Source organism: Parundibacterium terreum (assembly GCF_014636315.1).
In the GTDB taxonomy this organism is placed as follows: Bacteria; Pseudomonadota; Gammaproteobacteria; order Burkholderiales; family Burkholderiaceae_D; genus Undibacterium; species Undibacterium terreum.
Window position 1 is genome coordinate 1 of the sequence record NZ_BMED01000002.1, and the last position, 57,671, is coordinate 57,671.

The 57,671-nt window shown below is 55.5% G+C and carries 49 protein-coding genes, 1 tRNA gene and 1 riboswitch (1 of these 51 running past the window's edge); of the genes, 16 read left to right on the plus strand and 34 right to left on the minus strand.

The window, feature by feature from the left end:
- Positions 1-296, plus strand: a 296-nt coding sequence (locus IEW12_RS08990) for an EAL domain-containing protein (RefSeq protein WP_188565740.1), incomplete at its 5' end; no start/stop codon positions are given.
- A gap of 103 nt (positions 297-399) precedes the next feature.
- On the opposite strand, the gene IEW12_RS08995 is transcribed toward IEW12_RS08990, so the two are convergent.
- A complete protein-coding gene (locus tag IEW12_RS08995; protein WP_188565741.1) occupies positions 400-849 on the minus strand; it encodes a DUF5675 family protein in 450 nt (149 codons plus the stop codon).
- A 458-nt stretch (positions 850-1,307) separates the two neighbouring features.
- On the opposite strand from IEW12_RS08995, the gene aptA reads away from it, so the two are divergent.
- Entirely contained in the window at positions 1,308-2,627 is a 1,320-nt protein-coding gene (gene aptA, locus IEW12_RS09000) for an omega-aminotransferase AptA (protein ID WP_188565742.1), read from the plus strand.
- 67 nt (positions 2,628-2,694) lie between these two features.
- Here the strand turns inward: aptA and IEW12_RS09005 are convergent, their stop codons facing one another.
- The 11 genes from IEW12_RS09005 to IEW12_RS09055 form a co-directional block, all read right to left on the minus strand.
- Entirely contained in the window at positions 2,695-3,429 is a 735-nt protein-coding gene (locus IEW12_RS09005; RefSeq protein ID WP_188565743.1) for an rRNA pseudouridine synthase, read from the minus strand.
- 90 nt (positions 3,430-3,519) lie between these two features.
- Positions 3,520-4,398, minus strand: coding sequence for a DMT family transporter (locus IEW12_RS09010; RefSeq protein ID WP_229751018.1), 879 nt, complete (start codon positions 4,396-4,398; stop codon positions 3,520-3,522).
- 145 nt (positions 4,399-4,543) lie between these two features.
- Complete coding sequence (gene typA, locus IEW12_RS09015) at positions 4,544-6,379, minus strand: translational GTPase TypA (protein WP_188565744.1); 1,836 nt, start codon at positions 6,377-6,379, stop codon at positions 4,544-4,546.
- A gap of 142 nt (positions 6,380-6,521) precedes the next feature.
- Complete coding sequence (gene truB, locus IEW12_RS09020) at positions 6,522-7,460, minus strand: tRNA pseudouridine(55) synthase TruB (protein ID WP_188565745.1); 939 nt, start codon at positions 7,458-7,460, stop codon at positions 6,522-6,524.
- 48 nt (positions 7,461-7,508) lie between these two features.
- On the minus strand, positions 7,509-7,898 hold the full coding sequence (gene rbfA, locus IEW12_RS09025) for a 30S ribosome-binding factor RbfA (RefSeq protein ID WP_188565746.1): 390 nt from the start codon (positions 7,896-7,898) through the stop codon (positions 7,509-7,511).
- Between the two features lie 58 nt (positions 7,899-7,956).
- Positions 7,957-10,860, minus strand: coding sequence for a translation initiation factor IF-2 (gene infB, locus IEW12_RS09030; RefSeq protein ID WP_188565747.1), 2,904 nt, complete (start codon positions 10,858-10,860; stop codon positions 7,957-7,959).
- A gap of 49 nt (positions 10,861-10,909) precedes the next feature.
- Positions 10,910-12,469, minus strand: coding sequence for a transcription termination factor NusA (gene nusA / locus IEW12_RS09035; RefSeq protein WP_188565748.1), 1,560 nt, complete (start codon positions 12,467-12,469; stop codon positions 10,910-10,912).
- Entirely contained in the window at positions 12,466-12,951 is a 486-nt protein-coding gene (gene rimP, locus IEW12_RS09040) for a ribosome maturation factor RimP (RefSeq protein WP_188565749.1), read from the minus strand. The genes nusA and rimP overlap by 4 nt, the downstream gene beginning before the upstream one ends.
- 373 nt (positions 12,952-13,324) lie before the next feature.
- Positions 13,325-14,974 (minus strand): pseudouridine synthase, encoded by a 1,650-nt coding sequence (locus IEW12_RS09045; protein ID WP_188565750.1) that lies wholly within the window; start codon positions 14,972-14,974, stop codon positions 13,325-13,327.
- Positions 14,961-16,013, minus strand: a complete 1,053-nt coding sequence (gene scpB / locus IEW12_RS09050) for an SMC-Scp complex subunit ScpB (RefSeq protein WP_188565751.1) — start codon at positions 16,011-16,013, stop codon at positions 14,961-14,963. The genes IEW12_RS09045 and scpB overlap by 14 nt, the downstream gene beginning before the upstream one ends.
- 324 nt (positions 16,014-16,337) lie before the next feature.
- Positions 16,338-16,414, minus strand: a tRNA-Met gene (locus IEW12_RS09055).
- A 278-nt stretch (positions 16,415-16,692) separates the two neighbouring features.
- On the opposite strand from IEW12_RS09055, the gene IEW12_RS09060 reads away from it, so the two are divergent.
- From IEW12_RS09060 to IEW12_RS09080, 5 genes are all read left to right on the plus strand, one after another.
- A complete protein-coding gene (locus IEW12_RS09060) occupies positions 16,693-17,268 on the plus strand; it encodes an NUDIX hydrolase (protein ID WP_188565752.1) in 576 nt (191 codons plus the stop codon).
- Positions 17,269-17,333: 65 nt separating this feature from the next.
- Positions 17,334-18,047, plus strand: a complete 714-nt coding sequence (gene aat / locus IEW12_RS09065) for a leucyl/phenylalanyl-tRNA--protein transferase (RefSeq protein ID WP_188565753.1) — start codon at positions 17,334-17,336, stop codon at positions 18,045-18,047.
- Positions 18,048-18,080: 33 nt separating this feature from the next.
- Entirely contained in the window at positions 18,081-18,809 is a 729-nt protein-coding gene (locus tag IEW12_RS09070; protein WP_188565754.1) for an arginyltransferase, read from the plus strand.
- An 87-nt stretch (positions 18,810-18,896) separates the two neighbouring features.
- Positions 18,897-19,940 carry a quinone-dependent dihydroorotate dehydrogenase gene (locus tag IEW12_RS09075; protein WP_188565755.1) on the plus strand — a complete coding sequence of 348 codons (1,044 nt, stop codon included), beginning with the start codon at positions 18,897-18,899 and terminating at the stop codon, positions 19,938-19,940.
- A gap of 80 nt (positions 19,941-20,020) precedes the next feature.
- Entirely contained in the window at positions 20,021-21,064 is a 1,044-nt protein-coding gene (locus tag IEW12_RS09080) for an aldo/keto reductase (protein WP_188565756.1), read from the plus strand.
- A 76-nt stretch (positions 21,065-21,140) separates the two neighbouring features.
- Here IEW12_RS09080 and IEW12_RS09085 read toward each other — a convergent pair whose 3' ends face one another.
- Positions 21,141-22,079 carry a peptidylprolyl isomerase gene (locus IEW12_RS09085; protein WP_229751019.1) on the minus strand — a complete coding sequence of 313 codons (939 nt, stop codon included), beginning with the start codon at positions 22,077-22,079 and terminating at the stop codon, positions 21,141-21,143.
- A 150-nt stretch (positions 22,080-22,229) separates the two neighbouring features.
- Here IEW12_RS09085 and IEW12_RS09090 point away from each other — a divergent pair, with 150 nt between their 5' ends.
- Positions 22,230-23,648, plus strand: coding sequence for an alpha/beta fold hydrolase (locus tag IEW12_RS09090; RefSeq protein WP_188566756.1), 1,419 nt, complete (start codon positions 22,230-22,232; stop codon positions 23,646-23,648).
- 74 nt (positions 23,649-23,722) lie between these two features.
- Here IEW12_RS09090 and IEW12_RS09095 read toward each other — a convergent pair whose 3' ends face one another.
- The 4 genes from IEW12_RS09095 to ribB form a co-directional block, all read right to left on the minus strand.
- The gene (locus IEW12_RS09095) at positions 23,723-23,932 is read right to left on the minus strand and encodes a hypothetical protein (protein ID WP_188565757.1); all 210 of its coding nucleotides are present in this window, start codon (positions 23,930-23,932) and stop codon (positions 23,723-23,725) included.
- Positions 23,929-26,169 carry a xanthine dehydrogenase family protein molybdopterin-binding subunit gene (locus IEW12_RS09100; RefSeq protein ID WP_188565758.1) on the minus strand — a complete coding sequence of 747 codons (2,241 nt, stop codon included), beginning with the start codon at positions 26,167-26,169 and terminating at the stop codon, positions 23,929-23,931. Before IEW12_RS09100 ends, IEW12_RS09095 begins: the two co-directional genes overlap by 4 nt.
- Before the next feature lie 31 nt (positions 26,170-26,200).
- Positions 26,201-26,659 carry a (2Fe-2S)-binding protein gene (locus tag IEW12_RS09105; RefSeq protein WP_188565759.1) on the minus strand — a complete coding sequence of 153 codons (459 nt, stop codon included), beginning with the start codon at positions 26,657-26,659 and terminating at the stop codon, positions 26,201-26,203.
- Positions 26,660-27,064: 405 nt separating this feature from the next.
- Complete coding sequence (gene ribB, locus IEW12_RS09110; RefSeq protein ID WP_188565760.1) at positions 27,065-27,766, minus strand: 3,4-dihydroxy-2-butanone-4-phosphate synthase; 702 nt, start codon at positions 27,764-27,766, stop codon at positions 27,065-27,067.
- 107 nt (positions 27,767-27,873) lie between these two features.
- Positions 27,874-28,058, minus strand: a riboswitch (FMN riboswitch).
- Positions 28,059-28,312: 254 nt separating this feature from the next.
- Here ribB and IEW12_RS09115 point away from each other — a divergent pair.
- On the plus strand, positions 28,313-30,454 hold the full coding sequence (locus tag IEW12_RS09115) for a patatin-like phospholipase family protein (protein ID WP_188565761.1): 2,142 nt from the start codon (positions 28,313-28,315) through the stop codon (positions 30,452-30,454).
- 51 nt (positions 30,455-30,505) lie between these two features.
- On the opposite strand, the gene IEW12_RS09120 is transcribed toward IEW12_RS09115, so the two are convergent.
- Together IEW12_RS09120 and IEW12_RS09125 are read right to left on the minus strand one after the other, a co-directional pair.
- The gene (locus IEW12_RS09120) at positions 30,506-31,645 is read right to left on the minus strand and encodes an ABC transporter substrate-binding protein (protein ID WP_371874539.1); all 1,140 of its coding nucleotides are present in this window, start codon (positions 31,643-31,645) and stop codon (positions 30,506-30,508) included.
- Positions 31,646-31,704: 59 nt separating this feature from the next.
- Entirely contained in the window at positions 31,705-32,691 is a 987-nt protein-coding gene (locus IEW12_RS09125) for a fumarylacetoacetate hydrolase family protein (protein ID WP_188565762.1), read from the minus strand.
- A gap of 364 nt (positions 32,692-33,055) precedes the next feature.
- Between IEW12_RS09125 and IEW12_RS29005 the strand changes: the two genes are divergently transcribed.
- A complete protein-coding gene (locus tag IEW12_RS29005; protein ID WP_188565763.1) occupies positions 33,056-34,819 on the plus strand; it encodes a methyl-accepting chemotaxis protein in 1,764 nt (587 codons plus the stop codon).
- A gap of 446 nt (positions 34,820-35,265) precedes the next feature.
- The gene (locus IEW12_RS09135) at positions 35,266-36,441 is read left to right on the plus strand and encodes an ABC transporter substrate-binding protein (protein WP_188565764.1); all 1,176 of its coding nucleotides are present in this window, start codon (positions 35,266-35,268) and stop codon (positions 36,439-36,441) included.
- Between the two features lie 100 nt (positions 36,442-36,541).
- Here the strand turns inward: IEW12_RS09135 and IEW12_RS09140 are convergent, their stop codons facing one another.
- The 11 genes from IEW12_RS09140 to IEW12_RS09190 form a co-directional block, all read right to left on the minus strand.
- Positions 36,542-36,943 (minus strand): YXWGXW repeat-containing protein, encoded by a 402-nt coding sequence (locus tag IEW12_RS09140; protein WP_188565765.1) that lies wholly within the window; start codon positions 36,941-36,943, stop codon positions 36,542-36,544.
- 132 nt (positions 36,944-37,075) lie between these two features.
- Positions 37,076-37,780: an ABC transporter ATP-binding protein gene (locus tag IEW12_RS09145; protein WP_188565766.1), complete on the minus strand. Its 705-nt coding sequence runs from the start codon at positions 37,778-37,780 to the stop codon at positions 37,076-37,078.
- Entirely contained in the window at positions 37,773-38,534 is a 762-nt protein-coding gene (locus IEW12_RS09150) for an ABC transporter ATP-binding protein (RefSeq protein WP_188565767.1), read from the minus strand. Before IEW12_RS09150 ends, IEW12_RS09145 begins: the two co-directional genes overlap by 8 nt.
- On the minus strand, positions 38,531-39,529 hold the full coding sequence (locus IEW12_RS09155) for a branched-chain amino acid ABC transporter permease (RefSeq protein WP_188565768.1): 999 nt from the start codon (positions 39,527-39,529) through the stop codon (positions 38,531-38,533). The genes IEW12_RS09150 and IEW12_RS09155 overlap by 4 nt, the downstream gene beginning before the upstream one ends.
- On the minus strand, positions 39,526-40,392 hold the full coding sequence (locus IEW12_RS09160) for a branched-chain amino acid ABC transporter permease (protein WP_188565769.1): 867 nt from the start codon (positions 40,390-40,392) through the stop codon (positions 39,526-39,528). Before IEW12_RS09160 ends, IEW12_RS09155 begins: the two co-directional genes overlap by 4 nt.
- A 210-nt stretch (positions 40,393-40,602) precedes the next feature.
- Positions 40,603-40,992, minus strand: a complete 390-nt coding sequence (gene pcaC, locus IEW12_RS09165) for a 4-carboxymuconolactone decarboxylase (RefSeq protein WP_188565770.1) — start codon at positions 40,990-40,992, stop codon at positions 40,603-40,605.
- Between the two features lie 2 nt (positions 40,993-40,994).
- Positions 40,995-41,762 (minus strand): 3-oxoadipate enol-lactonase, encoded by a 768-nt coding sequence (pcaD, locus tag IEW12_RS09170; RefSeq protein ID WP_188565771.1) that lies wholly within the window; start codon positions 41,760-41,762, stop codon positions 40,995-40,997.
- An 83-nt stretch (positions 41,763-41,845) separates the two neighbouring features.
- Entirely contained in the window at positions 41,846-43,207 is a 1,362-nt protein-coding gene (locus IEW12_RS09175) for a 3-carboxy-cis,cis-muconate cycloisomerase (protein WP_188565772.1), read from the minus strand.
- 33 nt (positions 43,208-43,240) lie between these two features.
- Entirely contained in the window at positions 43,241-44,443 is a 1,203-nt protein-coding gene (pcaF, locus tag IEW12_RS09180) for a 3-oxoadipyl-CoA thiolase (protein ID WP_188565773.1), read from the minus strand.
- A 70-nt stretch (positions 44,444-44,513) separates the two neighbouring features.
- Complete coding sequence (locus tag IEW12_RS09185; protein WP_188565774.1) at positions 44,514-45,176, minus strand: CoA transferase subunit B; 663 nt, start codon at positions 45,174-45,176, stop codon at positions 44,514-44,516.
- Positions 45,173-45,862, minus strand: coding sequence for a 3-oxoacid CoA-transferase subunit A (locus tag IEW12_RS09190; protein WP_188565775.1), 690 nt, complete (start codon positions 45,860-45,862; stop codon positions 45,173-45,175). The genes IEW12_RS09185 and IEW12_RS09190 overlap by 4 nt, the downstream gene beginning before the upstream one ends.
- A 259-nt stretch (positions 45,863-46,121) precedes the next feature.
- On the opposite strand from IEW12_RS09190, the gene IEW12_RS09195 reads away from it, so the two are divergent.
- Positions 46,122-46,940 (plus strand): IclR family transcriptional regulator domain-containing protein, encoded by an 819-nt coding sequence (locus IEW12_RS09195; RefSeq protein ID WP_188565776.1) that lies wholly within the window; start codon positions 46,122-46,124, stop codon positions 46,938-46,940.
- 31 nt (positions 46,941-46,971) lie between these two features.
- Here IEW12_RS09195 and IEW12_RS09200 read toward each other — a convergent pair whose 3' ends face one another.
- Positions 46,972-48,129, minus strand: a complete 1,158-nt coding sequence (locus IEW12_RS09200) for a toxin-antitoxin system YwqK family antitoxin (protein ID WP_188565777.1) — start codon at positions 48,127-48,129, stop codon at positions 46,972-46,974.
- Between the two features lie 174 nt (positions 48,130-48,303).
- Here IEW12_RS09200 and IEW12_RS09205 point away from each other — a divergent pair, with 174 nt between their 5' ends.
- Both IEW12_RS09205 and IEW12_RS09210 read left to right on the plus strand, forming a co-directional pair.
- Entirely contained in the window at positions 48,304-48,813 is a 510-nt protein-coding gene (locus IEW12_RS09205; protein WP_188565778.1) for a GNAT family N-acetyltransferase, read from the plus strand.
- A gap of 29 nt (positions 48,814-48,842) precedes the next feature.
- On the plus strand, positions 48,843-49,379 hold the full coding sequence (locus IEW12_RS09210; RefSeq protein WP_188565779.1) for a cysteine hydrolase family protein: 537 nt from the start codon (positions 48,843-48,845) through the stop codon (positions 49,377-49,379).
- 47 nt (positions 49,380-49,426) lie between these two features.
- On the opposite strand, the gene IEW12_RS09215 is transcribed toward IEW12_RS09210, so the two are convergent.
- Complete coding sequence (locus IEW12_RS09215) at positions 49,427-49,894, minus strand: cyanophycin metabolism-associated DUF1854 family protein (RefSeq protein ID WP_188565780.1); 468 nt, start codon at positions 49,892-49,894, stop codon at positions 49,427-49,429.
- A 2-nt stretch (positions 49,895-49,896) separates the two neighbouring features.
- The gene (locus tag IEW12_RS09220; protein WP_188565781.1) at positions 49,897-52,170 is read right to left on the minus strand and encodes a cyanophycin metabolism-associated ABC transporter; all 2,274 of its coding nucleotides are present in this window, start codon (positions 52,168-52,170) and stop codon (positions 49,897-49,899) included.
- A gap of 456 nt (positions 52,171-52,626) precedes the next feature.
- Between IEW12_RS09220 and IEW12_RS09225 the strand changes: the two genes are divergently transcribed.
- Together IEW12_RS09225 and cphA are read left to right on the plus strand one after the other, a co-directional pair.
- Entirely contained in the window at positions 52,627-54,807 is a 2,181-nt protein-coding gene (locus tag IEW12_RS09225) for a cyanophycin synthetase (RefSeq protein ID WP_188565782.1), read from the plus strand.
- A 193-nt stretch (positions 54,808-55,000) separates the two neighbouring features.
- Positions 55,001-57,571, plus strand: coding sequence for a cyanophycin synthetase (cphA, locus tag IEW12_RS09230; RefSeq protein ID WP_188565783.1), 2,571 nt, complete (start codon positions 55,001-55,003; stop codon positions 57,569-57,571).
- 89 nt (positions 57,572-57,660) lie between these two features.
- Here the strand turns inward: cphA and IEW12_RS09235 are convergent, their stop codons facing one another.
- Positions 57,661-57,671: the 3' portion of a ribbon-helix-helix domain-containing protein gene (locus tag IEW12_RS09235; protein ID WP_188565784.1), read on the minus strand. It continues 349 nt past the right edge of the window; 11 of the gene's 360 nt are visible here — the last part of the coding sequence; its start codon lies off the right edge, out of view; it ends in the stop codon at positions 57,661-57,663.

Below are 57,671 nucleotides of genomic sequence, written 5' to 3' on the forward strand. Positions count from 1 at the left end.
GTACCGGTTTCTCGTCGCTGAGCTATTTGCAGAAGCTGGATGTGGACAGGCTGAAGATAGACCGGGCGTTTGTCAATGAGATCAAGGATAGTTCGAGCGACGCCAGTATTGCGAAGATGGTGATCCAGCTGGGTCAGAACCTGGGCTTGTCGGTGATTGCGGAGGGGGTGGAGAGTGAGATGCAGGCGCAGACCTTGCGCTCCTTCGGCTGCCATCTGGCACAGGGCTATTTGTTTGCTAAACCTATGACCAGGGAGGATTTGCATTCCTGGCTGGCGCAGACCAAGCCGGCATAAATCAATTCACTGAAACAAAAAGGCGCCGGAGCATCAAGCTGGCGCCTTTTTATTTTCATGCCAGCGAAATAGCTGATCACCGGCACGTTCAATTTTTTTCAGTTCATTTTTCCTGCACCGACGCAGTCATCCCCGTTCTATTGCCCCACCGGGCAGTCAGCTCCGCCAATGTGGCAACACTGCCAGTTACACCCAGCCCATGCGGCGCTATGTCCACTATATCCCTGCCCACGGCAATGCAGCCTTTCACTTGAAACGGCCAGTTGGCATTATGGATTTCACACAGGCTACGCCCGCTTACCCCTTTGGGTATCATTTCGGGCGTGCCATAAATTCCCAGGGCGGGATTATGAAACACCACAGTCGGTCCATGCGCCGGCGACTGGTACGGTATCAACACGTACTCGCCGACAGGAATGCAGGAATGATTCGCCAGATTATTATTCCAGGGCTGTTCGCAGGTTGCGCAGAAAGGCTTGCCGTCGATGGAAAGCCGGCCATAGGTTCCATTTGCGTCGGACAGGCTTTTGTCACGGACGATGAGTATCTTCATGCTGCGCTCCTGAACTGTTTCATTGACGAGCTTGCCTGCTTATGCCAGCGACCAATAACCAATAGCCTTATGCGCAAAGCGCAGCCGGGGTCCGGCAAACTAAGCGTCACCTGAATAACAGGCTGCGAACGTGACGCAAAAAACCTGATAATTGACCTGGATGCGGCCTGGATGCGGCCCGGCGACTGATGAAAATAGTAGCAAGTATTTTTTGAATTGCAAACAAATAAGCTTAATTAATTATTATCAGACGCTTTAATTGCTCAGTCGAAATTTATTGCAATCAGGCCAGAGTGCATCCCGCACAATCCACCACGCCCTCATGTATTTCCTTTTGGAGTATATTAATATCAGCAATTAAACTAATTAACCAAGCATTTGCTGTCAAAATAAGTGGGCCTGTCTACGCAAGACTTACTTAGGTCAATTTTATTCTCCTATACGATGGATGAAACACTATGAGCACACCACTGAACACAGAACATTTCTGGATGCCTTTCAGCGCCAACCGGCAATTCAAATCCAAACCGCGCCTGATGGTAGCGGCAGAAGGCATGCATTACACGACCGACGACGGGCGCAAGATACTGGATGGAACTGCGGGCTTGTGGTGCGTGAATGCCGGGCACTCTCATCCCAAGATCGTCAGTGCGATACAGCAGCAGGCAGCCAAAATGGATTTCGCGCCCACCTTCCAGATGGGGCATCCGCTGGCCTTTGAGGCGGCCACTGCGCTGGTGTCAATTTCCCCATCCGGCTTGAACCGCGTCTTCTTTTGCAACGACGGCTCAGAAGGTGTGGATACCGCACTGAAGATTGCCCTCGCCTATCACCGCGTGCGCGGAGATGGCATGCGCCACAGGCTGATAGGCCGCGAGCGCGGCTATCATGGCGTCGGTTTCGGCGGCATCTCGGTCGGCGGCATCGCCGGTAACCGCAAGCACTTCGGTCCTGCCCTGCCCGCGGTGGATCATCTGCGCCATCCTCTGAACATTGCAAAAAACGCTTTCAGCCGCGGCCTGCCTGAACATGGCGCAGAAATGGCGGATGAACTGGAACAGCGTCTGCTGGCCTTGCATGATCCATCAACCGTTGCAGCAGTCATTGTAGAACCCCTGCAGGGATCGACAGGCGTGATCCTGCCGCCTAAAGGCTATCTGCAAAAGCTGCGCAGCATTTGCGACAAATACGGCATCCTGCTGATTTTTGATGAAGTGATCACTGGCTTTGGCCGCCTCGGCAATGCTTTCGCTGCCGACCATTTCGACGTTGTGCCCGACATGATAGTCTGCGCAAAAGGCTTGACCAATGCCGCAGTTCCCATGGGAGCTGTCATCGTCAAACAAGAGATCCATGACGCTTTCATGTCGGCAGCTCCTGAAAATACGATAGAGTTCTTCCACGGTTATACCTATACGGCACATCCGCTGGCCTGCGCTGCGGCTATTGCGACGATAGACGTGTACAAGGAACAAAAACTGTTTGAACGCGCGGCAGATCATGCCTCTTATTTCGAAGATGCGGCGCATAGCCTGAAGGGACTTCCCTTCGTCAAGGACGTTCGCAATCTCGGCCTGGTATGCGGCATAGAGCTGGAGAGCATTCCAGGCAAACCGGGCAGCCGGGCCTTTGATGTATTCTTAAAATGCTTCTGGGAGCAAGGCGTGCTGATACGCACTACCGGCGACATCATTGCATTGTCGCCACCGCTGATCATAGAAAAACAGCAGATCGATCAGCTATTCGGATCGATCGCCAATGTGCTGAAGGCCCAATAAGAGAACCGGCAAGAGCAACACTAAAGAGTATCCGCATGCGCCTGCTCCAACGGGCAGGAGCATCGCTTCAGAATTTTTCGTAGCCGAGCAGGTAGCGCCATTGCCCAGCTGGCAAACTCGCCATAGGCAGGCGCCCGATACGGATACGCTTCATTGCCACCACGGTCAGCCCCACCTTTTCGCACATATGCTGGATAAGACCCAGCGGAGGCGTTTTCAATGCAAAGCGCAGCCGGGTTTCATTTTGCCAACTGACCTTGATCGGCGGCAAAGCCTTACCGTTAAAGTTCAAGCCATGATTCAGTAGCGCCAGTCCATCTGCCTGCATGGTGCCCGATACCTCGACAATGTATTCATACTCGACCTTGGCAGCATCGTCGACCAGCTTGCGGGACACATGCCAGTCTTGTGTAAATACCTGCAAGCCGCTGGCCATCGTTTCCAGCGTGTCCACTGCTTTCAGCCCCAGCAGGTGCTTCTTCAGGAAGCGCAGACCGGAGCGGTCGCCCGGCATCAGGTTTTCTGCTGCGATCAGCGCCATCGCCGGGCTGATGCTGATCGCGGATGGAATGCTGCTAATGCCTACCGGTTTGTGCAGCAGTATCGTCACCGGCTCGCTATCCTGCAGGCTGGCACCCGGCAGCAGCTCCAGTTTTTGTGCAGCGTCCATCCGGAAGCCCGGCTCTTCGACAAGAATGCCATCCACCGTCACCCAGCCGCCTTCGATATAGATTTCGGCTTCACGCCGTGAGCATCCGAGCTGGGCAGCGAGTTGTTTTGCGAGACGTAGAGTTTCTGACATGGAGGAAGGAAAATTGAATAGAAAAGAAAATAAAAGCCGCCGGATAATACCCGAGATTACGCCGAAACATCCGTGACACCAAGGACGATCTTACACATCTTCCTTCAGCGCCAGCAGCTCGTTAAAAACCAATGCAGCCAAAACGACTCCACCGCCCGCCAGGGTCTCGGCGGCAGGAACCTCGCCCGCACCCAACCAGGCCCAGATAGGCCCCAGCAGAACCTCCAGCAAAGCCAGCAAGGAAATCTCAGGCGCGGACAGATGCCGTGAAGCACTGACCATCAGCATACAGGGGAAGCCCAGTTGCAATACGCCAAGGACGGCGAGGATGAATATGTCATGCAAGGAGGCTTGTAGCGGCAATGCAAACGGCAGCATCAGGCAGCCGGAAATCACGCCGCCCACCAGGACGGCAGGAATCAGGTCCACCGATTTTCCCGCCTTTTTCAACACGATGACGTTGACTGAAGCCGCCACCGGTATGCCTACCGCTATCAGCATGCCAGCCAGGCCCTTTGCATCGACCCTGGACATGCCGCCGGCAAACATCCAGACCATGCCTATCAAAGCAACGGCAATGGCCAGCCAGGTACGTCCAGCAATCTTCTGATGCAAGATGATCCAGGCAAGCAAAGCCGTCAGCAAGGGCGACACGCTCATCACGATCAGCGTATTGGCAACGGTGGTCATCGTCAGCGCGATCATGAAACAGCAAAACATCACCGCCCACATGAAGCCTGAGGCCAGGCCAAACTTTCCCATGGACAGCAATCTCGCCACTGTCTGCGACCTGTGCTGCCATGCCAGCGCGCATGCAACGAACAGCGATGCGAACAGGCTGCGCCAGAATGTCACCTCGAAACCATGTGCGGCGTGCAATTGCCGCGTCAGCACACCGGCAATACTCCACAAACTGGCGGCAGTGATCATCAGGAACAGTGCTTTGCGATGGATTGCTTTTGTAGTCATCTCGGAATAGTAGTTTTTATTTTGACGGCTATTTTTCAAGACAAAAAAAAGCCCGTTATGATTACCCAGATGGGCAAAGCAAAACGGGCTTTTCCTTTACTGCCCCACCCTTACAGGCTAGGCAGCAGGTAGTGCAATTAGATGCTTATGCAGCGTCGCGCGATGCTTTCTTACGCTCATGCTCTTTCAGGAAGCGCTTGCGCAGACGAATGCTCTTAGGAGTAATTTCCACCAGTTCGTCGTCATCGATGAACTCAACCGCGTATTCCAGGGACATCTGGATAGGCGGTACCAGGCGTACCGCTTCATCCGTACCGGAAGAACGCACGTTGGTCAATTGCTTGCCCTTGATAGGGTTCACAACCAGGTCATTGTCACGGGAGTGGATACCGATGATCATGCCTTCATACACTGGGTCGTTATGGCTGACGAACATACGGCCGCGATCCTGCAGTTTCCAGATAGCGTAGGCAACAGCAGCGCCGTCATCCTGGGAGATCAGCACGCCGTTACGACGGCCGCCCAATTCACCCTTGGAATTGTCGACTGGTGCGTATTCGTCAAAAATGTGGCTCATCAAACCTGTACCGCGTGTCAGGGTCATGAATTCGCCCTGGAAGCCGATCAGGCCACGTGCTGGAATACGGTATTCCAGACGCACACGACCTTTGCCGTCCGGTTGCATGTCTTGCAGATCGCCGCGACGACGACCCAGCTCTTCCATCACACCACCCTGGTTGGCTTCTTCCACGTCAATGGACAGCATTTCAAACGGCTCGTGACGAACGCCATCCACCATTTTGAATACCACGCGTGGACGGGAAACAGCCAGCTCGTAACCTTCACGACGCATGTTTTCGATCAAAATCGTCAGATGCAACTCACCGCGGCCGGACACTTCAAATGTCGTGTCATCGCCAGTGTCTGTAACGCGCAGCGCAACGTTGGCTTTCAGTTCACGATCCAGGCGGTCACGGATCTGGCGGGAAGTTACAAACTTGCCTTCGCGGCCAGCCAATGGGGAGTTATTCACCATGAAGTTCATGTTCAAAGTAGGTTCATCCACTTTCAACATAGGCAGCGCATCCGGTGTTTCTACTGCGCAAACGGTAGTACCAATGCCCAGCTCTTCAATACCGTTGATCAATACGATGTCGCCGGCAACTGCTTCGTCCACCAACACGCGTTCCAGGCCTTTGAAATTCAATACCTGATTGATACGCGCCTTGCGTGGCGTGCTATCCGGGCCGTCCATGATCACAACGTCTTGCAGCGCTTTTACGCGGCCACGTGTGATACGGCCGATACCGATCTTGCCGACGTAGGAGTTGTAGTCCAGAGAAGAAATCTGCAATTGCAAAGGACCGTCAGGATCGTCGTCACGCACAGGAACGTGCTGCAACACCGCGTCGAACAGTGGATCCATATTGCCGCCACGCGCTTCCGCGTCCAGGCTGGCATAACCGTTCAGTGCGGAAGCGTAGACAACCGGGAAATCCAGCTGTTCGTCCGTCGCACCCAGTTTGTCGAACAATTCAAATGTCTGATTCACTACCCATTCTGTACGCGCGCTAGGACGGTCAACCTTGTTGACGACAACGATAGGTTTCAGACCCAGTGCCAGCGCCTTGCGAGTAACGAAACGTGTTTGCGGCATAGGGCCGTCAACCGCGTCAACCAGCAACAATACGCTATCAACCATGGACAATACGCGCTCAACCTCACCACCGAAGTCGGCATGGCCCGGTGTATCAACGATGTTGATATGCGTGCCCTTGTATTCCACTGCGCAGTTCTTCGCCAGAATCGTAATACCGCGTTCTTTTTCCAGATCATTGGAATCCATGACGCGGGTATCCACTTGCTGGTTCTCACGGAAAGTACCGGATTGACGCAGCAACTGGTCAACCAATGTTGTTTTACCGTGATCGACGTGGGCGATAATGGCGATGTTACGTATAGCGCGTTTTATATTTGACATGATAGCGATAGAGAGGGGTGATTCAGATAACCGAGGATTATAGCATGTTGCGATGCAAGAAACCCAAAACATCAATAACTTCAATGAGTTACTTACTTTATAGTGCTTACCAAGCTATTTTTCAGGGCTAAAAAGAAATAAATTACGACATTTGTGCTGTGGCAATCAGTCTTTCCGGGGCCAGGATGCCGTATTCCTGTAACTGGGCAGAGCCCAGCAACTGGCCATCGGACTCGCGGTACACGCGAACCCGGCCCGGTTTTTCAGGCAAAGCGACAGATTCTTTGCTCAAAGCAAGCCGCTGCCCCTGCAAAAAACGCTTCGCGAGAATCTCGTCCAGTCTGATTTCCGGGAAACTGGACAATAAAGCATCAACCGGTGCCAGCAGCGGATAACGCTGCTCTTCGGCCAGCTCATTCAGTGCATCCAGTGTAATCGACTCGGACAGTATCAGGTGGCCGACCTGGGTGCGCCGCAAAGCCTGCAGATGGGCTCCGCATCCCAGCGCATTTCCTATGTCCTCGCCAAGCACGCGTATGTAGGTGCCCTTGCTGCAGCGGACATTCAGCGTCAGGAAAGGCGCGTCATAACTGACCAGCTCCAGCATATGTATCGTTACCGCCCTGGCCTCGCGCTCCAGCGTGACGCCGGCGCGTGCATATTCATACAAGGGCTTGCCGTCGCGCTTCAGCGCGGAATACATGGGAGGAACCTGCTGTATATCGCCTTTGAATTGTTCCAGCACCGCCTGAATATCTGCGACCGTCACCGTCACCGGCTTGTTTTCGGTGACTTCACCTTCGGTATCGCCGGTGGTCGTGGTCAGCCCCAGATGAACAACGGTCTGGTAGGTCTTGTCGGCTTCCAGCAAGTCCTGGGAAAACTTGGTTGCCTCGCCAAAGCACAAAGGCAGCAAGCCGGTTGCAAAAGGATCAAGCGTTCCGGTATGCCCGGCTTTTTGCGCATTGAACAGGCGCTTGGCCTTGATCAATGCATCATTGCTGGATAAACCCACGGGTTTATCCAGTAGCAATACGCCGTGCACAGGTACACGAGTTCTTTTTTTAACCGGAGTCGTCATTTGAATTGGAATGCATGGCAAGCAGACTAGCCGCCCTGCCAATGGATCTTAGTCTTCGTCCGCGTCTTTGGCGCGAGTGGCATTCGCTTCATCAATCAGCTTGGACATCGCCATACCGCGCATCGTCGAAGTGTCATGGATAAAGTGCAATTGCGGAAGAGTATGAATATGCAGGCGCAAGCCCAGTTGCGCGCGCAGGAAGCCTGAGGCTTTCGCCAGTGCCTCTACGGTATTCTTGATTGCCGCAGGATCATCGGTCAGCGTGGTGAAATACACTTTTGCATGCGCATAATCCGGCGTCAGCTGCACTTCAGTCAGCGTGATCATGCCGACGCGAGGATCCTTTAATTCGGACCAGATAATTTCCGCCAGGTCACGTTGAATCTGATCTGCAACACGCAGACCGCGGCCGGGGATGGTTTTACTATGTTTTGCCATAAACTTTCATCACACACCATAAACGACGACTCCCGGCACATGCCGGGAGCCTGACGAATTACAGCGTACGTGCTACCTCTTGTACTTCAAATATTTCCAACTGATCGCCAACCTGGATATCGTTGTAACCTTTCAGGGACAGACCGCATTCGAAGCCAGCCCTGACTTCTTTTGCATCGTCTTTGAAACGCTTCAGCGAATCCAGCTCGCCGGTCCATGTCACTACGTTGTTGCGCAGCAAACGTACCGAGGAACCGCGCTTGACCAGGCCTTCTGTGACCAGGCAACCTGCAATCGCGCCAACTTTGCTGACCAGGAAAACCTGGCGCACTTCGACCATACCCAGGATGTGCTCGCGTTTTTCCGGAGTCAACATGCCAGACAATGCTGCCTTGATCTCGTCCACAGCATCGTAAATGATGTTGTAGTAACGGATGTCGACACCGTTGGATTCCGCCAGTTTGCGGGCAGATGCATCGGCACGTGTATTAAAGCCGATGATGACTGCCTTGGAAGCAACCGCCAAGTTGACGTCCGATTCAGAGATGCCGCCAACTGCTGCGTGAACCACTTGTACGCGTACTTCGTTGGTAGACAATTTCTGCAATGACTGCACCAAAGCTTCTTGCGAACCCTGCACGTCGGTCTTGACGATGATAGGCAGGTTTTTCAGCTCGCCCTCACCCATCTGTTCAAACATGTTTTCCAGTTTCGCAGCTTGCTGTTTAGCCAGTTTGACATCACGGAACTTACCTTGGCGGAACAGCGCAATTTCACGCGCTTTACGCTCATCAGTCATCACCATGACTTCTTCACCAGCCGACGGCACATCCGTCAAACCTTGAATCTCTACCGGAATCGAAGGACCGGCTTCCGAAATATTGGCGCCGACTTCATCCAGCATCGCACGAACGCGACCGTAAGAAGAACCCGCCAACACAACGTCGCCACGCTTCAAAGTACCTGATTGCACCAGGATCGTTGCAACCGCACCGCGGCCTTTATCCAGACGCGCTTCCACGACCAGACCTTTTGCAGGCGCATCTTTCGGCGCCTTCAGTTCCAGCACTTCGGCCTGCAACAATACCTGTTCCAGCAATGCATCTATACCGTCGCCTGTTTTGGCAGAGACCGGTACGAACGGAGAATCGCCGCCGTATTCTTCAGGCACAACGCTTTCGGCTACCAGTTCCTGCTTCACGCGGTCCAGATTCGCACCCGGTTTGTCGATCTTGTTGATCGCCACCACCAAAGGCACGCCGGCTGCTTTCGCGTGGGCAATCGCTTCCTTCGTTTGCGGCATCACGCCGTCGTCGGCTGCAACCACCAGAATAACGATATCTGTCGCTTTCGCACCGCGTGCACGCATCGCCGTAAAGGCTTCGTGACCCGGCGTATCCAGGAAGGTAATCATGCCGCGTGGAGTTTCCACGTGGTAGGCGCCGATGTGCTGTGTAATACCACCAGCCTCACCAGATGCAACCTTGGCGCGACGGATGTAATCCAGCAAAGATGTTTTACCGTGATCGACGTGACCCATCACCGTCACAACAGGTGCGCGCGGGAAGGATTCAAAATCGGCATGCTCGGTACCGTCTGCCAGCATCGCTTCCGGATCATCCAGTTTTGCAGCGAAAGCCTTGTGACCCATCTCTTCAACCAGGATCAATGCAGTTTCCTGATCCAGAACCTGGTTGATCGTTACCATCTGGCCCAGCTTCATCAATTGCTTGATCACTTCAGATGCCTTCACGGACATCTTGTGCGCCAACTCGGCAACAGTGATCGTTTCAGGAACGTAGACGTCCTTCACAATCGCTTCTACCGGAGCCTGGAAGTTGCTTTCGCGATCGTCATGGTGGCTGTTGCGACGACCACCCTTGCCGCTCTTCCAGCCATCACGGCCGCCGGAGGTATCGCCGCGGGTTTTGAGTCCGCCGCTACCGCGTTTTTTATCATCCTGCCAGGTCGAGGAAACATTCGCCGACTTGATCGATTTTTTGTCTGCAACGACAGGTTTCTTGTCGTCTTTAGCTGCAGTCACCGGCTTCTTGTCGCCAGGTTTCTTGTCGGCAGGCTTATGCAGCGTGCCTTCGGCAACTTTCGGCGCAACAGCAGCAACCGGCTCAGGCGCTTTCACCGGACGGCGCTGCGCATTCATCATTTCCTTGATCTGCGCCACTTCGTCAGCTACTTTTTTACGCGCGACTTCTGTCGCGGCGGCGCGCTCAGCGGCTTCCTTGGCTTCCACTGCCACTTTTTTCTTCAGCTCTTCTGCCGCCAGACGTTTTTTGTCGTCATCAGCAGCAGCCGGTTTTGCTTCGACAGGCTTGGCTTCCACCGGCTTGGCATCGGCTTTTGCATCCGCAGCAGGCTTGACTTCTTCCTTCTTCGCAGCAGCAGCTTCAGCGCGTGCTTTTTCCTCGGCTTCGGCTTCTGCCTTGGCTTCGGCAGCAGCCGCCAGCTCAGCTTCGCGCATCGCCTTGGCTTGCGCTTCTTTCTCAGCTTCCAGCTTGGCCAGGTGAGCCTGCTTCTCCAGCAGCTCTGCTTCCTGACGCGCTACCAGCTCCGCTTCGCGGCGGATTTCTTCTTCGCTAGGCGCGGCTTCTACTGCATCGGCCGTTGCCGGACGATGCGCCAGTTCTTCTGCGGTCGGCTCGTCACGTTTGACGAAAGTACGCTTCTTGCGAACTTCCACTTGTATCGTGCGTGATTTGCCAGTGGCGTCAGCCTGCTTGATCTCTGTGGTTTCTTTGCGTGTCAGCGTGATCTTTTTCTTTTCAGCATCGGCAGAGACACCGTGCGAACGACGCAAATGATCCAGCAGCCGATCTTTATCTTCCTTCGACAACGAATCGGACGTCGAGCTTTTACTGACGCCTGCGGCACGCAATTGCGTGAGCAGCAAATCCGCTGACATCTTCAGCTCGGTGGCAAATTGGGCTACATTGTTACTCGCCATTCAGTCCTCTTTTTCTATGTGCGCGTTATGATAGTGAAACTCGTTTTTACTACTTGGCTTCTACGAGTTTCCAGGCTTTGGCCAACAACGCCTTCGCCTGTTCATCATATTTAGCGTCGATGAGCTTCATCTCATCATCGGTCACATCTTCAAATGCATTTTTAATCAATTGGCGCGCACGATCAGCCGACAATGCCAAAATCGCTCCAAACTCGTCATACGCCAGACCTGCAAATTGTTCCAGGGTCTTGATGCCCGCCAGACCCAGCTTGCCAGCTGTCACACGGCTCATGCCGTCGAGGTTGATCAGCGCATCCTCCACGCCTTCAACACCCTCTTCCGATGCAATCGCTTCCGTCAACAGCGCATCCCGTGCACGGTTGCGCAATTCGTTGACCGTATCTTCGTCAAATGCGTCAATTTCCAGCATTTCGCTGATAGGCACATAGGCGATCTCTTCCAGGCTGGAGAAACCTTCATCAACCAGGATGTCTGCAACTTCCTGATCAACGTCCAGTCTTTCCATGAACAGCACGCGGATACCGGCAGTTTCCTGCGCAGCCTTGTTCGCGGACTCTTCAGCCGTCATGATATTAATCTGCCAGCCAGTCAACTCGGCTGCCAGGCGCACGTTCTGGCCGCTTCGGCCAATCGCGATCGCGAGGTTTTCCTCGTCCACTACCACGTCCATGCCATGCTTCTCTTCATCTACCATGATGGAAGAAACATTAGCCGGCGCCAGCGCGCCGATCACGAACTGCGCCGGATCTTCCGACCACAGCACGATATCAACACGTTCGCCACCGAGCTCGCCGGTCACTGCCTGCACGCGCGAACCGCGCATGCCGACGCAAGTACCGATAGGATCGATACGCTTGTCATTGGTGAACACAGCAATCTTTGCACGCACGCCAGGATCACGGGCAGCCGATTTGATGACCAGGGAGCCTTGCTCAATCTCAGGCACTTCCAGCTCAAACAGCTTCATGATGAATTCCGGCGCTGTACGCGACAAAATCACTTGAGGGCCGCGTGCATTGCGATCGATACGCAGGATGTAGGCGCGCACACGGTCGCCGACGCGCAGATTTTCCTTGGGAATCATCTGGTCGCGCGGCAGGCGGGCTTCAATCTTGCCGGATTCGACAACTGCTTCGCCGCGTTCCATGCGCTTGATCGTACCTGTCACCAGCGAATCGCCGCGCTCCAGAAAATCAGCCAGAATCTGCTCGCGCTCAGCATCACGAATGCGCTGCAATACCACTTGCTTGGTATCTTGTGCAAAGCGGCGGCCAAAGTCAACGGACTCGATCGCTTCTTCGATGTACTCATCCACTTCGATATCGGGAATTTGCTCAACCGCTTCAAAGTGCAGGATTTCCTGGTCAGGCAACTGCAAACCAGCGTCGTCCGGCACAACGTGCCAGCGGCGGAAGGACTCGAATTCGCCGGATTCGCGATCGATAGCTACGCGAATATCAACTTCACCCTCGTAGCGCTTCTTGGTTGCTTGCGCCAATGCGTGCTCCAGTGCACCAAAGACGATATCCTTGTCGACGTTTTTTTCACGCGCCAGCACATCAACCAATAACAAAACTTCGCGACTCATGCTTTGCGACTCCTAAAATCCACTTGCGGCACCAAACGTGCCTTATCCACATCGGCGAGCGTAAACTCCAGCATTGCCGCCCCGTCTTTACCTTCAAATTCCAGCTTCAGCGTATCGCCTTCAGGCTCATGCAATACACCTTCAAATGTCTTGCGGTTTGGCGTTCCTGGCATAGGCAAGCGCAACTTGATCGTTACCTTCTCGCCCACAAAACGCACAAAATCACCAAACTTGGTCAACGGCCTGTCCAACCCCGGAGAAGATATCTCCAGTCGCTCGTAATTCACATTTTCGACCGTCAATACGTGGGACAACTGATGGCTGACCTTTTCACAGTCTTCGACCGTGATATTGCCCTTCTCTATGTCCGCAGGCAAAAAGTCGATGTACACCCTGAACAGGCCGCGCTCGGCTTGTTCAAAGTCCACCAGATCGTAACCGGTGCCATTGACAGTCTTTTCTATTAATTCCCGCAACTGCAAAGCTATTCTCCAAAAGTGCAATTAAAGCCACCAAACACACATGCGAATCTCGCATGCCAAAATCGCCGCGCCAAAAAAAAATGGGCAAAGCCCATCTTTTTAATGCAATGCCACGCAAACGACTTATGAACCAATGGTGCATTCAATGCGGCAAAATCTGCTAACTACAAGATTATAAACGATTATTTACTCTATCGCAATGACAAAAGTTCTCTGTCAGAGCTAGATTCACAGTTCGTAATCGAATCTGAATCCAGAGCAACAATATTTTCTTTGCATTAAAGAAAAAGCAAATCAAATCACCGTCCAAAAGCCTGATCACAAGGCGGCTGATGCCGCCATATGAAAAATCGTTTCCGACATTACAACAAAATTACTTACCCCTGGCGCGCCTGCGCTGCGCAATGCCCTGGCCGATCGCCTGGCCGCTGCCGCGCACGGTACCACCCCGGCGATGGCCTGCATCCGGGAAGCCCAGCGCAGTTTGCAAAGGATCCGGCTGGCGGCTACGGCCACCCGGCTTCTTATTGCCAAAATCGCCACCAGCATCCCTGTTGCCATTACCCCGGTTGCCGAAATCGCCACCACTTCGGGATACCGGCGCACCAAAAGGCTTGCTGAAAGGCTTGTCAAATGGCCTGCCGAAGGGATCTGCAGGGCGAGCCTTGTTGCCGTCGCGGCCAAAATTGCCGCCTTTGGCTTTCGCGCCGGCGGCTGGCTTATCGCCGCCCGCTTTTTCCAGGCCGCTGATTTTCAGCAAATCACGCACTGCCGCTTCTTCCATTTCTTCCCAGCGACCGCGCTTCAGGCCGGAAGGCAGCGTCATTACGCCGTAACGGGTACGAATCAGGCGGGAAACAGTCAGGCCGATAGCCTCGAACATACGGCGTACTTCGCGATTACGGCCTTCGCCGATAATCACGCGATACCATTTATTGACACCCTCGCCACCGCCGTCCATGATCTTGGAAAACTGCGCCAGACCATCTTCCAGCTCAACACCGGCCAGCAGTTTCTGGCGCATACCCTCTTCCAGCTCACCCAAGGTGCGAACCGCATATTCGCGCTCGATACCATAGCGCGGATGCATCAGGCGGTTAGCCAGGTCACCGGAAGTCGTAAACAGCAGCAGACCCTCGGTGTTGTAATCCAAACGCCCCACGGCCAGCCACTTACCCGCCTTCATCGTCGGCAAACTATCAAACACCGATGCGCGACCCTCAGGATCGCTGGTACTGACGATTTCGCCCGCAGGCTTGTGATAGACCAGAACGCGCGGTGGTTTTTTGCTGACCTTGCGCTGTATCAACTTGCCGTTGATACGCACCTGATCGGTCGGCAATATGCGCTGACCGATATGGGCAGGCTCGCCATTGACAGAAACACGGCCGGCAACGATCAGATCTTCCATATCACGGCGCGAACCAAGGCCGGCTTCTGCCAATACTTTGTGCAATTTCGGCGCATCATCATCCGCAGTCAGATCGCGGCGGACAGGCTTGGCCTGGCGTCCCTTGCCAGCCTTGGCATCTGCTTCGGCATGTGCGGCATCAAAAGCTTCGGAAGTAACAAAAGAAAATACCTCGTCAGCACCATTACCGGAAGCACGACCACCCTGACGGCCGCCCTTGCCCTGCGGCTGGCGCTTGCCACCACCTGCACCCGGCGTACGGGCATCACCCTTTTCACCACGCGGAGCGCGAGCTTCCCGCGCTTCACGCGGTTCTCTGTCGCTGCGCTTGCCTGCTTCATTTTTCTTGCGTGGATTGCGCGGCTGAGGCTTCGGTGCATCCCCGGCAACACCTTCGGCACCAGCGGCTACAACCTGATTTTCAGCCGAATCAACAGACACAGGCTGCTCGCCAGTTGCCGCATCCGTCTTGGAACGGGAACGGCGCATGTTTCTAGGCCCCCTGACGCCGCGCTTTGCGGGCCTCGCAGCCACATCCCCGCCATCGGAAGATTCTGGGGCAGTTGCGCCAGCCGCAGTTACATCAACGCCATCTGGATTATTTGAGTTCATCTTTTGCTTCTACATTGGCCTGGCCAAGCGACGAGTTTCCCTCGGCTTCATCCGCCAGATTGTTAATTGGTGCTTCAATTATTCCATCAGCAATGGAGTCTTGAAGATCTGCATTTTGCGAGCTCATCACAGTCTCGGCTGCAACGTCGCTGACAAGCGCTGCCTCTGTATCAACAGAGGTCGAGGCCTGCTCTTCTTCAGCAATGCCGGCGATATCATCGGCCGCATCACCTGTTTCTAAATCTTGATAATCTTGTGCATCGGGCTGAGATTCGCGCGCGATGCCCTGCTCCGCAGACACATCCTCAGGCGCAGCCCCGGATTCCGGCTGATCAGGCTCAGCCTCTGCAGCGGAAGCTTCAACCCCATCCAGCAGTTCCGGCTGATCAACAGCAACAACTCCATTTTCAGCATCATCAGCAACAACGGGCACCTGGACGGCATTGGCAAACATACCTTCTTCCAGCGCCTCCAGCTCCGGCGCGCCTGTGCCCTCCACATCATCCTTGCTAACCTGCTGCAGTGGCGGCAACTGATCCAGCGACGCTAGGCCCAGGTCATCCAGAAACTGCTTGGTTGTTGCAAACAGAGAAGGCCGTCCCGGCACATCCCGGTGCCCTATGGTTTCTATCCAGCCGCGGTCTTCCAGCATTTTGACCATCTGGGAACTCACCGTGACACCACGGATTTCCTCGATATCGCCACGAGTTACCGGCTGGCGGTAAGCGATGATGGCCAAGGTTTCCAAAGTGGCGCGCGAGTATTTGGGCGGCTTCTCGGGATTGAGCCTGTCTATATAGGCACGCATCTCCGGCCTGCTTTGAAAGCGCCAGCCAGTAGACAAACCCACCAGCTCTATGCCCTTGTCGGACCAGTCGCTGCGCAATTGCTCCAGCATCGATTTGATGGTATCCGCTCCGACAATATCACTTTGATCATCGCTGTCGAGAAACAGCTTTTTCATTGTATTGATGGTAAGCGGCTCGTGCGCACATAACAGCGCGGTTTCGAGGACTCGCTTGGCCTCAGCAGTATTCATGCAAACTCTTTAGTTTATAAGCAGAACGTCAGCATTGAATGAAGCCAGCTAATTAGCCGAGCCCCAGAAAATACCAATGCTGTTATTTTTCACTGTATTCGCCATCAATGATGCAATAGCGTACCGCCAGTGTGTGCCACTCAGGCAATATTGGATCAATACCGTCTTCCCTCACCGGCAAACTGAAATGATATTCATGACAATCAGCGGGGACAGCAGATCAATTTAGTAGACACTGGATTGTAGTCCAGATTTTCTATTATGATCAAAAATAATCTTAAGGCTAATAAAAAAGCCACGTAATACGTGGCTTTTTTAAATAACTGGTTGCGGGGGCAGGATTTGAACCTACGACCTTCGGGTTATGAGCCCGACGAGCTGCCAGACTGCTCCACCCCGCGTCTGAAGAATGAAACTATACATGGTTTTGCTGCTTTGCGCAAACTGTTTTGAAGATTTCCTTAGCAGCTCGCCGATTCAACGCAGTAGCGGTATGCCGCTGCCTGATTCATCAAGCGCAAAAACCTGCACCATTTAGTTGCCGCGGCACGAAGCGCCGGCAGGTAATATTTACACGTTGCGGTGATACACTCCCATATCAATATGCAATTCAACCAAGCCGCCTGCGCCATTGGTAAAATAGCGCACCCGCTCCCGATACACTTCCTTTATCTGACATATGAAATTTTGCTCCGAATGCGCAACGCCGGTAGTAGTGCAGATTCCCGCCGATGACACGCGCGAACGCTTTGTCTGCCCGGCCTGCGGGACGATTCATTATCAGAACCCGAAAATGGTCGTGGGGTCCATCCCCGTATGGGAGCAGGACGGCGTGGTCCGCATACTGCTGTGCAAACGGGCGATAGAACCACGCTATGGCTACTGGACTTTGCCGGCAGGCTTCATGGAAAATAATGAAACCACTGGCCAGGCCGCGCAAAGGGAAACCGAGGAAGAAGCCGGCGCCAATATACAGTTGCATGAATTGTTCTCGATACTGAATGTCCCGCATGTGCATCAGGTACATTTATTTTATCGCGCCACGCTGCTGGATCTGGATTACAAGGCAGGCGTAGAAAGCCTGGATGTTCAGCTATTCACAGAAAAAGATATCCCCTGGGACGATATTGCCTTCCCTACCGTCAGCCATACGCTGAAATTTTTCTTCGCCGACCTGGCCAGGATCAGGGATGGCGTCGGCAGCTACGGCACGCATGCGCTGGATATCTTTAAACCCATGCGCAGCACCACCTAGCGCACGAATAAGCTCAAATAAGCACGAATAAGACCGGCATATTTTCCGCAATACTGGAGCAAGCTTTGATTCCCTGGCTGGAAGCTGATACCCCTTTCCCTGATGTCACGCTGGCCTTGAAAGAAGAAGACGGTGCCGCCGGGCTGCTGGCAGCAGGTGCCGATCTGTCGCCGGACCGCCTGCTGGATGCTTACAGGCACGGCATCTTCCCCTGGTTTTCCGAAGGCCAGCCCATATTGTGGTGGTCTACCGATCCCCGCATGGTGCTGATGACAGCCGATTTCAAAGTTTCCGATAGCCTGAAGAAAAAGCTGAAGAAGCTGGACAAGGACACCCACTGGGAGATCCGCTTTGACAGCGCCTTTGAACAAGTAATGAGAGCCTGTGCCGCGCCGCGCAGGGACGGTGCAGGCACCTGGATATCGGAAGAGATCGTTGCCGGTTATACTGGGCTGCATCGCCGGGGGCATGCCCATTCATCCGAAGTCTGGCTGGACGGCGAATTGGTAGGCGGAGCCTATGGTGTCTGCATAGGGCAAATGTTTTACGGTGAATCAATGTTTGCAAGGGTAAGCGATGCCTCCAAGATTGCCCTGGCGCATCTGGTGCATTTCCTCGCAAGAAAAGGCGTGAAAATGATAGACTGCCAGCAAGAAACAGCGCATCTGGCCTCCCTGGGAGCCGCACCGATCTCTCGCGCAGAGTTTCTTGATTGGGTGCAACAGGCTATCAATGCGCCGGACATCGTCGACTGGAAACCCATTCCGTGGGGCAAATGAGATGTGTAATTAGTCAATTCAAGTGAGCCCCAAGTGAGCCAACTCAACGAACTCCCGTTTTCCAGCATACAGTTTTATGCAACCGCACCCTATCCATGTAGCTACCTGGACGGTTTGCAGGCACGCTCGCAGGTGGCAACACCGGCCCACCTGATCAATGCCGACGCCTATTCCGAACTGGTGAAAAACGGTTTTCGCCGCAGCGGCATCTTTACCTATCGCCCGCACTGCGACGGTTGCAACGCCTGCACGCCGGTTCGCGTCAGGACTGCGGAGTTTGTTCCCAACCGCAGCCAGCGCCGCGCTGAAATCCGGCACGGCAAACTGAGCACCCGCATCACCACGCTGGCCTATGTGCATGAGCACTATGCGCTTTACCTGCGCTACCAGAACGCCAGGCATGCCGGCGGAGGCATGGACCACGACAGCCGCGACCAGTACGCACAGTTCCTGCTGCAAAGCCGCGTGAACACCAGGCTGGTCGAGTTCCGTGACGAACACGGCGTGCTGCGCATGGTCAGCATCATTGATGTGCTCAATGACGGCCTGTCTTCTGTCTACACTTTCTATGATCCCGACGATGCCAGCGCCTCTTACGGCACCTATAATGTGCTGTGGCAAATCCGCCAGACCCAGGAACTGAATCTGCCTTACCTGTACCTGGGATACTGGATCAAGGCCAGCCCCAAGATGGCATACAAAACCAATTTCAAGCCGCTGGATGCCTTATTGCTGGGGCAATGGCAGGATCTGCAGGTCTAGGCCGCCAATTTTCGCCGCAGCCCGCATTTGGCCGACTATCATGCGGCGGATCCCAATTTAATTTTTTACTTCCTTACTGTTTTATTTATGTCCGACAAATTGTTATATGCACTGGCACGCCCCGTCCTGTTTTCCATGGATGCGGAAGACGCCCACCATTTCACGCTGCCCGCACTGAAACGCGCCGCCGCCATGGGCCTGACCGGACTGATGTCCAAACCCGCCGCTGACCCGCGTACCGTGATGGGCATCAGCTTTCCGAACCCAGTCGGACTGGCTGCTGGCCTGGACAAGGATGGCGCTTACATAGACGGCCTGGCGGCGCTGGGTTTCGGCTCCATAGAAATAGGCACAGTGACGCCGCGTGGGCAAGCCGGCAATCCGCGTCCTCGCATGTTCCGCCTGCCGGCCGCCAATGCCATCATCAACCGCATGGGCTTCAATAACGGCGGCGTCGATGCTTTCGTCAACAACGTGCAAGCCTCGCGCTTCTACCAGGACAAGCAGGGCGTACTGGGACTGAACATAGGCAAGAATGCTGATACACCGATAGAAAAAGCAGCGGACGACTACCTGCATTGCCTGGCGAAGGTCTACCCTTATGCCAGCTATGTCACAGTCAATATTTCCTCGCCCAATACCAAGAACCTGCGTCAGTTACAGGGTGCCAGTGAACTGGATGCGCTGTTGTCGCAACTGAAGGATGCGCAGCAGAGGCTGGCCGACCAGCACAAGCGCTATGTGCCGATCACCCTGAAGATTGCACCGGACATCGACGGCGAGCAAGTCAAGAATATTGCCGATGCGCTGTTGCGGCACAAGATAGATGGCGTCATTGCCACCAATACGACCATCACCCGCGACGCCGTCAAAGACCTGCCCTTCGGCGCAGAAGCCGGCGGCCTGTCTGGTGCGCCTGTATTTGAACTGTCCAATACCGTCGTCAAGGCACTCCATGCGGAACTGGGAGATGCTCTGCCCGTCATAGGCGTAGGCGGCATCCTGTCAGGCGCGGATGCAGCAGTAAAAATGAAGGCAGGCGCATCGCTGGTGCAGTTGTACTCCGGCCTGATCTACCGCGGCCCAGCCCTGGTCAGGGAGTGCGCTGCAGCTTTGCGAAAATCCAGATAAAGTAAGGCTCCTGCTTAGAACGCATCTCATGAATGCTCGTGAGATGCGTTTTAAATCAACCATCCTCAGACGACATCATCATGCAAACGATTCAACTCGGCACAAGCAAGCTGCAAGTCTCCAAGATCTGCCTGGGCACCATGACCTTTGGCCAGCAAAATACCGAAGCAGAAGCACATAGTCAACTGGACTATGCGGCTGAGCGCGGCATCAATTTCATCGATACTGCCGAAATGTATCCGGTGCAGCCGCGTGCCGAGACGCAGGGGTCGACCGAGCGCTATATTGGTACCTGGCTGAAAAAATCAGGCAAGCGCAGCGATGTCGTCCTGGCGACCAAAGCCGCAGGTCCTTCGCGCGGCTTTGGCTGGATACGTAATGGCAGCACCGACCTGACTCCGGAAAATATCCGCGCCGCCGTTGAAACCAGTTTGCAACGCCTGCAAACCGACTATATCGACTTGTACCAGTTGCACTGGCCTAGCCGCAACGCCCCTATCTTTGGTCAAAAGACCTTTGACCCGTCACTGGAAAGAGAGTCAGTGGCAATTGCCGATACGCTGGGTGCGCTGGATCAGTTGGTGAAGGCGGGGAAACTACGCGCGATCGGCGTGTCAAACGAAACGCCATGGGGCGTCAGCGAATTCATCAAGCAGTCGGAAAAACTGGATGCAGCGCGTATCGCATCGATACAAAATCCGTATAACCTGATCAACCGCAGTTTCGAACAAGGCCTGGATGAGACCTGCTTCCGCGAAAATGTCGGCCTGCTGGTCTATAGCCCGCTCGCGTTCGGCCAGCTCAGCGCAAAGTACGTCGACGACGCGAAAGCGCATGGCCGCCTGACCATCTTCCCTCCAACCTGGAGCCCGCGCTATCTGCGTCCCGGCGTTTTTGCCGCGACCAAGCGTTATGCAGAGCTGGCGCGCGCCAATGGCATGACGCCCGCGCAGATGGCTCTGGCCTGGTGCTATTCGAGAAAGCTGGTTGCCAGTACCATCATAGGAGCGACCACGATGGAGCAATTGCAGGAAAACATCGACGCCTTCAGCATCGTGCTGTCTGACGAACTGGTCGCGGCTATCAATGCCATCCACGCCGAGATGCCTAATCCAGCCCAATAAGCGGCAATGTAATCAGGGAGGTATTGCGGCCTGACGGCACAATACCTCCCTTATTTTTTGTTCCTGGCTTCTTAGCCTATTTTTGAGCGCGCACTACGATAGGTACATTGCACAGTTCGATATAGCCCGCAGCATATTTATACCAGTCGCCACCGCGATTGCGCTGCGCTTCCACGATCGCTGTGAAAGTCGGCGTATCGGTGCGGATCACCTCCAGATTGGTGCGATCCGCAGCTGGCACATCGGCGGCGATGCGGATGGATTTGATGGGCACCTGCTGCTCCGGTTTTTCATAAAACCCCAATGCTCCTGTGCCGCGCGGCAAAGAAGACAGCAATTCCATGCCTTGCATCACACGCCCTACCAGGGTCACATTCCTGTCCAACTGGCGCGGCGCGTGGCCGGTGACCACATATAATTCAGTACCGCCGCCGCTATCGGAAGCCGTATCGCGGCCGGCCCCTACCATGCCGTAGCAATGCGCCAGCCAGGCACGGCCGGTTTTAGGATCGCGCCCTGCAGGCATGCCATTCGCATGGCCGACTTGCGAAGCGTAGCCATCGGCATCAGGCAGCCGCGTAAAAGGCAGGCTTGCCGCGTAGTTGACGGTAAATTCCTCAGCCAGCGCTTTCTTTGCCGTTTTGATTTCCTTCTTCTCTGTAGGATCACCCCATTGAACGACATAGTTGTCCTGCGAACGCAGTATGACCAAGCCATCGAAATAATTTTCGCGCACCAGGGCCTTGATATTATTCACATGATTAGGCGCAAAATTGGGCGCCAGCTCTATCACTACCCTGCCCTGCGGCAGATCCAGATACAGCGTGTTTTGCAGATCCAGCGGCCGCCAGTCGCCAGGCTTGGAGGCCTTGATCAGGTCCGCCATCATCGGTTTATTGACGGCTTCCTTGGCTTGCACCGCATCGGCGGCCAGCGCATTACCGGAAAAAATACCGGACAAAGCGACTCCGGCAACAAGGCCGGACATCGTATGGCCAACTTTAAAAACCTGCATGAACTTCTCCTTTTATCTTTGTTACCTCGGCGAGAACTGATCGTGACTTGTGCGCAATGTTTGTCTATGATGTGCCTAAATATAACAAGCGGAAACATTACGCGAGCGCGTCTTGTTTGTCCACACGATAGCTTAATCCAGGAGACGATGATGCAAAAACGACGCATGCTTTTGCGGGCCACAATATTGCTGCCCCTGGCGCTGCTAGGCGCCTGCAATACCCCCGCAAAAATACAGTCTTCCTCGACCATTAAACCTCCGCTGGTATTTGTACACGGCAATGGAGATACTGCAGCCCTGTGGCAAACCACCCTATGGCGCTACGAATCCAATGGCTGGCCGAGCGATCGCCTGTATGCGATCGATTTCCCGTATCCGCTGGCGCGCGATGAAGACGACAAGTCACAAGCCGGCCGTACATCTACTGCTGAACAAATGGATTACCTGCAGAAAGAAGTGGATAAGATATTGGAAACGACCGGTGCCGACAAAGTCATACTAATCGCCAACTCACGCGGCGGCAATGCGGTACGCAACCTGGTGCTGAAGGAATACCAGGCCGGCCCCGGAGCAATCAAGGTCAGTCACGCAATATTGGGCGGAACGCCAAATCATGGCGTATGGGCCATCAAGGGATTTCGTGAAACGAACGAATTCTCAGGGACCGGTCCTTTTTTGAGCAGGCTGAACGCAGAAAAGAATAAGGCAGGCGATGAGGTCACTGGCCCCGTAAAATGGTTGACAATACGCTCTGACAACAATGATAAATTTGCGCAGCCAGATGGCGTCTGGATAGGCGCCAAAGGCACTGCAACAAATATTACCTACGCTGGCCCGGAATTGAAGGGAGCCACCAATATCACAATCTCCGGTATCGATCACAGGGAAACTTCGTATAGTCCAGCAGCTTTTACTGCCAGCTACCAGTTCATCACCGGCCTGGCCCCGGCCACAACGGAGATCAAGCCTGAATCCAGCATACAATTGAGCGGCAAGGTCACGGGCCTGGGCGTCAATTCAAGTGACGCCAGCACCGGCAACTTCTCCAATAATCTTCCCTTACCGGGGGCACACCTGGATATCTATTTAGTCGAAGACAGCCAGGGGAAAGCCGCTGGATCACGCAAAGGCTCGGCTGCTTACAGTCAGCAAATCGGCAGTGACGGGAAATGGGGGCCATTTGACGCAAAACCCGGTATAGCTTACGAGTTCGTGATTGCGGCACCCGGCTACGCAACCACCCATATCTACCGCAGCCCTTTCCCGCGCTCCAGCGACATTATCCATCTGCGCGCGGAGCGGATTGCCGATGCCGACAAGGGAGCAAAGAGCATAGTGATCATGACGCGTCCGCGCGGCTATCTGGATTCCGCACGCGACAACATGCTGTTTGATGGAAAGCTGCCACCCGGCCTGCCGCCGTCCGGAGCAGGCATCTCTGCCAGCAAGCTGAAACTGGATAGTGTTGAACCACGCAGTATCAGTGCAGAATTTAATGGAGAAAAAGTGTCCGGGCTTACCTGGGACGCGCAGCAAGGACATCTGGTATTTCTGGAAATCAGCCAATAAACTGCTCTCTGCTCTAAAAAAAAACCGGAGCATTGTTCCGTTTTTTTTACATGCCACTCCTGTCCAGGGACTTATTACTGGCCACTGGCAGGTTTGCTGCAGTGCGCATCCTTGAAAGGTCCACTCAATATTTCCCAGCCGTCCCCGGGGGTCGTTTGCGCACAAATCGTATAGTTATTGAATTTGCTCTTCCACCGAAAGTAAGCCGCGGGACCTGCCAGCACGGCGGAAGCCGCCAGTGCCAGCACGCATCCTGTCAGCAAGGCTTTCGTTCCGCTTCTCATGCTTTAACTGCCGATGCCATATCAAACGGCAATTTGCGCAAGCGCTTGCCGGTGAGTTTGGCGATCGCATTGGCATAAGCCGGCGCCAGCGGCGGCAAACCCGGCTCACCCATGCCGGTAGGAGGATCTTCCGACTGCACGATATGCACCGCGATTTTCGGCATTTCATTCATCCTGGCGACCGTGTAGTCACTGAAATTCTGCTGCTCTACCACGCCGTCCTTCAAGGTGATGGCGGCACCCGGCAAGGTCGTGCCGAAGCCCATCAGTGCTGCGCCCTGCACCTGCGCCTCTATCGTCATCGGATTGATCGCACGGTTGCAATGTATGCCGGCCGTCACGCTGTGCAGCTTCGACTCGCCTTTCGTCACTGAAGCCTCGACTACGTAAGCCACGACCGTGCCAAAGGATTCATGCACGGCCACACCCCAGGCATGGCCTTTCGGCAGCGGCTTTTTGCCATAGCCTGATTTGCTGACTGCCAGATCGAGCGCAGCCAGATGGCGCGGATGCTTGTCGCCTATCAATTTCTTGCGATAAGCGACAGGGTCCATCTTCGCTGCATGCGCTGCTTCGTCTATCAGGGTTTCCATCACAAAACCGGTGTGGGTAGATCCCACCGAACGCCACCACAGCACGGGGACATTGGTCTTCACATTGTGCACCGATAATTTCATCGGTACTTCATAGGGATCGCCCATGCCCTCCACCATCGTGCTGTCCACGCCATTTTTGACCATGAAGGCCTCAAACGGCGTACCTGCCAGGATGGATTGCCCGACTATCGTATGATTCCACGCGATGATATTGCCCTTGCTGTCCAGGCCGATTTCCGCCCTGTGCAGATGAGACGGGCGATAGTAGCCACCCTTGATATCGTCTTCACGGCTCCAGATCACTTTCAAAGGACCAGATTTGCCGCTGGCACGATAGGTCTTTGCAATATTCGTCGCTTCCACCAGGTAGTCCGAGGTAGGCACTGCCCTGCGGCCAAAGCCGCCGCCCGCCATCATCGTATTCAGTGTTACCTTCTCCACCGGCAAACCTGCGGTGCGTGCAATCGCGCCTTGGTCCACCGTCTGGAACTGCGTGCCCGCCCATACCGTACAGGCGTCTGCAGTCAAATCAATCGTGCAATTGAGCGGCTCCATGGGCGCATGCGCCAGGTAGGGGAATTCGTACTCCGCGGTGATTTTTTTGGCGGCGCTGGCCAGCTTGGACACATCGGCGTCTTTCGCTACCAGGCCAGGCTGTTTCGCCAGGGCCTTGTATGCAGCGAACTGCTGCTCACTGCTGACCTTTTCCACGCCTGACGTATCCCACACCACTTGCAATGCATCGCGCCCTTGCTTGGCGGGCCAGTAACCGCTGGCGATCACCACAACACCCTGGCCGCCGCGGTCGGTCACCACCTGCAGCACATCGATCACACCCGGGATTGCCTTGGCTTTGCTGGCATCGAAACTCGTCACCTTGGCGCCGAATACCGGCGGCCTGGCAACCACGGCAACCTTCATATTCGGCACGCTGAAGTCGATACCGAACTGCTGAGTACCGCTGGATTTCGCACGCGCGTCAAGACGCGGCGTCGGCTTGCCGATGAACTGAAAATCCTTGGGATCTTTAAGTGTCACTTTCTCAGGCACTGGCAGCAGCATTGCTGCGTTGGCCAGCGAACCGTAGCTGGCAGATTGCCCTGTAGGTCCCAGCACCATGCCTTTGGAAGTTTTGCATTCTTCCGGCTTGACCTGCCATTGCTTAGCAGCGGCAGCAATCAGCATCGCTCGTGCCCTGGCGCCGATTTCACGGTATTGCGTATAGGAATGCGCAACAGAACCTGATCCGCCCGTCATCTGCATGCCGAAAACCGGATCCTTGTAGGCATCGCCGGCTGATGCCAGCTCACCACGCACCTGCGACCAATCGCAATCCAGCTCATCGGCCAGCAGCATGGGCAGGCTGGTATGTACGCCCTGGCCGAATTCCAGGCGGTTGACGGCAATCGTTACCGTATTGTCCGGCGCTATCCGCAAAAAAGCATTCGGTGCAGAGATCGGGGCTGGCGGTGTCTGTGCCTGGGCAAATCGCCCGCCACCCGCCGGCAGCCAAAAGCCAAGCACCAGCCCGCTACCGACTACGCCGGAGGTTTTCAAAAAACGGCGGCGCGACATGGCCGGCGAGACAAGCTGCTCACCCAATAGCAAGGGGCCGGGTACATTCATCCATTCAGTACGCATGATCTTTCTCCTTGATGACGGTCGGCGCGGCTCAGGCTAATGCCTTGGAGGCATCCTTGATTGCAGCACGTATCCTTTGATACGTACCGCAACGGCAAATATTGCCGCTCATCGCTTCGTCAATATCCTTGTCGCTAGGAGCCTTGTTCACTTTCAGCAAAGCCGTCGCGCTCATTACCTGGCCACTCTGGCAATAGCCGCATTGCGGCACGTCATTCTTGACCCATGCATCCTGCACTGCCTTGCCTACCGTGTCGGCAGCCATCGCTTCTATCGTTGTGATTTTTTGGCCGACCGCGGCGGAAATGGGGGTCACGCAAGAGCGTATTGGCTGGCCATTCAGGTGAACGGTGCAGGCGCCGCACAAGGCAGCACCGCAGCCGAACTTGGTGCCTGTCATTTGCAGGCTATCGCGCAAGGTCCACAAGATAGGGGTGGATGGATCGATGTCCACCTGAGTATCGCGACCATTGATATTAAGTGTGACCATCTCGTGCTCCTGTTGATATGTTGGCTAAGGAAGCGCTGAGGCTAAAAAAGAGCCTGCGCTTCCGCTTGCTATGACTTTCTGTACTATTGTTTGCGATACTGCTGAACTGCTGAACTGTTATTTCGGAACGTGGCCCAGAGGCGGAGTAAAGTATTTGCAAAAGGAATATAGCTTATTTTAACTCTGCCCGCAGACACTCCACAAAAACATGCGGACCGGCATCTGTTTATGGATGTTCTCTCTACGCTAAAAGCAAGTAAGCGCCGTCGACGGCCTTGCGATCAGGCAATGAAGCAAAAAAGGAAAAAGGAGGGAGTGCGCCGCCAGGCCAAAAGCCTTGGGCGCGTCCCCAAATAAGTATTGTCCTGCCTCTTTAGTGGGCAGAGCCGGGCACTCAGAGCAGGATCAGGCCGCCTGTTGCAAGCGGTAAGTTGCCAACTCATCGATAGTCAGCATCACCAGATCATGTTTTTTCGCATAGGCGACGATATCATCCCCCTTGGACATGCTGCCGTCCGGGTTCGTCAGCTCACACAGCACGGCGGCCGGTTTCAGGCCTGCCATCAAGGCCAGATCGACTGAACCTTCCGTGTGGCCGCGCCGGCTTAATACGCCGCCCGGTACCGCACGCAGCGGGAACACATGGCCGGGACGCGCCAGGTCCTGCGGTTGCGCATCATCGGCGATTGCCGCCATGATGGTAGTTACGCGGTCTGCTGCTGAAACGCCGGTCGTCACGCCCTGCACCGCTTCTATCGTGACGGTGAAAGCAGTGCCGTAACGGCTGCCATTGTTGCTGACCATAGGCGGCAAATCCAGTTGCTGCAGCTTGGTGTCGGTCAGGCACAGGCAAACGATACCGCTGCAGTCGCGGATCAGCATGGCCATGGTTTCGGTCGTGATTTTTTCTGCGGCGAGAATCAGGTCAGCCTCGTTTTCGCGGTCAAAATCATCCATCAGCAAAACGGGGCGCCCTTCCTGCATATCGGTCAAGGCCCGTCGCAAACGATCGGCAAATGGAAGCTGCTGCGGTGAAGTGTCGCTATTTTTAGGCGCGGCTGATGAAGCAGGTGTGGATACAGAAGCTAAGGATACTAAGTTGGTCATGATTGAAACGCTCCGGCAAAAATTAGCAAAAGACGTTTCAGGGGAACAGTTTGAATAGCCAGACACGCCCCGCCCCAGCGCTTGGCTGTGGAAAGGTCTAGTGCATGGCACATCTTCTCTCATCCGGACTATGACCGTCGGCCCTGGAATTACACCAGATCTGCTGACCTCAGAAAAACATCCTGCTCCGAACCGGACCCAGGCTGATATTTAGTGAGCGCTCGCGGGCTTATCTCGCAAAAAAGCAGGATTTACCGCCGGTGGGGAATTACACCCCGCCCTGAAGACGTACTACGTACCGAATTATTCGGCTCGCAAATTATACTAAAAAAACATTTTGGCCGTTGCTACTGGCTGTATTCCTCACTTTTGAGCAGTAATATCTTGTAAAGTACCGGCAAACTACGTTTCCACGCCGCCATGCAAAAATTTTGTACTTTCACCATCTTCTCACTATCCCTGCTGGCAGGGACAGTATGTGCGCAAGATCCGGCAACAAGCGACGGCTCCGATCACTACCCCGAGGTCAGAAGGTCCAAGATTTGCTTGGCATTATCCGGAGGCGGCGCGCGCGGCTTTGCCCATCTTGGCGTATTAAAGACACTGGAAGCATTGAATGTTCCTATTGATTGCATCGCCGGTACCAGTATGGGCGCAGTAGTCGGCGGCCTGTATGCGGCCGGCCTCTCTGCCACCGAGATAGAGCAACGCTTGGACGCATTGAAACTGAACGATGTCGCTCTGGACCGGGTTGACCGCCGCAGCCTGCCTCAACCCCTGCGTGAAGAAGACGAACAGTATCCTCTGGGCGCTACGGTAGGCGTCAGCGACAAAGGCGTACGCCTGCCTACCGGCGTAGTACAGGCGACGCAGTTCCTGGAGCTACTGCAAAACTGGACCGCAAAAATACCGTCGAATATCGATTTCGACCGTTTGCCCATCCCTTTCCGTGCGGTGGCGACAGACCTGGAAAATGGCAAGATGGTGATATTTGACAAAGGCCCTCTGCACACCGCAATCCGGGCCAGCATGGCCGCACCAGGTGTATTTGCACCTATCCAGGTCAATGGCCGCATGCTGACCGACGGTGGCCTGGTACGCAATCTGCCGGTCGATATTGCGCGCAGCATGGGCGCCGATATCGTCATTGCCGTCAACATAGGCACGCCCCTGTTGCCGCGCGACCAATTGCAAACCTTCTTCAATATCAGCCAGCAAATGGTCAATATCCTGACCGAGCAGAATGTGGAAGCCCAAAAAGCCAGCCTGCGCAGCACGGACATCCTGATAGAGCCGAATCTGGGTTCCATCAGCTTCATGGATTTCGGCCGCTCCGCAGATGCATCGATAATGGGCCAGCAAGCGGCGCTGGAAATCCAGGACAAGCTAGCCAAGTTCAGCTTGCCTCCCCATTTGTATGTAGCCCTGCAGCAGGCGAGGCTGAACCCGCAGCTGCCTGCCATACAGATAGGCTTTGTGGATATCGCCGATAACGGTGCGATCCCCGAAAGTGATATTCGCCGCCAGCTCGGCATACAGATAGGCAGCCGCTACGATGCGGAAGAAATCAACCGCAAGCTCGCGATACTGAATAACTCGCGCGAGTACGACAGCATCAATCACGAACTGGTGCAGCGCGACGGCGAATACGGGGTACGCATCAATGCCAATGGCCGCAATTGGGGGCCGCACTTCCTGCGTTTCGGTCTGGCGCTTTCCAGCGGCCTGGACGGCACCGGCAACTATCGGCTACAGATAGGCCATCGGCGCCCATGGCTGACCGAAGGTGGCCTGGAATGGCGCAATGACCTGGAGTTTGGCAATACCTTGCAGTTGCACTCGGAATTGAGGCAGCCGCTGTTTGAGCGCGAGGGCATGTTTGCCGCACCCTATGTGGACTTCAAGCAGAATACCCGCAACCTGTATGAAGGCGATACCCGCGTCGCCGAATATAGGCTGCGCTCCGAACAAGTAGGGGTGGATTTGGGTATTCCTCTAGGCAGCCAAAGCACGCTGGGTGAAGCGCGCATAGGGATCAGCGCCAATCGCCTCATCGTCAGGCCCAATATTGGAGGTTTGCTGACACAACAGGGCGATGGCAGCTTCAAACTGGTGCCTTTGCCCAGCGCGGAACTGAAACAGGCCGGACTGAAAGCCGCTTTTGTCATCGACCAGCTGGATACCCCGGTTTTCCCTCGCGAAGGATACAAGCTCGATAGCCGAGTCTTTTTCGGGCTGGAACAATCCGCCGGCAAGTACAAGGAATTGGACATGAATGCACTATGGGCGCGCAGCCTGGGCAAACATAGCGTCAACCTGAAATTCAGTGCCGCCGGCCTGTTCCAGTCCGGCGACGAAATCAGCGGCCTGGGTTCGTCGCTGGGCGGTTTCCAGCAATTATCGGCCTACCAGCAAGACCAGTTTTCCGGCAACTACAAGCTGTACGGCAGCGCGACCTATCTGCTGCGCGCGGTCAACTTCGACCTTGCCGGACAGAGCCTGTTTTTGGGGTCTTCGCTGGAAATCGGCAATACCTGGGACAAGCGCAGCGATATCTCGCTGGGCTCCGCCCGCAAGAGCATCAGCCTGTTTGCCGGCTTCAGCAGTTTTATCGGCCCGATCTACCTGGGGTTTGCAGTGGGTAGTGGCGGCAACAAGAGCGTGTTTTTCCAGCTGGGCAGGCAGTAATTCATCAGATCGGAGAATATGCCCGCATGGCCAACCATGCTCCCGGTTTGCTTACCCGCCGTAGGAATAGGTAAAGCGGTTGCCTTGTATCTTGCCCATCACGCGGGAGCGCTGGTCCAGCCCCACATGATCGGCCGCTCCCATATTGATCACGCCCTGCGGCACTGTCAGGTTCTTCGTATTTTCCAGCGCCGTGCGCAAGGCGGCACGAAATTGCCGTGTGCCCGGCTGAGCTACCCTCAAAGCATCAGGTAGAGCATTTGCCATCAGCAAATAAGCACCCCAGGCATCGGCTGCAAATTGCGTCACCGTATCGGCGCCGTAAGCTGCTTCGTAACGGCGCGTGAAATTCATCGCCGCCTTTTTCACCGGATTGGCAGCCGGTAGCTGTTTGGCCACTACCGCCGGTCCGGTGGGGAATAAGGTGTTTTCTACATCCTTGCCGCCCACCTTCAGGAACTCCAGACTGGCGATGCCGTGGGTCTGGTAAATCTGCCCCTTGTACCCACGCTCCACCAGCGTCTTTTGCGGCAAGACCGCCGGTGTCGCCGATCCTGCAATCAACACCGCATCTGGATGCGCAGAAATGATCTTCAGTATCTGCCCGGTAACGCTGGTATCGGTACGTGCATACCTTTCATTGGCGACTACCCTGATCTTGCGCAACTCCGCCAGCCGGGAAAACTCGCGCCACCAGCTTTCGCCGTACGCATCGGCAAAGCCGATGAAGGCTGCCGTCTTCACACCATGGTCCGCCATATGCTGCGTCAGTATGGTCGTCATATGGGTATCGTTCTGCGGCATCTTGAATGCCCATGCGCGTTTGGCATCCATAGGTTCCACAATCGCAGCGGAAGCCGCCAGGCTGAGCATCGGCGTCTCGCCTTCCGCGATCACATCCAGCAAGGCCAGGGCACTCGGTGTCGTATTGGGGCCAATCAGGATATCGACCTTTTCTTCACTGATCAGCTTGCGCGCATTGCGTACTGCATTGCCCGGATCCGATGCGTCATCCAGAATGATGTACTCGATTTTCTTGCCGGCTATCTCTTTCGGCCACAGCAGGATCGCATTCTTGGACGTGATGCCGATGGCCGCTGCCGGCCCGGTCGTGGACAAGTCTATGCCGACCTTGATCTGCGCCAGAGTTGGCACCGACGTCAGGCACAGCAGCATGGGGAGTACCGTCAGCGCAGGCAAACGCATCGCTTCTTCCTTCATGGATCGCATCCGGGTCGGATTAGACAACATCAGGCTTCAGGTTCCGTTATACTTTGATCGATGGCACCGAAGATGGACTTGCCGTTCTTGTCCAGCATCTCTATCTTGATCGTATCGCCAAACTTCATGAATGGCGTCTGCGGTTCGCCACCGGCGATCATTTCCAATGCGCGTTTTTCAGCGATGCAGCTATACCCCTTGGCACTATCCTTATTGGACACCGTGCCGGAACCGACTATGCTGCCGGCCCTGGCCTTGCGTGTCTTGCACAGATGCGTGATCAATTGCGGGAAAGAGAACACCATATCCACGCCGGCATTGGGCTGGCCTACCTGCACGCCGTTCCAGGTTGAGCGTAGCGGCAGATGCACCTTGCCGTCTTTCCAGGCGTCACCCAGCTCATCCGGCGTTACCGCAACCGGTGAAAAACTGGAGGCCGGCTTGGACTGGAAAAAACCAAAGCCCTTTGCCAGCTCCGCAGGAATCAGGTTACGCAGCGACACGTCGTTCACCAGCATCAGCAGGCGTATATGTTCCGCCGCATGCTGCACCTTGACACCCATAGGCACATCGTCAGTGATGACGGCTACTTCGCTTTCAAAGTCGATACCCCACTCTTCAGAACCCAGCACGATATCATCGTTAGGCCCGATAAAGTCGTCGCTGCCGCCCTGATACATCAGCGGGTCATGCCAGAAGCTATCCGGCATCTCGGCATTGCGCGCCTTGCGCACCAGCTCCACATGATTAACGTAGGAAGATCCGTCTGCCCATTGGAAGGCACGCGGCAATGGCGCCATGCAATTCTTGGGATCAAAGTCGAAAGTGTTGCTGCCCCGGCCGGAGTTGAGCTGGTTGTACATCTGCTCCAATTGCGGCGCGATGAAATTCCAGTCATCCAGCGCCCTTTGCAGCGTGGGGGCGATACCATCCGCAATTTGTGCGGTCTTCAAGTCGCGGGAAACAACAATCAACTGGCCGTCGCGACTGCCATCTTTAAGGGTAGCAAGTTTCATTTTTAAATGTCTTAGTTGGATTAGTATTCAATTGGCAGGCCGCGAATAAACTCGCCGCATTTACCATACAGGCGAATTTTACACGGGCAAGGATATTTCAAGCTTGTAATAGCCAGCAATTCATATCAATAATTGCAATATCAATAACTAATTATTATTAATATCCTATATTGCCAAACTCCAACCTGCCACCTACAATCAGTTGAAGCCTGCCTTTCCTTTCCTAGGATATTGCAGACTGCTCATATCACCTCCCAAGCAAGTTCATTTTTCATACCCGCGCCTTGAACCAGGCACGTCGGCGTTTCACCGTTATTTCTTGTAGCGCATGAAGCAAGCTGTTCTTCGCCAATAAGGAAAAAAGATGAATTTCAATAATTTCAAAATCGGCGCCCGCCTCGCCATCGCATTTGGTGCCGTGATCCTGGTCTTGCTGCTGATGCTGACCATTAGCGCAGTGCGCCTGACTTCCATAGGCAGTTCCAGCAAAAATATCGTCGGCAATAATTGGCCGGCGGCATCTTTGGCATTCAAGATCAATACCCTGGTACGAGAAAACGGCAGCCGAACCGTAGAATTATTCCTGCTGCCTGACAAAGATGCCAGGATCAAGCAATACGGTTTTATCGACAAAAACAAGAAAGAGATAGTCGATAGCGTAGAAAAGCTGTCCAAACTGGCCACCACGCCGGAACAAAAGTCGGCCCTGGAAAAATTCAAACTGACACGCGCCACGTTTGTCGCCTCGTTTACCAAGGTGGCGGACCTGATAGAACTGGATCAGCGCGATGATGCACTGAAGATGATGACCAGTTCGACCTTCCCTGCGCTGGAAGCCGTGTTGGCCGATTTGAGCGTGATACTGGAACAGCAAAATAAGGAAATGGATGCCAACGGCATGCACATTACCGACGATATTTCCTTTTCGCGCACACTGGTGCTGAGCCTGGGATTCATAGGCCTGGTCGTCAGCATTTTTTTCGCACTCTGGATTACACGCTCCATTACCGCGCCGATAGCCGAGGCAGTGACCGTCGCACGCCGGGTAGCCGACGGTGATCTCACCGGCAAGATAGAAGTGAATTCCAGGGATGAGACAGGACAATTGCTGAGTGCACTGGCCGACATGAATAATAGCCTGGTCATGACCATAGGCCAGGTCCATAGCAGCACCGAGACCATTTCCACGGCCTCCAGCGAAATCGCTTCCGGCAATGCAGACCTGTCTTCCCGTACTGAATCCCAGGCCAGCTCACTGGAGGAAACAGCGAGTTCCATGGAAGAGCTGACCAGTACCGTGAAACAGAATGCCGACAACGCGCGGCAGGCAAACCAGCTCGTCGTATCCGCGTCTGAAGTTGCGGTCAAAGGCGGCAACGTGGTTGGCCAGGTGGTCACCACCATGGGTTCTATCAAGGAAAGCTCGCGCAAGATTGTCGACATCATCGGCGTCATCGACGGCATCGCCTTCCAGACCAATATTCTGGCACTGAACGCCGCAGTGGAGGCGGCCCGCGCTGGTGAACAGGGGCGCGGCTTTGCGGTAGTGGCGACCGAAGTGCGCAATCTCGCCCAGCGCAGCGCGGCGGCAGCCAAGGAAATCAAGGAGCTGATAGGCGACTCGGTAGAGAAAGTCGATCATGGCAGCAAGCTGGTGGACGAGGCCGGGCAGACCATGGATGAGATTGTCACTTCCGTCAAGCATGTGGCCGACATCATGAGCGAAATCACCGCCGCCAGCCAGGAGCAAAGTTCCGGCATAGAGCAGGTGAACCTGGCCATCACGCAGATGGATGAAATGACGCAGCAAAATGCCGCACTGGTGGAGCAAGCGGCAGCGGCAGCGGAAAGCATGCAGGAGCAGGCGGCAGCATTGGCCCAGGCCGTCAGCGTGTTTAAGCTGAATAACTACACGGCTTTGCGCACCAGCCATGTGAATCCGGTAATCCAAGCGGTATCAACACCTGCCCCCACTCCGGCGCCCGCATTGGCACCGGTGCCGCCAGTCGCAAAAGCTGTAAAAACAGCAGTCAAGATTGTCCCGCTGAAAAAAGCGGCTGCTCACAAGCCTGCGACTGAAAAGAAATCCATGCAAACAGAATCCACTGACGGATGGGAAGAATTTTAAGCGCCAGCCCGTCTGCTGACGCTAAATACCCGGGTGGCGGACCTGCCAAGGTACGGCCGCCCTCTTTTCATCCCGAACCCGGCGCTTGTGGCGCCAGGCCGTCACCAGCCTCCCCGCCACCGTTCTTGCTCAGTACACCGTTGCAAAGGCGGGCCTTCGTACTATGCCATGCCGGATGAGCATAATATGCTGCATGTTGAATACAATTCGCCCGCAAAAACCTACTTGGGCAAGCTATGCGCGCTTGAACTCTATTTAATTGCGGCAAAAAATCGGCAAATGATGTTCGTTATTCGCACAACAAGTTGCCTATCGCACGTAGTATGCTGATAATAATCTTAGAAATAATCTGTAAAGCACGCGGTTTCGCCGCATCTGCCTGACGGCAGGCCGCAAAAATAATTATATAAACGTGATACCACATCACGATCAAACCGGAGACTACGATGCGCCTTAAAAAATTGCTTTTACCTGCCATCTGCACTATCGCCGTTAGCATGGCCAGCGTTGCCGCCCATGCAGAAGAAACAATCAAGATAGGTGTGATCGCTGCTTTTTCTGGGCCCTTCGCGGACTACGGCAAGCAAATCGAAGGCGGCATCAAGGCCTACATGCGTCAAAACGGCGACAAGGTCGCGGGCAAAAAAATTGAAATTATCGTCAAGGACACCACCGGCCCGGCTCCAGACGTAGCCAAGCGCCTGGCGCAAGAACTGGTAGTACGCGACAAGGTGGATTTCCTGGCCGGCTTCGGCCTGACGCCGGAAGCACTGGCAGTAGCGCCTATCGCCGAGCAGGCGAAGAAACCGATGATCATCATGAATGCGGCGACCTCCATCATCACCACCAAATCCAATTACATCGCCCGCTTCTCAATGACACTGCCACAGGTGTCCGGCCCCATGGCAACCTGGGCAGTGAAAAACAACATCAAGAAAGTGGTAACGCTGGTAGCCGACTATGGTCCCGGTATTGATGCAGAGACCGCGTTCAAAACCAATTTCATCGGCGGTGGCGGCAGCGTGCTGGAATCCATTCGCGTACCTTTGCGCAATCCTGAATTTGCACCGTTCATACAACGCATCAAGGACGCCAAGCCTGAAGCGGTATTCATCTTTGTTCCTGCAGGCGAGCAAGGCGTGGCTTTCATGAAGGGCTACCGCGAGCGCGGACTGGCTGAAGCCGGCATCAAGGTGATCGCCACCGGCGACCTGACCGACGACCATGTATTGCCAGCCATGGGCGATGCCACACTGGGTGTGATAACGACCTTCCATTATTCCGCCAATCATAACTCGCCAGAGAACAAGGCTTTCCTGAAAAGTTTTGCGGAAGCGAATCCAGGCGCAGGCCGCGCCAACTTCATGGCAGTGGCAGCCTATGACGGGATGGCAGCGATCTACGAAGTCAGCAAAAAACTGAACGGCAAGATCGATGGAGATAAGGCAATGGCTATCCTGAAAGGTATGAAGCTGAATAGCCCACGCGGCCCTATCATGATCGATCCGGCGACCCGCGACATCATACAAACCGTGTATGTGCGCAAAGTGGAAAAAGTGGGCGGGGAATTGTTTAATGTGGAATTCGATAAATTTGTCGATATGAAAGACACCGGCAAATAAACCTTAAGCTGGCCTCAATAAAAAAGCCGGTATCTTTTTACAGATACCGGCTTTTTAACATCTGAACCGTCAACGGTCTCAGGTAATTTTATCTACCGTTTTATCTACGATTGGGATCATCCGGACGCCTGTCCACGCGGTTAGGCACGCCATCGCCATCCCGGTCCCTGTCGACCCGGTTAGGAATTCCGTCATGGTCGCGGTCACCGCGATTCCAGCGGCCCTGCTCGTAGTGCCAGCGGCCGTCGCGCTCAGTCCAGCGAGGTTCATAGTACATATAGCCGGGACGCTCGCGTATCCACGTGCCTTGTGCCCACACATGATGGTTGCCACGCCAATCCCAGTGTCCGGGCACCCAGATAAAGCCGCGCCGCGGCTCAGGAACAGGCTCGCCTCTCAGCGGAGGAGGCGCCACGCGCACCACGATATCTGCACTCGCAGGTGCAGTCACTGCGCCGAGTGAACTTGCCAGCATTGCTGCAAACAGAAGTTTCTTGAACATTTGCTTCTCCTTATCGGACCATGATGGCCGTATTCGTACAGACATTTATACACCGGCAACACCGTGCTGTATGTGCGCTAGTTCGCACAAAGTCCGATAGGGATGTTTCTTCTGCTTCTATACGCTTTCTGCTTATGCTGCCACCGCTACCAGTCGGCTCAGCGTCTCTGCGTCCTGCATCAGGCTGGCGCTGTCGGATTGATGCACTATCCTGCCCCGCTCCAGCACGATGGCATTACTGGTCATGCCTAGCGCCAGTTTTGCATGCTGCTCCACAACGATCACGGCCAGGCCCTCGTCGCTGATCAGGCGCCTGATGACCCGCGACAGATCCTGCACGATAATGGGTGCAAGCCCCTCCATGGGCTCGTCCAGCAGCAGCAGGCTGGGGTTGGTCATCAGGGCGCGCGCTATCGCCACCATTTGCTGCTCGCCGCCGGACAACTGGTTGCCCATATTGCTGCGGCGCTCCAGCAGGCGGGGAAATATCTCATAGATCTTTTTGATATTCCACGGGCCGGGGCGAGCCACGACCGTCAGATGTTCTTCTACCGTCAGCGACGGAAACATGAAGCGCTCTTGCGGCACCCAGCCCAGGCCGGCATGCGCACGCTGGTAACTGGCAACTTTGCTGATGTCCTTGCCTTGCCAAACGACTTTCCCGCTGTGCAATCTGGTCAAGCCCATCAGCGTGACCAGCAGCGTGGATTTCCCTACGCCGTTGCGCCCCAGCAGGGCAAGGCTGTCGCCCTGCTGCATGTTGAAAGAAACGTCTTCCAACACGATAGAATCGCCATACCCGGCGGTGACATTTTCCAGTCTCAACAACTCAGCCATGCTCCGCCTCCCCCAAATAAACTTCCTTGACGCGCGGATCGGAGGCGATCTCCGCCGGAGTACCCTCCACCAAGGTCTTGCCACCGACCAGTACCGTGATCCTTTCGGCAAAGCGAAATACCAGGCCCATGTCATGTTCAATAAACAGTATCGTCACGTCGCGCGGCAATTTGGCGATCACGTCGAACAGTTCCGAACTCTCGGCCGACGGGATGCCGGCGGCCGGCTCATCCAGCAGCAGCACTTTGGGCTTGGTCGCCAGTGCCAGTGCAATTTCGACCAGCCTTTGCTTACCGTAGGGCAGGCTGGACGTGATGTGATAAGCATCCTGCTCCAGCTTCAACGTACTGAGCAGCGCCAGCGCCTCGTCTATCACTCCGTGTTGCCGGGCAACGGTCGAGGTCCAGCGGCGGCTGATGCCCTGCCGCTCGCAGATCGCCAGCACAACGGACTCCAGCACACTCAGGCCTGCAAACAAGGTATTGATCTGGAATGTGCGTGTCATGCCGCGTTTGACACGCTGATGCTGAGGCAGCTTGCTGATATTCTCGTCACCGAGAAAAACCTGGCCCGAGGTAGCAGGAAAAGTCCCCGTCAGCAGGTTGATAAAGGTCGTCTTGCCTGCGCCGTTAGGCCCTATCAGAGCATGGCGGCTGCCCTGCTCAAACGACAGGGAGATATCGGTATTGGCCTTGAAGCCGCCCCATTGCTTGGACAGGCCTTCTGTTCTGAGTGCGATCGATTTGCTAATCATGCCTGCGGCCCTCCTTTCTTGCCGGAGCGCGAGCGCAGTTGGGCATATAGTTTATCCAGACCGCCCAGCACTCCCCCGCGTGCAAACAGCACGATCAGTATCAGCAACAAGCCTATCCAGAACTGCCAGTAAGCCGGATTGATGCCTGCAATATAATCCTGCGCCATCATGAACACCGCAGCACCTATCAGCCCACCGTACAGGCGGCCACTACCGCCCAGCACCAGCAAAATCAATAGCTCTGCGGAGCGCGGAAAACCCAATACATCCAGGCCGACAAACTGTGTCGTCTGCGCCAGCAAGGCGCCGGCGACGCCGGCCACGGCGGCACTGACAGTAAAAATCGTGATTAGCTGGCGGTTCACATTGGCCCCTATCGCCGGCATGCGCTTGCCACCCTCCCGGATACCACGCAGGCTAAGGCCAAATGGAGAATGTACCAGGCGCCGCAATATCACAAACAGGATGAACAGCACAACCAGGCTGTACCAGTAGGCGGTCTGCCCGTTCAGGTCGAACTCGAAACCCAGCAATTTCCCCACTACCATGCCGGACAAGCCATCTACACCACCGGTAATGAATGCCGCCTTGTTGGCAGCCTCATACAGCATCAGGCCAACGCCCAGCGTTACCATCAGGCGCGTCAGATCATGCCCGCGTACAACGAGGAAACTGACCAGGAAACCAATTACGGCAGCGGCCAACCCTGCTGCCAGCAAACCGCTCACTGGCTCACTCCAGCCGTGCACGGACAGCAGGCCCGCCGTGTATGCGCCCACCCCGAAGAAGGCGGCATGCCCAAGCGAGACTATGCCTGCATAGCCAAGGATCAGGTCCAGCGATACCGCCAGCAAACCGACGATCAATATCTGACTACCCAGTATCAGGTAATTCGGGAAGACAAAGAAACACGCGATGGGAATCAACCAAAAAGCAATTTCCAGCTTGCTCCAGCGGTCATTCGGCAAACTCGGCAAGACAGACAATTGGCTCATGATTTTTTCCCCATCAAACCGGCAGGGAAGAAAATCAGCAACACCACCATCAGTGCATAGATGACGAAAGCACCGACCGAAGGCACATAGTATTTACCGGCAACGTCGAAGATGCCCAGTATCAGCGCAGCAACCAGCGGCCCCTTGATGGAACCGGCACCGCCAACCGCCACTACCAGCAGGAAGTACACCATGTACTTGATAGGAAAAGTCGGATCCAGCCCCAGCACATCGATGCCAAGGCCGCCACCCAGGCCGGCCAAGCCGGAGCCGAGCGCAAAGGTCAGCGAAAATACACGGCTGACATTAATGCCTAGGCCGGCGGAGGCGATACTGTTATCTACCGAAGCGCGTATCTGCGCGCCGAAACGCGTGCGCTCTATCAAATATGCCAGCGCAAAAGTAATCACAATCACTACGCCGATCAGGAACAGGCGATATGAACCTACATCCAGGCCCAGCAGGGATACCTGGCCGCGCAGCCACAGAGGCAGATTCACCGGCTGCTGGGTCGGCCCCCACACATACGTAGCGGCCGCCACTGCCATGAAGGTCAGCCCTATCGAAAACAATACCTGGTCCAGATGCGAGGATTTATACAAGCGGCGGTACAGCACCCGTTCCAGCACCAGCCCGACAACAGCACTGGCCACGAAAGCCAGGGGCAGCGACAGCAGAAAAGGCATGCCGAACCGGTTCATCACTACGACGCAGACATAGCCGCCCACCATCGCAAAGGCACCGTGTGCAAGATTGATAAAGTTCATCAGCCCCATCGTTACCGACAGGCCGACACTGATGAGAAATAGCAGTGAGCCATAGGCTATGCCATCAAATAAGACCCCGGCGAGATTGCTCAGCATGCTTGCAAGCTCCCCGGCAGGTTTGTTGAAATCTGCATTTCTTGTCTCCTTCAATTTTTACCGCACACCTCTGCCCGCCACCTTGATCAGGTGATCGTATCGCAAGGGATTATTTGGACCGCGGAGCGGCACCGGCCTTATCTTTTGCCTTATTTATTGCCTGCCGTATTTATTGCCCGCCTTATGGCTTGCTTTATTGCATGCGGTTTTTTATTTGGCGTCGGCATCCATCGCATTGAATACTTCTTCGGCCAGATGGAAGGCCGAATTTGCTGCAGGTACGCCACAGTAAATCGCGCTCTGCAGCAGCACTTCCTTGATTTCGTCGCGGCTGACGCCATTGTTGGCGGCCGCGCGCAGATGCAGCTTCAATTCTTCACTGCGATTCAGCGCTACCATCATGGCTATCGTGATCAGGCTGCGGGTGTGCCTGGGCAGGCCGGGACGCGTCCAGATTTCTCCCCACGCGTAACGGGTGATCAAATTCTGGAATTCTTCATTGTGCTCGTTGATATTTTTTCGGGTCCGGTCCACGTGCGCGTCGCCCAGCACTGCGCGGCGCACTTCCATGCCCTTGTCAAAGCGTTCTTGTTCGTCCACGGTCAGCCTTTCAGGAAAGCGAGCAAATGGCGGTTGAATAATTCTGTCTGCTCCCAATTGGACAGGTGCGCAGCGTCCAGTTCCATATACTGTGCTCCGGCGATACGCTCTGCGATCAGCTTGCCGTCTTGCGGCGGTGTGGACTGGTCATGGGTACCGGCAATCACCAGCACCGGCAACTTGATGCCGGACAGGTCCTCGCGCAGATCCATGTCACGGATGGCGGCGCAACTGCCGGTGTAACCAATACGGTCCGTGTGCAGCAGCATCTGCTTTACCGTCTCCACATTTGCCGGCTCCCTGGACTGGTAAGCGGCTGTGAACCAGCGATCGATGACCGTGCCAGCGATGGACTCCATGCCCTCGCGTATTACTTGATCAATACGGGCATTCCAGGTTTGCGCTACGCCTATCTTGGCGCCTGTATTGCACAGGGCCAGTTTAAAAAAACGTTCAGGGTGGTTCACACCCAGCCAGACGCCTACCATGCCGCCCATGGAAAGCCCACAAAAATGGGCTTGCCTGATATCCAGCTGGTCCAGCAAAGCGATTACGTCGCCGCCCAGTTGTTCTATGCTGTAAGGAGCCGGAGTGACCCAGGAGAGTCCATGGCCGCGTGCGTCATAGCGCAATACGCGAAAATGCTCCAGCAGGGCCGGCATCTGCGGCTGCCACATCTCCATCGTGGTGCCAAGAGAGTTGGACAACACCAATACAGGCGCCCCGTCCTTCCCTTCCAGCTTGTAGTTGATACGTCCTGTACTCATCATGTCATCCTTATTGAATTCTTTTATTTGAGAGTAAGTTGAGAGCAAGCATCTTATTATGTTTGCCTATGCTTGTTTATGCCTGCCTAGTTTCTTTTGCCAGCACTCCAGCTCGCCAGTACCTTGTCCACGAAGGCGGCGGCCTGCCCTGTATATAATGCCGGGTCTAGCAACTTGCTCAGATCGTCACCAGACAGGTGTGCGCCCACTGTCGCATCCTGCGCCAGCACGTCTCGCAAATGCTTTTGCTGTGCAACGGCTTCGTGGCAAGCTTTTTCTACGAGCTGATGCGCTGCCATGCGGCCTATGCTGCGCCCCAGCGCCAGCGTGACTGCCTCGGCCATGATCTGGCCATGGGTTGCATCCAGATTCAAGCGCATACGCGCGGTGTCCACCGTCAAACCTGCCGCCACTTGTTTCATTTGCGCCAGCGAACCCGCTGCCAGCCGCATGATATCGGGCAAGGTATCCCACTCGGCTTGCCAGCCGCCGAGGGCTCGTTCATTTTCCTGCACCATGCCCGACAGCATCGTCGATACCAGACCGGGCACGCGCACTGCTGCCGACAATGCAACCGCGCAGCCCACCGGATTGCGCTTGTGCGGCATCGCAGACGATCCGCCGCGCCCCGCCTGCTCCGGTTCTGCCACTTCGGCCACGTCGGTCTGGCTCAGCAGGGAAATATCGCGCGCCATCTTGCCCAGAGAACCTACCAGTAAACCCATGACAGTAGCAACTTCAGCAATCCGGTCACGCTGCACATGCCAGGGCATGTCCGGCAAACCCAGATCCAGCTCTTCCGCCAGCGCAGCTGCCACACCACCGGCTTTGTCAGCCAGACTGGCCAGCGTGCCCGCAGCACCACCACATTGCACTACCAGTATCTGTTTCCTGACTTCGCGCAGCCGTTGCTGGTGCCGCAGCATGCCGTCCAGCCAGCTAGCCACTTTCATGCCAAAACTCACCGGCAACGCGTGCTGCATCCAGGTACGGCCCACCATGACCGTATCCCTATGCCGTCCGGCCAGCGCTGCCAGTGCTGCATTCAGCAACAGCAGATCGGCGTCGATAAGATCCAACGCCTGCCGCAACTGCAGCACCAATGCCGTATCCATCACGTCCTGGCTGGTTGCGCCCCAGTGCACATACTTTGCAGCCGCCGCATCTGCCTTGGCAACATTGGCAGTCAATTGCTTGATCAGCGGAATCGCCAGGTTGCCGGCGCTTGCTGCCGCATGGGCCAGCGAAGCAAAGTCTATCAACTCCACTTCACAGGCTGCTTCTATCGCCGCCAGCGCCTGTTCCGGAATGACCTGATTCCTGACTTCCGCGCGCGCCAATGCTGCTTCCACATCCAGCATGCAGGCGATGCTGTTGTGGTCTGAAAACACCGCCAGCATGGGTTCGGTGGAGGAGATCAGCGAGGTAAGTGTGCTGCTGTTTTTCATGCCGGACAGATTCCAGTCAAAAGAGGGAGGGGATTAAACTCTTTCTATCACGATCGCAATACCCTGCCCTACGCCTATGCACATGGTGCACAGTGCATAGCGACCACCGCTGCGCTGCAGTTGGTACAACGCCGTTGTCACCAGCCGGGCGCCGCTCATACCCAGTGGATGGCCCAGTGCAATAGCACCGCCATTGGGATTGACGCGAGCATCGTCGTCGCGCACGCCAAGCTGACGTAATACCGCCAGGCCCTGGGCCGCAAACGCCTCGTTCAGCTCAATGACATCCATCTGGTCTATCGTCATGTTCAGGCGCTGCAGCAGTTTTTGCACCGCAGGTACCGGACCTATGCCCATTACCCGGGGCGCCACGCCGGCCGTCGCCATACCGACGATGCGAGCCTTCGGTGTCAGGCCATGTTTCTGTGCCGCTTCTGCACTGGCGAGCAGCAATGCGCACGCACCGTCATTCACGCCGGATGCATTACCTGCGGTAACGGTACCGTCTGCACGCACGATGGGTTTTAGTTTTGCCAGCGCTTCCAGCGAAGTGGCGCGCGGATGTTCATCCTGCGTGACGACAATCGCATCGCCTTTTTTCTGCGCGATACTGACAGCAGTGATTTCCTCAGCCAGCGTGCCATTTGCCTGCGCAGCGGACGCCTTGTTCTGGCTTGCCAGCGCGAACAGATCCTGGTCGGCGCGGCTTACCTGATAATCGGTAGCGACGTTTTCTGCCGTTTCCGGCATCGCATCCACGCCATATTGCGCCTTCATTTGCGGATTGACGAAACGCCAGCCTATGGTCGTATCGAAAATATTTGCATTGCGGGAAAACGCGCTATCCGCCTTGCCCATCACAAAGGGTGCGCGAGTCATCGATTCCACGCCACCGGCAATCATCAGTCCGGTTTCGCCGGATTTGATCGCTCGTGCGGCAATGCCTACCGCATCCATGCCGGAACCGCACAGGCGGTTGACGGTAGAACCGGGCACTTCCAGCGGCAAGCCAGCCAGCAACAGGGACATCCTCGCGACGTTGCGGTTATCTTCACCGGCCTGGTTGGCGCAACCGAAAATCACATCCTGCACCGCCGCCCAATCTACATTGGGATTACGCTGCATCAGTGCGCGCAAAGGCACGGCGCCCAGATCATCGGCCCTGACATCTTTCAATACACCGCCGTAACGGCCTATAGGGGTGCGAATTGCATCGCAAATAAAAGCATCTATCATTTTTTCGCAATCTTTATGGATTTATAAAATGAGTTACGACATTCACCGTTCAGAGCTTGCGCTCTCAGTCTCAGGCATCTTTTTTCTGAAAATCCGAAATCAAAGGTACTGCTGTCACTGCCTGCAATTCATCAAATGATAAACCAGCCACCATTTCATGTACGACCAGGCCTTCCGCAGTGACATCAAGTACAGCCAGATCCGTATAAATACGGTCCACGCAGCCTATGCCAGTCAGCGGATAGGTGCATTGCGGCACGATCTTGCTATCGCCATTCTTGGTCTGGTGTTCCATCATGACCAGCACTTGCTTGGCGCCTATCGCAAGGTCCATCGCGCCGCCCACCGCCGGAATCGCATCCGGTGCACCAGTATGCCAGTTTGCCAGATCGCCGTTGGCGGATACCTGGAAAGCGCCGAGCACACAGATGTCCAGATGGCCGCCACGCATCATTGCAAACGAATCGCCATGATGGAAGTAAGCGCCGCCATCCAGCAAGGTCACCGGCTGCTTGCCTGCATTGATCAAGTCCTCGTCTTCTTCACCCTTGGGCGGTGTCGGCCCCATGCCAAGCAAGCCATTTTCGCTGTGCAGCAAAATTTCCCTGTCTTTCGGCAGGTAGTTGCTGACCATGGTCGGCAAGCCTATGCCGAGATTCACGTAGGCGCCTTCCTGGATGTCGCGGGCAACGCGGGCCGCCATTTGTTCGCGCGTCAGTCTCTGATAAGTCATTTGCTTTCCCCTGCTGTCGTTGCCTGGCCTACCTGGACCACACGCTGCACAAAGATGCCGGGTGTGATGACCGCCTCAGGATCCAGGCCACCCAGTTCCACAACCTCATTCACCTGGGCAATCGTGCATTTTGCTGCCATCGCCATTACCGGGCCGAAGTTGCGCGCGGTTTTGCGATAAACCAGATTACCCCAGCGGTCGGCACGCAATGCCTTGATCAGCGCAAAATCTGCGTGGATAGGCGACTCCAGCACATAGTGCTTGCCATTGATCAGGCGGGTTTCCTTGCCCTCTGCCAGTAAAGTACCGTAGCCGGTCGGCGAAAAAAATCCGCCTATGCCGGCGCCGGCAGCGCGTATGCGTTCCGCCAGGTTGCCCTGCGGCGTCAGTTCCAGCTCAATCTCGCCGGCGCGGTACAGAGCATCAAATACCTGCGAATCTGCCTGGCGCGGAAAAGAACAGATGATTTTGCGCACCTTCTTCGCCTTCAACAACGCGGCCAGGCCGGTTTCTCCATTGCCTGCGTTGTTGTTAACGATGGTCAGATCACGCGCGCCCTGCTCTATCAATGCATCAATCAGTGCAGAGGGCATGCCGGCATTGCCGAACCCGCCTATCATGACCGTCGCCCCGTCATGGATGTTTGCGACTGCCGCTTGTAGCGACTCAACTATCTTATTAATCAATTGTTGCCTCTTGGCTTATGGATATGATCCAAAGAGGCCGCTGGGAAATCACCCCGTGCCAACTGTGTACCGGACAGGATAATTTCACAGCAGCCTCGCAGTGAATACGCACACAGAAAGACTGTTTTACTTGAATTTGTTCGATAATCGCACTAATGTTTGTTTATAGAACAGACTCAGTGTAGGCAAGCGCGCCGGAATTCGTCAATATAGCGTCAGAAAATGTGTGCGGTCGTCGCACAAACTTGTAAGGCCCGTTATGCCAAATTCCACACCCGTCCCACACTCCGGCCCCAGCATCTCGGAAGAAATTGATGCGATGACCGGTGATCCGAATTTCATGTCGTCACTGGCGCGCGGCATAGCAGTGATACGCGCATTCAGCGACCAGCAGCGCACGCTGACAATCTCGCAAATCAGCCACAAAACCGGCATCCCGCGCGCAGCAGTACGGCGCTGCCTGTACTCGCTCAAGCAACTGGGTTACGCCGATTCCGAGGCGCATAATTTCCGGCTGACGCCCAAGGTGCTGACACTGGGCTACTCTTATCTTTCGTCCACGCCTTTGGCCGTATCCGCCCAGCCTTGCCTGAACAACATCAGCCGCATCCTGCATGAATCCTGTTCACTGGCAGTAATGGACAGCAACGAAGTGCTGTATGTATCGCGCTCCGCCCAGTCGCGCATCATGTCGGTCGCCTTGAATGTGGGCAGCAGGCTACCCGCCTACTGTACGTCGCTGGGGCGGGTGATCCTGGCGCACATGTCAGAAGAAGCACTGGCACAGTATTTCAACACCGTGACGCTGCGCGCATACACTGACAAGACTGTCGTCTCGCAGGCAAAGCTGATGGAGATATTTGCGACGATACGCCAGAACGGCTACGTCATCATAGAAGAAGAGTTGGAGATAGGACTGCGCTCTATGGCTGTGCCTGTGCGCGGCGCCTCCGGCAAGGTGACTGCGGCGCTGAATGTCAGCGCGCAGGCAACCAGGATCAGCAGCAAGCGCATGCGCGAGGATTTTCTTGCGATATTGCAGGGCGGCGCGCAGGAATTATCGGCAATGCTGCCCTAGGGCCTATCAAGCTTTAAAATAGGCCCTAAATTTATTTGGCATAGGCCTTGCGCGAACCATCCTCAAACACCTCATCATCGCGCAACAGTTTGCCGCTCTCGTCCCAACTACGCTCATGCTTTAGCTTGCCCCGCTCGTCATAGGTCGATTCAGAAACCAGCTTCCCTTGCTGGCTATAGCCTTTGTGTACGCCGATGGATTGCTGCTGATAGTCACCCATGCGCAGATAACTTTCTTCACTGGCTAGGGTACCCGTGTCGTAATAATTTTTGACAGTAACGCTACGCTGCTTGCCATTGGTGGTGCTCGCAGAAACAGAGCGTAATTGTCCATTCAGGTAAAAAGCCTTTTCCGTACTCAGCTCGCCATCTACCCATTGCTTGTCGCTGACCAGAGTTCCGCTTTCCGAAAAATCCTGCTGCCTTTCCCTGACGGGATATTTTCCACCCAGCTTGAAGACCACTTCCTTGCGCTTGATGCCTTCGCGGGAAAAGCTTCGTTCGGTGCGGCGATCTGTCGTAATTTCTTCCAGTTGCGCCGTCTTGCCGTCCTCCCACAGGCTTTCCAGCCGAACCCGCTTGCCGGCCTCATACACGGCGCGGGAACTTACCTCGCCCTTATCATTAAAGAAGTCTATTTTTGAAGGCGACCTGACAAAACCGCACAGCGTCGCATCATCCACCAATGGCGCGAGCAAGGCCTTGTCGCCGCAACGCAACGCACGTATCGATCCATTGGCATTAAACTCTGCATAGGCCTGCTCGCGGGTATCTGCACCGTAAAAAGTGGCGCGCCGCAACTTGCCGTTCGGGTGAAAGCTCTTGGATATGCCGGTCTTCTGGCTGTTCACATACATATCCTCCTGCAGCATTTGACCATTCGGCGCAAATTCCCGCGCGATACCTTCGCGGTTTCCTTTTTCATTGGTGGAAAACTCGGTCGCAAGCTTGCCTTCCTTGTAGTAGCGCATCAGGCCCATTATCTTGCCGCTACGAACCTCCTGCTCCCGCTGCAGTACGCCACTATCCTTGTCCTTGCAGCGGATGATGCCAGTCTTGCCTTCGGTAGAGCGCCCGTTATTCAGATCGATAGGCTGCTGATCCAGTTCACAGACCTGTATCGCCAGCGCCTCGCCGCCATGCAATACGCCACAGCAGACTGTCAGGAATAAAAGTGATTTCGCAAGCATGGAGATATCCGTATAAAAGAAACGCGTAAATAAGCTGGCCTGGCAAGCCGCCTCAGAAAGGGCAAATTTCCAGCAAACTCAGCTTACCGAAGATACAATACTTGCTAGCACTCTGCAATTGTTACGCTTATCATCTTGCATATCGTTCCCTCCACCACAAAAAGGCAAGAGTAAATGATCGTCCTGGAAACCGAAAGACTACGCCTGCGTACTATCAGTGTTGACGACGCAGCCTTTTACCTGGAACTAACCAACGATCCGGCATGGATCAAGAACATCGGCGACAAGGGCCTGCGCACGGTAGACGAGGCGCGCGAGTCTTTGTTGAATGGCCCCATAGAAATGCAGCAAAGACTGGGTTTCAGCCTGTACGCGGTAGAGCGCAAGGAAGACCATACTGCACTGGGCTTGTGCGGCTTGATCAAGCGCGATTCGCTGGAGGATGTAGATATGGGCTACGCCTTCCTGCCACAATTCCGCGGCAAGGGATATGCACGGGAAGCCGCGGCGGGAGTACTCAAATACGGTAAAGACAACCTGAATCTTAAGCGGCTGGCAGCGATTACTTCGCCTGAAAACAGCGACTCCTATCTTTTGCTGGAAGAACTGGGATTCAAACTGGACAAGATACTGGTACTGAAAGGCGAAACCAGGCAGACCAAGCTATACAGTTACCATTTTTAACGCCGTGCCATTTTATTGCGAAAGAAAACATGAAGTCCGCACTCATCGTCATTGATGTCCAAAAAGGCTTGTTTGATGCAGAGCCCAGGCCGGCAGACGCCGATGCTGTGATTGCACGCATCAACGCGCTGGCTGCGAGGGCCCGCAGCGCTGACGTGCCGGTGATCTTTGTTCAGCACGAAACTGCTGAAGGCGAATTGAAATACGGAGCACCGGGCTGGGACCTGGAACAGCAATTACATGTGGAGGCAATCGACCATCACATACGCAAGACCACGCCGGACTCATTCCTGAGAACCGACCTCGGTGAAATGCTGGTATCGATGAATGTGGAAAAGGTGATTCTGTGCGGCTATGCGACGGAATTTTGCGTAGATACGACTACACGCCGTTCGGCAGCCCTGGGTTATGAAGTCATCATCGCGGCTGATGCCCATACCACGCATGACAAGGCGCACGCGACGGCGGCGCAGATACGCATCCATCACAATGCCACCCTGCCCGACATCAGCAGCTTTGGCCCGCAGATCAGCGCAGTCAATGCGGCGGAGATCAAATTCGACTAGAAACGCAGCCTCCTCTCCCTGAACGGGATCAGGGGCAGCGCGCATTCTTACAGGAAGCGGTCCAGTATCTTGCGGCTATGTTTGTCAATCTCAAACATATCGCGTATCAGGAAGTGAATGCCGTGGTTATCCGCGACCAGCAGCGATGCCCCGCCGATGCGGCGTATGTCTTCATCGCCTTTCAGCACAAACTCGGTATCGCCCCTGTCTGTCTTGACATGCCAGGTGCAAGGTGTAGCAAAACTGGTCACGCTGACGATGCGCTGGATTTCAGGCATGAATTCGCGTCCGGTCAACTCTTCATCCAGCAGCAAGCGATTGGCTTCCGACAAATCCGACATGCGGTCTATCCACGCAATTTCCTTGCCGTCACCCAGCACCATGGAAATGCCTTCATGCGGCGCCTGTATCGGGAAAGCGCGCACAGGGCTGACTTTTTCATGCACCTGGCCGTCTTCGGTCGTCAGCACCAGGTGGCCGAATTCATTGCGGCTTAATTGAAATTGTGTCGTCATCTTTATTCCTCGTCCGCCATTTCCACGTCCACATTGCGCGCCTGCGCCTCATACAGGCGGAAGTAGGCGCCTTCGCGCGCCATCAGGTCATCATGACTACCCTCTTCCACGACGACACCGCGATCCAACACGACCAGGCGATCCGCCTTGTGCAAAGTGGACAAGCGGTGGGCGATCGCGATTGTGGTACGGCCTTTGACCAGGTTATCCAGCGCTTTCTGGATTTCTTTTTCGGTCTCGGAATCGACCGATGAAGTCGCTTCATCCAGGATCAGGATACGTGGATCGATCAGCAAGGCGCGGGCAATGGAAATACGCTGGCGCTCACCGCCGGACAGACCCTGGCCGCGCTCGCCGACCATGGAATCATAGCCCTGCGGCAGGCGCAGGATGAATTCATGCGCATGCGCGGCACGCGCCGCAGCGATGATTTCTTCCCGCGTTGCATGCGGCTTACCGTAGGCGATGTTTTCAGAAATGGTGCCGAAGAACAGGAAAGGCTCTTGCAGCACCAGGCCGATATTGCGGCGGTAATCAGCCACAGGGAAAGAACGGATATCCACGCCATCCAGCAGGATTGCGCCTTCCGACACATCGTAAAAACGGCAAATCAGATTCACCAGCGTGCTCTTGCCGGAACCGCTATGGCCCACCAGGCCGACCATCTCACCGGCCTTGATGTTCAGGCTGATGCCGCGATTGACCGCACGGTTGCCGTAGCGGAAGCCGACTTCGCGCAATTCGATATTGCCTTTGACGTTTTCCAGATGCACAGGCTTGGCCGGATTGGCAGGCTCAGGCACGCTGGATACGTGGTCCAGGATGTCAAAGATGCGTTTGGCGGCAGACGCCGATTTTTGCGTCACCGAGACAATACGGCTCATGGAATCCAGGCGGCCATAGAAACGGGTGCTGTAAGCGATGAACAAGGTCAAGGTACCGACCGTGATCTGGCCCTTGGAGACGGCAAAGATGCCGAAGCCCCAGATCACCAGCAAGCCCAGCTCGGTCAGGAAAGACACGGTAGGCGAAAACAGCGACCACACCTTGTTCAGCTTGTCGTTGACAGCCAGGTTATGTTTGTTGGCCTCGCGGAAGCGCGTGGCTTCACGTTTTTCCTGCGCGAAGGCCTTCACTACGCGAATGCCGGGAATCGTATCGGCCAGCACATTGGTTACTTCGCCCCATACGCGGTCGATCTTTTCAAAGCCTGTGCGCAGCCTGTCGCGCACGATATGGATCATCCATGCAATGAAAGGCAGCGGCGCCAGCGTCACCAGCGCCAGCCAGGGGTCTGTATTGAACAGGATGACGCTGGTCATGACGATGGTCAGCACATCCGAAGCAAAGTCCAGCAAGTGCAGGGAAAGGAAAACGCAGATCCTGTCGCTCTCGCTGCCTATGCGCGACATCAGGTCGCCGGTACGCTTGCCGCCAAAATATTCCAGCGACAGCTTCAGCAAATGCTCATAGGTCGCAGTGCGCAGGTCGGCGCCTATGCGTTCCGATACCAGGGCCAGCACATAGGTTTTAGCCCAGCCCAATACCCAGGCAAAAAAGGCCGCGCCAACCAGGGCACCTAGATACATAGGCATCAGCATAGGATCTACCGGCTTGCCGCTCTGGTAAGGAATCAGCACATTGTCCATCAACGGCATCGTGATATAGGACGGGATCATGTGCGCGCCTGTACTCAGCAGCATCAGCACAAAGCCGGTCAGCAACTGCCACTGGTAAGGCCTGGCAAAGCGCCATAGGCGGAACAAGGTCCAGGTGGATGGCGGCGTATAGACCACCTTGGTGCAGACCGGGCACTCTTCCTGGTCAGGCTCCAGCGGCGCCTTGCAGCTAGGGCAGATATTTTGTTCGGCGCGGACGATAGGCTGGCCGGATACATGGCTGGCCAGTTGCTCCTTGAAATGATCCATCACACGGATGGCCAGCAGATTCTGGCCCAGCGTGAAACGCCAGCTCGCCAGGCGGCGCTGCTCATCCACCAGTTCCAGATGCCCTACGCCGGCATGGTCATGATGTCGAAGTTGCAATCCTTTTCTGTAAGCCCACTCTTGCCAGACCGTTTCTCCGGGTGATTTCGCCAGCAAGCGGCGATCCGTGACGATAATCAGGCCTTTGACAAAGCGAAGACGGGCATCCAAGTCAACCTCTACCGCACTTAAAACGTTTTCCCCGGTGGCAAGTTGTTTTTCCAGGTCGGAACGCCAGGCATCGGGAAGCGTGCTTAGTGCATTATCCAAGCTTAATTGTTTAGTTGTCATCGTAAAACGGACTCCGGCTCAAGAGCATGCCCAGATAAGGGCAGGAATTCTGAAATAAAAGGGGTAAATAATTTGGCTCAAGGCCTTTTCGATGGACCGGCATTCTGGGTGCTCTCAGACGTGAAATATCACCGGAGCAGCAATTTACGGTATTCTATCGAAAGAAAATAATCAGACAAAACCTGACCAAGAGGATGAACTGCATTTGCGCTGACGCGCAAGTATACAGTAAGTGTTTCGGAACGTCCTTGTTTCAGCCAAGAAATTTGGCCTGCATCGCATCTGGAAAGCCATCTGAGAAGGATTTATCAAAATATTTTTGCGGCCGCACACAGTAAATGCGGCCAGCTGGCAATTTTGAAAGAAGCTTCTAAAAGATTAAGGAATTGTGCTTGGACGCTTATCAAGTAAATAAGAGCCAAATAAGCATGATTCTGTTATCAAGAAAATAAATACATGACGACGAAGAAGAAAGACATCGAATTTCTCCGTGTAACACATTTGCGCGGACCTAATATCTGGACCTACCGCCCGGTGATTGAGGCATGGCTTGATTTAGGCGAGCTGGAAGAATTCCCCTCCAATACCCTTCCCGGCCTGTACGAACGCCTGATCGCCTGGTTGCCAGGCCTGATAGAGCATCGTTGCGGCGTCGGCGAGCGCGGCGGTTTCCTGGAGCGCCTGCGCGAAGGCACCTGGTCTGGCCACGTATTGGAGCACGTCGTCCTGGAACTGCAAAACCTGGCAGGCATGCGCACCGGCTTCGGCAAGACACGCTCCACCAGCGAACGCGGCATCTACAAGATGGCATTCCGCACCCGCCAGGAACAAGTCGGCCGCGCCGCCTTGAATGTTGGCCGCGACCTGTTGATGGCTGCCATCAACGATACGCCCTTTGATCTGGAAGCCAAGGTCGCCGTGCTGCACGACATGGTGGATTCACTCTGCCTGGGCCCGAGCACTGCGCATATCGTCGATGCTGCAACCGAAAGACGGATTCCCTCAATACGCCTGACTGACGGCAACCTGGTGCAACTGGGCCACGGCGCCAGCCAGCGCCGCATCTGGACTGCAGAAACCGACCGCACCAGCGCCATCGCAGAAAGCATCGCCAGCGACAAGGACCTGACCAAGTCGCTGCTGAAGTCCTGCGGCGTGCCGGTGCCGGAAGGCAGCCTGGTCAGGAGCGCGGAAGAAGCCTGGGAGGAAGCGCAGGATATCGGCCTGCCGGTTGTGGTCAAGCCCTACGATGGCAACCATGGACGCGGCGTTTCGCTGAACCTGATGACGCAAGCCGATGTGGAAGCGGCATACCATCTGGCCAGCCGCAAGGGCGACAGCAAGAGCGTGCTGGTGGAACGCTATATCACTGGTAATGAGCACCGCATCCTGGTGGTCGGCAAGCAAGTCATCGCTGCCGCCAAAGGCGAGGCGCTGTGGGTCACCGGCGACGGCAAATCCAACATCATCGAACTGGTAGACAGCCAGATCAACACCGACCCGCGCCGCGGCACCGGCGAAGATTCGCCGTTGAATGCACTGGCCCCGGAAAAAGGCGCAGAAATTATCCTGGAACTGGAAAGACAAGGTCTGACCGCTTACTCTATCCCGGTCGCCGGCCAGAAGGTGCTGATCCAGCCCAATGGCAATGTGGCGATCGACGTCACCGATGACATCCATCCTAGTGTCGCCCATGCGGCAGCCCTGGCAGCTCGCGTAGTCGGCTTGGATATCGCCGGCATCGACCTGGTAGCGGAAGACATCTCGCGCCCGCTGGAAGAGCAGCGCGGCGCCATCATTGAAGTCAATGCCAGCCCTGGTCTGCTGGCGCATCTGAAGCCAGCCGAAGGCAAACCCCGCCCGATAGGTACTGCCATCATCAACCATCTGTTTGCAGAAGATGAAAGCGGCCGTATTCCTGTCGTCGGCGTGACCGGCACGCATGGCACCAGCCTGATTTCACGCCTGATCGGCAGCATCGTTCAAATCAGCGGCAAGCACGTAGGTGTCGCCTGCGGCCAGGGCCTGTTCCTGGATGGCCGCCAGGTAGTGAAGACCGACTGCATCAACTGGGATGCAGGCCAGCGCCTGCTGCTGAACCGCTCGGTGCAGACCGCCGTGTTCGAAAGCAATGCGCGCATGGTGCTGGCAGAAGGACTGCCTTACGATAAGTGCACCGTTGGCGTGGTCACCGATATGGATGGTCATGAAGACCTGGCGGAATTCTATATCCATGAAGGCGACCAGATGTTCAACGTCGTGCGCACTCAGGTAGATGTCATCCTGCCGCATGGCGCAGCCGTGCTGAATGCCGCCGATGAGCGTGTAGTTGAGCTGGCAGAACTGTGCGACGGCAAAGTCATTTTCTACGGAAAAGATCCGGAGCTGGACGCAATCGTTAAACATCGCGCCGCAGGCGAGCGCGTGGTCTTCCTGCGCGACAGCAGTATTGTGCTTGCCAGCGGCACCGAAGAAACGGCATTGCTGCCGCTGTCTTCGCTGAAGCCGGCCAAAGCTGCACAGCCTGAAAGTGTGATGGCAGCGATAGCCGCCGCCTGGGCGCTGGACATCTCGCCGGAACTGATAGGCGCAGGTCTCAGGACCTTTGATTCCAGCCCGAAGAAAACGGGCTATTGAGAAAAGAAAACAAGAGCAGCTAGTTCAACACAAACAAAGGGAGCGGTTCCCGTGCCGAAAGGCCAGATGGAACCCTCCCGCCAACACATCTTAAAGAACTGCAGCGGTAGCGCCATGATGCTCATATGAGACATGCGGAAAAACCCCGGCAAAAGCAGTTTTTGACAGTATTGATATAAGAGGATCAAGGTTTATGGAAGTATCACGCATACGGGCACTGAGAGGTCCCAACTTATGGAGCCATCACACCGCCGTAGAGGCCATCGTCAGTTGCACTGATGCAGAACTCTCGGTGAGCGACCTGCCCGGCTTTGAAGTCCGCCTGCGTGCACGTTTTCCTGAAATCAGCCCTCTGCAACCTACCGGCCATAACGACGCAATTCCTCTGGCGCATGTGCTGGAACTGACCACGCTGGGCCTACAGGCGCAGGCCGGCTGCCCAGTCACATTCAGCCGCACTACGCAAACCCTGGAACCGGGCATTTTCCAGGTGGTGGTTGAATACTCGGAAGAATCGGTAGGCCGCCTGGCGCTGGAACTGGCAGAGGCACTATGCCGCGCCGCGCTGGAAGACACCCCATTTGACCTGTCGGGCGCACTGGCGCAACTGCGTGACCTGGATGAAGACGTACGCCTGGGCCCCAGCACCGGCTCCATCGTACAGGCAGCGGTTGACCGCAACATTCCTTACCGCCGCCTGACCGAAGGCAGCCTGGTCGTATTCGGCTGGGGCAGCCGCCAGCGCAAGATACAGGCTGCGGAAATGGATGGCACTAGTGCCATCGCCGAAGCCATCGCACAAGACAAGGAACTGACCAAGAAATTGCTGGATGCCGCCGGTGTGCCGGTGCCGCTGGGCCGCTCGGTAACAGACGTGGACGATGCCTGGGCCGCCGCTTGCGAAATCGGCCTTCCGGTCGCCCTCAAACCAAAGGACGGCAACCAGGGCAAAGGCGTGACGGTCAATATCACCACACGTGAACAGTTGAACGCAGCCTACGCCGCCGCTATCGAGTTCCGCGACGACATCCTGGTAGAACGCTACCTGCCCGGCAATGATTTCCGCTTGCTGGTCGTCGGTGACAAGCTGGTTGCCGCCGCGCGCCGCGATCCGCCGCAAGTGGTCGGTGACGGCGTTCACTCTGTACGTGAACTGGTGGAACAGGTCAACAAGGACCCGCGCCGCGGTTCCGGCCATGCCACTTCTCTGACCAAGATACGCTTTGACGATATAGCATTGGGCAGCCTGGCAAAACAGGGCTATGTAGCCGACTCCATTCCGCCAAAAGGCCAGCGTGTAATTCTGCGCAATAACGCCAACCTGTCCACCGGCGGTTCTGCCACCGATGTGACCGATGACGTGCATCCGGAAGTTGCCGCACGTGCAGTCGCTGCCGCGCAAATGGTCGGCCTGGATATCTGCGGCGTGGATCTGGTCGCCGACAGCGTACTGAAACCGATAGAAGAACAGAATGGCGGCATCGTTGAAGTCAACGCTGCGCCCGGCTTGCGCATGCACTTGTCGCCTTCCTACGGCAAAGGCCGCCCTGTCGGCGAAGCAATCATTTCTTCCATGTTTAAAGATGGCGACGATGGCCGCATTCCTGTAGTTGCAGTCACCGGCACCAACGGCAAAACCACTACCGTGCGCCTGATCGCGCACCTGCTGACTTCCAGCGGCCTGCGCACAGGCATGACCAATACCGACGGCGTGTACATCGAAGGCCGCCAGATCGACTCCGGCGACTGCAGCGGTCCACGCAGCGCCCGTAACGTATTGCTGCACCCAGACGTCGATGCCGCCGTATTTGAAACAGCGCGTGGCGGCGTGTTGCGCGAAGGCCTGGCCTTTGACCGCTGCCAGGTGGCGGTGGTCACCAACATCGGCTCCGGCGACCATCTGGGCCTAAACTACATCACCACCGTAGAAGATCTGGCAGTGCTGAAACGTGTCATCGTGCAAAACGTGGCCGACAGCGGCGTTGCCGTACTGAACGCCGCCGACCCTATCGTTGCCGGCATGGCAGCCAACTGCCGCGGCTCGGTCACCTTCTTCGCCAGCGATATCCAGTTGCCGGAAATGGCAAGGCATAAGGCGCAGGGACATCGCGTAGTCTATATAGACGGCAGCAACCTGATTGCCGCCGAAGGCAAGACCAGGCACGTTGTCGCGCTGGCGGACATACCAATCACCCGCAACGGCGCCATCGGCTTCCAGGTAGAAAACGTAATGGCTTCGGTCGCTGCGGCCTGGGGTGTAGGTTTGGACTGGGATGCGATACGCGTCGGCCTGAAATCCTTCGCGAATGAAAGCGACAATGCGCCGGGGCGCTTCAACGTCTTCAACTATCGCGGCGCGACGCTGATCGCCGATTATGGTCACAACCCGGATGCGATCCTGGCTCTGGTCAAGGCGGTAGAAAGCATGCCCGCCAAACGCCGCTCCGTGGTCATCAGCGGCGCCGGCGACCGCCGCGATCAGGATATCCGTCAGCAAACGGAAATCCTGGGCGATGCCTTTGACGACGTAGTGCTGTACCAGGACCAGTGCCAGCGCGGCCGTGCCGACGGCGAAGTCGTGGCGCTGCTGAGAGAAGGTCTGTCCAATGCACGCCGCACCAGTTATGTCGACGAAATCAATGGTGAATTCATCGCTATCGATACCGCATTGGCACGCTTGTCGGAAGGCGACTTGTGCCTGATCCTGATCGACCAGGTGGAAGAAGCGCTGGCGCATATCGCAAAGCGCATCGCTGAGGGCTAAAGCGCTGCAGAAGCCGTTCGCTAGCCGATAAGAAAATGCCAGGTTCTACCTGGCATTTTTCATTTTAGACTAAGCAATTGGGCATGCCCTTAACCGGGGT

Coding starts and splice junctions, on each gene's coding strand:
- IEW12_RS08995 (WP_188565741.1), bottom strand. CDS start 849: ATGAAGATACTCATCGTCCGTGACAAAAGCCTGTCCGACGCAAATGGA.
- typA (WP_188565744.1), bottom strand. CDS start 6,379: ATGTCAAATATAAAACGCGCTATACGTAACATCGCCATTATCGCCCAC.
- IEW12_RS09060 (WP_188565752.1), top strand. CDS start 16,693: ATGAAATTTTGCTCCGAATGCGCAACGCCGGTAGTAGTGCAGATTCCC.
- IEW12_RS09195 (WP_188565776.1), top strand. CDS start 46,122: ATGCCAAATTCCACACCCGTCCCACACTCCGGCCCCAGCATCTCGGAA.
- pcaD (WP_188565771.1), bottom strand. CDS start 41,762: ATGATGAGTACAGGACGTATCAACTACAAGCTGGAAGGGAAGGACGGG.
- IEW12_RS09150 (WP_188565767.1), bottom strand. CDS start 38,534: ATGATTAGCAAATCGATCGCACTCAGAACAGAAGGCCTGTCCAAGCAA.
- IEW12_RS09205 (WP_188565778.1), top strand. CDS start 48,304: ATGATCGTCCTGGAAACCGAAAGACTACGCCTGCGTACTATCAGTGTT.
- IEW12_RS09225 (WP_188565782.1), top strand. CDS start 52,627: ATGACGACGAAGAAGAAAGACATCGAATTTCTCCGTGTAACACATTTG.
- IEW12_RS29005 (WP_188565763.1), top strand. CDS start 33,056: ATGAATTTCAATAATTTCAAAATCGGCGCCCGCCTCGCCATCGCATTT.
- IEW12_RS09135 (WP_188565764.1), top strand. CDS start 35,266: ATGCGCCTTAAAAAATTGCTTTTACCTGCCATCTGCACTATCGCCGTT.
- cphA (WP_188565783.1), top strand. CDS start 55,001: ATGGAAGTATCACGCATACGGGCACTGAGAGGTCCCAACTTATGGAGC.
- IEW12_RS09075 (WP_188565755.1), top strand. CDS start 18,897: ATGTCCGACAAATTGTTATATGCACTGGCACGCCCCGTCCTGTTTTCC.
- IEW12_RS09125 (WP_188565762.1), bottom strand. CDS start 32,691: ATGAAACTTGCTACCCTTAAAGATGGCAGTCGCGACGGCCAGTTGATT.
- IEW12_RS09220 (WP_188565781.1), bottom strand. CDS start 52,170: ATGACAACTAAACAATTAAGCTTGGATAATGCACTAAGCACGCTTCCC.
- pcaF (WP_188565773.1), bottom strand. CDS start 44,443: ATGATAGATGCTTTTATTTGCGATGCAATTCGCACCCCTATAGGCCGT.
- infB (WP_188565747.1), bottom strand. CDS start 10,860: ATGGCGAGTAACAATGTAGCCCAATTTGCCACCGAGCTGAAGATGTCA.
- IEW12_RS09140 (WP_188565765.1), bottom strand. CDS start 36,943: ATGTTCAAGAAACTTCTGTTTGCAGCAATGCTGGCAAGTTCACTCGGC.
- IEW12_RS09105 (WP_188565759.1), bottom strand. CDS start 26,659: ATGGTCACACTTAATATCAATGGTCGCGATACTCAGGTGGACATCGAT.
- IEW12_RS09010 (WP_229751018.1), bottom strand. CDS start 4,398: ATGACTACAAAAGCAATCCATCGCAAAGCACTGTTCCTGATGATCACT.
- truB (WP_188565745.1), bottom strand. CDS start 7,460: ATGACGACTCCGGTTAAAAAAAGAACTCGTGTACCTGTGCACGGCGTA.
- IEW12_RS09085 (WP_229751019.1), bottom strand. CDS start 22,079: ATGCAGGTTTTTAAAGTTGGCCATACGATGTCCGGCCTTGTTGCCGGA.
- IEW12_RS09200 (WP_188565777.1), bottom strand. CDS start 48,129: ATGCTTGCGAAATCACTTTTATTCCTGACAGTCTGCTGTGGCGTATTG.
- ribB (WP_188565760.1), bottom strand. CDS start 27,766: ATGACCAACTTAGTATCCTTAGCTTCTGTATCCACACCTGCTTCATCA.
- IEW12_RS09210 (WP_188565779.1), top strand. CDS start 48,843: ATGAAGTCCGCACTCATCGTCATTGATGTCCAAAAAGGCTTGTTTGAT.
- IEW12_RS09095 (WP_188565757.1), bottom strand. CDS start 23,932: ATGAGAAGCGGAACGAAAGCCTTGCTGACAGGATGCGTGCTGGCACTG.
- IEW12_RS09175 (WP_188565772.1), bottom strand. CDS start 43,207: ATGAAAAACAGCAGCACACTTACCTCGCTGATCTCCTCCACCGAACCC.
- scpB (WP_188565751.1), bottom strand. CDS start 16,013: ATGAATACTGCTGAGGCCAAGCGAGTCCTCGAAACCGCGCTGTTATGT.
- IEW12_RS09160 (WP_188565769.1), bottom strand. CDS start 40,392: ATGCTGAGCAATCTCGCCGGGGTCTTATTTGATGGCATAGCCTATGGC.
- IEW12_RS09155 (WP_188565768.1), bottom strand. CDS start 39,529: ATGAGCCAATTGTCTGTCTTGCCGAGTTTGCCGAATGACCGCTGGAGC.
- IEW12_RS09185 (WP_188565774.1), bottom strand. CDS start 45,176: ATGACTTATCAGAGACTGACGCGCGAACAAATGGCGGCCCGCGTTGCC.
- IEW12_RS09100 (WP_188565758.1), bottom strand. CDS start 26,169: ATGCGTACTGAATGGATGAATGTACCCGGCCCCTTGCTATTGGGTGAG.
- IEW12_RS09145 (WP_188565766.1), bottom strand. CDS start 37,780: ATGGCTGAGTTGTTGAGACTGGAAAATGTCACCGCCGGGTATGGCGAT.
- IEW12_RS09045 (WP_188565750.1), bottom strand. CDS start 14,974: ATGAACTCAAATAATCCAGATGGCGTTGATGTAACTGCGGCTGGCGCA.
- aptA (WP_188565742.1), top strand. CDS start 1,308: ATGAGCACACCACTGAACACAGAACATTTCTGGATGCCTTTCAGCGCC.
- nusA (WP_188565748.1), bottom strand. CDS start 12,469: ATGAGTCGCGAAGTTTTGTTATTGGTTGATGTGCTGGCGCGTGAAAAA.
- IEW12_RS09005 (WP_188565743.1), bottom strand. CDS start 3,429: ATGTCAGAAACTCTACGTCTCGCAAAACAACTCGCTGCCCAGCTCGGA.
- IEW12_RS09090 (WP_188566756.1), top strand. CDS start 22,230: ATGCAAAAACGACGCATGCTTTTGCGGGCCACAATATTGCTGCCCCTG.
- IEW12_RS09080 (WP_188565756.1), top strand. CDS start 20,021: ATGCAAACGATTCAACTCGGCACAAGCAAGCTGCAAGTCTCCAAGATC.
- IEW12_RS09215 (WP_188565780.1), bottom strand. CDS start 49,894: ATGACGACACAATTTCAATTAAGCCGCAATGAATTCGGCCACCTGGTG.
- rbfA (WP_188565746.1), bottom strand. CDS start 7,898: ATGGCAAAACATAGTAAAACCATCCCCGGCCGCGGTCTGCGTGTTGCA.